The sequence below is a fragment of the Microvirga sp. CF3016 genome (assembly GCF_036314085.1).
In the GTDB taxonomy this organism is placed as follows: Bacteria; Pseudomonadota; Alphaproteobacteria; order Rhizobiales; family Beijerinckiaceae; genus Microvirga.
This window is the reverse complement of record NZ_JAYGGM010000010.1, coordinates 169,324-225,578: the sequence shown is the minus strand read 5'-3', so window position 1 is coordinate 225,578 and position 56,255 is coordinate 169,324. Positions and strand designations below refer to the sequence as shown.

General features: G+C 64.2%; 51 protein-coding genes (2 of these 51 only partly in view). 22 read left to right on the top strand and 29 right to left on the bottom strand.

The annotated features are described in order from the left end of the window. Both VB672_RS16555 and VB672_RS16550 read right to left on the bottom strand, forming a co-directional pair. Positions 1 to 764 carry the 5' portion of an alpha/beta hydrolase gene (locus VB672_RS16555; RefSeq protein WP_329785296.1) on the bottom strand. The gene continues 217 nt to the left of window position 1, outside the view, so 764 of the gene's 981 nt are visible here — the first part of the coding sequence; it begins with the start codon at positions 762 to 764; its stop codon lies beyond the left edge, outside the window. Beyond that, positions 761 to 1,399: a GntR family transcriptional regulator gene (locus tag VB672_RS16550; protein WP_329785295.1), complete on the bottom strand. Its 639-nt coding sequence runs from the start codon at positions 1,397 to 1,399 to the stop codon at positions 761 to 763. Before VB672_RS16550 ends, VB672_RS16555 begins: the two co-directional genes overlap by 4 nt. A 592-nt stretch (positions 1,400 to 1,991) precedes the next feature. On the opposite strand from VB672_RS16550, the gene VB672_RS16545 reads away from it, so the two are divergent. The 3 genes from VB672_RS16545 (at position 1,992) to VB672_RS22635 (ending at position 3,632) form a co-directional block, all read left to right on the top strand. Then, positions 1,992 to 2,582: a TetR/AcrR family transcriptional regulator gene (locus VB672_RS16545; RefSeq protein ID WP_329785294.1), complete on the top strand. Its 591-nt coding sequence runs from the start codon at positions 1,992 to 1,994 to the stop codon at positions 2,580 to 2,582. Between the two features lie 259 nt (positions 2,583 to 2,841). Then, positions 2,842 to 3,201 (top strand): hypothetical protein, encoded by a 360-nt coding sequence (locus tag VB672_RS22640; protein WP_442932078.1) that lies wholly within the window; start codon positions 2,842 to 2,844, stop codon positions 3,199 to 3,201. A gap of 8 nt (positions 3,202 to 3,209) precedes the next feature. After that, positions 3,210 to 3,632 (top strand): hypothetical protein, encoded by a 423-nt coding sequence (locus tag VB672_RS22635; RefSeq protein WP_442932077.1) that lies wholly within the window; start codon positions 3,210 to 3,212, stop codon positions 3,630 to 3,632. Between the two features lie 112 nt (positions 3,633 to 3,744). Here the strand turns inward: VB672_RS22635 and VB672_RS16535 are convergent, their stop codons facing one another. Both VB672_RS16535 and VB672_RS16530 read right to left on the bottom strand, forming a co-directional pair. After that, a complete protein-coding gene (locus tag VB672_RS16535) occupies positions 3,745 to 6,951 on the bottom strand; it encodes an efflux RND transporter permease subunit (RefSeq protein WP_329785293.1) in 3,207 nt (1,068 codons plus the stop codon). Positions 6,952 to 6,981: 30 nt separating this feature from the next. After that, positions 6,982 to 8,199, bottom strand: a complete 1,218-nt coding sequence (locus VB672_RS16530; protein ID WP_329785292.1) for an efflux RND transporter periplasmic adaptor subunit — start codon at positions 8,197 to 8,199, stop codon at positions 6,982 to 6,984. A gap of 1,079 nt (positions 8,200 to 9,278) precedes the next feature. On the opposite strand from VB672_RS16530, the gene VB672_RS16525 reads away from it, so the two are divergent. From VB672_RS16525 to VB672_RS16515, 3 genes are all read left to right on the top strand, one after another. Continuing rightward, entirely contained in the window at positions 9,279 to 10,262 is a 984-nt protein-coding gene (locus tag VB672_RS16525; protein WP_329785291.1) for a TAXI family TRAP transporter solute-binding subunit, read from the top strand. 74 nt (positions 10,263 to 10,336) lie between these two features. Further along, entirely contained in the window at positions 10,337 to 12,508 is a 2,172-nt protein-coding gene (locus VB672_RS16520; protein WP_329785290.1) for a TRAP transporter permease, read from the top strand. A gap of 78 nt (positions 12,509 to 12,586) precedes the next feature. Further along, entirely contained in the window at positions 12,587 to 13,399 is an 813-nt protein-coding gene (locus tag VB672_RS16515) for a tellurite resistance TerB family protein (RefSeq protein WP_329785289.1), read from the top strand. Positions 13,400 to 13,550: 151 nt separating this feature from the next. On the opposite strand, the gene VB672_RS16510 is transcribed toward VB672_RS16515, so the two are convergent. After that, positions 13,551 to 14,150 carry a hypothetical protein gene (locus VB672_RS16510; protein WP_329785288.1) on the bottom strand — a complete coding sequence of 200 codons (600 nt, stop codon included), beginning with the start codon at positions 14,148 to 14,150 and terminating at the stop codon, positions 13,551 to 13,553. Between the two features lie 237 nt (positions 14,151 to 14,387). Between VB672_RS16510 and VB672_RS16505 the strand changes: the two genes are divergently transcribed. Both VB672_RS16505 and VB672_RS16500 read left to right on the top strand, forming a co-directional pair. Beyond that, the gene (locus VB672_RS16505; protein ID WP_329785287.1) at positions 14,388 to 16,196 is read left to right on the top strand and encodes an IlvD/Edd family dehydratase; all 1,809 of its coding nucleotides are present in this window, start codon (positions 14,388 to 14,390) and stop codon (positions 16,194 to 16,196) included. Between the two features lie 26 nt (positions 16,197 to 16,222). Beyond that, positions 16,223 to 16,966: an SDR family oxidoreductase gene (locus VB672_RS16500; RefSeq protein WP_329785286.1), complete on the top strand. Its 744-nt coding sequence runs from the start codon at positions 16,223 to 16,225 to the stop codon at positions 16,964 to 16,966. Positions 16,967 to 17,111: 145 nt separating this feature from the next. On the opposite strand, the gene VB672_RS16495 is transcribed toward VB672_RS16500, so the two are convergent. Beyond that, a complete protein-coding gene (locus VB672_RS16495) occupies positions 17,112 to 17,402 on the bottom strand; it encodes a hypothetical protein (protein WP_329785285.1) in 291 nt (96 codons plus the stop codon). Positions 17,403 to 17,638: 236 nt separating this feature from the next. Between VB672_RS16495 and VB672_RS16490 the strand changes: the two genes are divergently transcribed. The 3 genes from VB672_RS16490 to VB672_RS16480 all read left to right on the top strand — a co-directional run bounded on the left by VB672_RS16490 (position 17,639) and on the right by VB672_RS16480 (position 20,855). Continuing rightward, a complete protein-coding gene (locus VB672_RS16490; protein WP_329785284.1) occupies positions 17,639 to 18,706 on the top strand; it encodes an AraC family transcriptional regulator in 1,068 nt (355 codons plus the stop codon). Beyond that, on the top strand, positions 18,706 to 19,791 hold the full coding sequence (locus tag VB672_RS16485; protein WP_329785283.1) for an AraC family transcriptional regulator: 1,086 nt from the start codon (positions 18,706 to 18,708) through the stop codon (positions 19,789 to 19,791). Before VB672_RS16490 ends, VB672_RS16485 begins: the two co-directional genes overlap by 1 nt. A gap of 92 nt (positions 19,792 to 19,883) precedes the next feature. Further along, positions 19,884 to 20,855: an AraC family transcriptional regulator gene (locus VB672_RS16480; protein ID WP_329785282.1), complete on the top strand. Its 972-nt coding sequence runs from the start codon at positions 19,884 to 19,886 to the stop codon at positions 20,853 to 20,855. A gap of 33 nt (positions 20,856 to 20,888) precedes the next feature. Here VB672_RS16480 and VB672_RS16475 read toward each other — a convergent pair whose 3' ends face one another. From VB672_RS16475 to VB672_RS16440, 8 genes are all read right to left on the bottom strand, one after another. After that, on the bottom strand, positions 20,889 to 21,854 hold the full coding sequence (locus tag VB672_RS16475; RefSeq protein WP_329785281.1) for a 2-hydroxyacid dehydrogenase: 966 nt from the start codon (positions 21,852 to 21,854) through the stop codon (positions 20,889 to 20,891). Positions 21,855 to 21,878: 24 nt separating this feature from the next. Beyond that, positions 21,879 to 22,181, bottom strand: coding sequence for a TfoX/Sxy family protein (locus VB672_RS16470; RefSeq protein ID WP_329785280.1), 303 nt, complete (start codon positions 22,179 to 22,181; stop codon positions 21,879 to 21,881). After that, on the bottom strand, positions 22,178 to 23,101 hold the full coding sequence (locus VB672_RS16465; RefSeq protein ID WP_329785279.1) for a DMT family transporter: 924 nt from the start codon (positions 23,099 to 23,101) through the stop codon (positions 22,178 to 22,180). The genes VB672_RS16470 and VB672_RS16465 overlap by 4 nt, the downstream gene beginning before the upstream one ends. An 82-nt stretch (positions 23,102 to 23,183) precedes the next feature. After that, positions 23,184 to 23,714, bottom strand: coding sequence for a MarR family winged helix-turn-helix transcriptional regulator (locus tag VB672_RS16460; protein WP_329785278.1), 531 nt, complete (start codon positions 23,712 to 23,714; stop codon positions 23,184 to 23,186). Positions 23,715 to 23,816: 102 nt separating this feature from the next. Continuing rightward, complete coding sequence (locus VB672_RS16455; protein ID WP_329785277.1) at positions 23,817 to 24,641, bottom strand: ABC transporter permease; 825 nt, start codon at positions 24,639 to 24,641, stop codon at positions 23,817 to 23,819. After that, the gene (locus tag VB672_RS16450; RefSeq protein WP_329785276.1) at positions 24,641 to 25,420 is read right to left on the bottom strand and encodes an ABC transporter ATP-binding protein; all 780 of its coding nucleotides are present in this window, start codon (positions 25,418 to 25,420) and stop codon (positions 24,641 to 24,643) included. Before VB672_RS16450 ends, VB672_RS16455 begins: the two co-directional genes overlap by 1 nt. Positions 25,421 to 25,450: 30 nt before the next feature. After that, positions 25,451 to 26,458: an ABC transporter substrate-binding protein gene (locus VB672_RS16445; RefSeq protein ID WP_442932076.1), complete on the bottom strand. Its 1,008-nt coding sequence runs from the start codon at positions 26,456 to 26,458 to the stop codon at positions 25,451 to 25,453. Between the two features lie 971 nt (positions 26,459 to 27,429). Next, positions 27,430 to 29,001 carry a glucan biosynthesis protein gene (locus VB672_RS16440; protein ID WP_329785275.1) on the bottom strand — a complete coding sequence of 524 codons (1,572 nt, stop codon included), beginning with the start codon at positions 28,999 to 29,001 and terminating at the stop codon, positions 27,430 to 27,432. Between the two features lie 646 nt (positions 29,002 to 29,647). On the opposite strand from VB672_RS16440, the gene VB672_RS16435 reads away from it, so the two are divergent. Beyond that, positions 29,648 to 30,802 (top strand): type III PLP-dependent enzyme, encoded by a 1,155-nt coding sequence (locus VB672_RS16435; RefSeq protein ID WP_329785274.1) that lies wholly within the window; start codon positions 29,648 to 29,650, stop codon positions 30,800 to 30,802. 185 nt (positions 30,803 to 30,987) lie between these two features. Further along, a complete protein-coding gene (locus VB672_RS16430) occupies positions 30,988 to 31,560 on the top strand; it encodes a GNAT family N-acetyltransferase (protein ID WP_329785273.1) in 573 nt (190 codons plus the stop codon). 7 nt (positions 31,561 to 31,567) lie between these two features. On the opposite strand, the gene VB672_RS16425 is transcribed toward VB672_RS16430, so the two are convergent. Further along, positions 31,568 to 32,797 (bottom strand): MFS transporter, encoded by a 1,230-nt coding sequence (locus VB672_RS16425; RefSeq protein ID WP_329785272.1) that lies wholly within the window; start codon positions 32,795 to 32,797, stop codon positions 31,568 to 31,570. 252 nt (positions 32,798 to 33,049) lie between these two features. Here VB672_RS16425 and VB672_RS16420 point away from each other — a divergent pair, with 252 nt between their 5' ends. Then, entirely contained in the window at positions 33,050 to 34,477 is a 1,428-nt protein-coding gene (locus VB672_RS16420) for a homospermidine synthase (protein WP_329785271.1), read from the top strand. Between the two features lie 54 nt (positions 34,478 to 34,531). Next, complete coding sequence (locus VB672_RS16415; RefSeq protein WP_329785270.1) at positions 34,532 to 34,870, top strand: hypothetical protein; 339 nt, start codon at positions 34,532 to 34,534, stop codon at positions 34,868 to 34,870. Positions 34,871 to 34,899: 29 nt separating this feature from the next. Here VB672_RS16415 and VB672_RS16410 read toward each other — a convergent pair whose 3' ends face one another. The 3 genes from VB672_RS16410 to VB672_RS16400 are packed head-to-tail and all read right to left on the bottom strand — an operon-like array spanning position 34,900 to position 36,721. Next, entirely contained in the window at positions 34,900 to 35,415 is a 516-nt protein-coding gene (locus tag VB672_RS16410; RefSeq protein WP_329785269.1) for a DUF2937 family protein, read from the bottom strand. A gap of 11 nt (positions 35,416 to 35,426) precedes the next feature. Next, a complete protein-coding gene (locus VB672_RS16405) occupies positions 35,427 to 35,705 on the bottom strand; it encodes a hypothetical protein (protein ID WP_329785268.1) in 279 nt (92 codons plus the stop codon). 8 nt (positions 35,706 to 35,713) lie between these two features. Beyond that, entirely contained in the window at positions 35,714 to 36,721 is a 1,008-nt protein-coding gene (locus tag VB672_RS16400) for a WD40 repeat domain-containing protein (RefSeq protein ID WP_329785267.1), read from the bottom strand. Positions 36,722 to 36,897: 176 nt separating this feature from the next. Here VB672_RS16400 and VB672_RS16395 point away from each other — a divergent pair, with 176 nt between their 5' ends. Next, entirely contained in the window at positions 36,898 to 37,152 is a 255-nt protein-coding gene (locus VB672_RS16395) for a hypothetical protein (RefSeq protein ID WP_329785266.1), read from the top strand. A gap of 95 nt (positions 37,153 to 37,247) precedes the next feature. Here the strand turns inward: VB672_RS16395 and VB672_RS16390 are convergent, their stop codons facing one another. The 6 genes from VB672_RS16390 to VB672_RS16365 all read right to left on the bottom strand — a co-directional run bounded on the left by VB672_RS16390 (position 37,248) and on the right by VB672_RS16365 (position 42,765). Further along, the gene (locus VB672_RS16390) at positions 37,248 to 38,210 is read right to left on the bottom strand and encodes a CobW family GTP-binding protein (protein WP_329785265.1); all 963 of its coding nucleotides are present in this window, start codon (positions 38,208 to 38,210) and stop codon (positions 37,248 to 37,250) included. A 144-nt stretch (positions 38,211 to 38,354) separates the two neighbouring features. Beyond that, positions 38,355 to 39,284 carry a metal ABC transporter substrate-binding protein gene (locus VB672_RS16385; RefSeq protein WP_329785264.1) on the bottom strand — a complete coding sequence of 310 codons (930 nt, stop codon included), beginning with the start codon at positions 39,282 to 39,284 and terminating at the stop codon, positions 38,355 to 38,357. Between the two features lie 25 nt (positions 39,285 to 39,309). Continuing rightward, entirely contained in the window at positions 39,310 to 40,176 is an 867-nt protein-coding gene (gene aztB / locus VB672_RS16380; protein ID WP_329785263.1) for a zinc ABC transporter permease AztB, read from the bottom strand. 11 nt (positions 40,177 to 40,187) lie between these two features. Continuing rightward, positions 40,188 to 40,937: a zinc ABC transporter ATP-binding protein AztA gene (aztA, locus tag VB672_RS16375; protein ID WP_329785262.1), complete on the bottom strand. Its 750-nt coding sequence runs from the start codon at positions 40,935 to 40,937 to the stop codon at positions 40,188 to 40,190. A 3-nt stretch (positions 40,938 to 40,940) separates the two neighbouring features. Then, on the bottom strand, positions 40,941 to 41,096 hold the full coding sequence (locus tag VB672_RS16370) for a hypothetical protein (protein WP_329785261.1): 156 nt from the start codon (positions 41,094 to 41,096) through the stop codon (positions 40,941 to 40,943). A gap of 91 nt (positions 41,097 to 41,187) precedes the next feature. Further along, positions 41,188 to 42,765 carry a glucan biosynthesis protein gene (locus VB672_RS16365; RefSeq protein WP_329785260.1) on the bottom strand — a complete coding sequence of 526 codons (1,578 nt, stop codon included), beginning with the start codon at positions 42,763 to 42,765 and terminating at the stop codon, positions 41,188 to 41,190. 170 nt (positions 42,766 to 42,935) lie between these two features. Between VB672_RS16365 and VB672_RS16360 the strand changes: the two genes are divergently transcribed. The 3 genes from VB672_RS16360 to VB672_RS16350 all read left to right on the top strand — a co-directional run bounded on the left by VB672_RS16360 (position 42,936) and on the right by VB672_RS16350 (position 46,636). Further along, the gene (locus tag VB672_RS16360) at positions 42,936 to 43,889 is read left to right on the top strand and encodes a TAXI family TRAP transporter solute-binding subunit (RefSeq protein ID WP_442932084.1); all 954 of its coding nucleotides are present in this window, start codon (positions 42,936 to 42,938) and stop codon (positions 43,887 to 43,889) included. A gap of 87 nt (positions 43,890 to 43,976) precedes the next feature. Next, positions 43,977 to 46,268: a TRAP transporter permease gene (locus tag VB672_RS16355; protein WP_329785258.1), complete on the top strand. Its 2,292-nt coding sequence runs from the start codon at positions 43,977 to 43,979 to the stop codon at positions 46,266 to 46,268. Beyond that, positions 46,268 to 46,636 carry a DUF1850 domain-containing protein gene (locus tag VB672_RS16350; protein WP_329785257.1) on the top strand — a complete coding sequence of 123 codons (369 nt, stop codon included), beginning with the start codon at positions 46,268 to 46,270 and terminating at the stop codon, positions 46,634 to 46,636. The genes VB672_RS16355 and VB672_RS16350 overlap by 1 nt, the downstream gene beginning before the upstream one ends. On the opposite strand, the gene VB672_RS16345 is transcribed toward VB672_RS16350, so the two are convergent. Continuing rightward, positions 46,633 to 46,830, bottom strand: a complete 198-nt coding sequence (locus VB672_RS16345; RefSeq protein WP_036347269.1) for a hypothetical protein — start codon at positions 46,828 to 46,830, stop codon at positions 46,633 to 46,635. The genes VB672_RS16350 and VB672_RS16345 overlap by 4 nt on opposite strands. A gap of 149 nt (positions 46,831 to 46,979) precedes the next feature. On the opposite strand from VB672_RS16345, the gene VB672_RS16340 reads away from it, so the two are divergent. Next, positions 46,980 to 48,575, top strand: coding sequence for a gamma-glutamyltransferase family protein (locus VB672_RS16340; RefSeq protein WP_329785256.1), 1,596 nt, complete (start codon positions 46,980 to 46,982; stop codon positions 48,573 to 48,575). A gap of 39 nt (positions 48,576 to 48,614) precedes the next feature. Then, complete coding sequence (locus VB672_RS16335) at positions 48,615 to 49,247, top strand: LysE family translocator (RefSeq protein ID WP_329785255.1); 633 nt, start codon at positions 48,615 to 48,617, stop codon at positions 49,245 to 49,247. A 6-nt stretch (positions 49,248 to 49,253) separates the two neighbouring features. Here the strand turns inward: VB672_RS16335 and VB672_RS16330 are convergent, their stop codons facing one another. Together VB672_RS16330 and VB672_RS16325 are read right to left on the bottom strand one after the other, a co-directional pair. After that, positions 49,254 to 50,270, bottom strand: coding sequence for a nickel/cobalt transporter (locus VB672_RS16330; RefSeq protein WP_329785254.1), 1,017 nt, complete (start codon positions 50,268 to 50,270; stop codon positions 49,254 to 49,256). Next, positions 50,261 to 50,902, bottom strand: a complete 642-nt coding sequence (locus tag VB672_RS16325) for a DUF1007 family protein (protein ID WP_329785253.1) — start codon at positions 50,900 to 50,902, stop codon at positions 50,261 to 50,263. The genes VB672_RS16330 and VB672_RS16325 overlap by 10 nt, the downstream gene beginning before the upstream one ends. 209 nt (positions 50,903 to 51,111) lie before the next feature. Here VB672_RS16325 and VB672_RS16320 point away from each other — a divergent pair, with 209 nt between their 5' ends. Next, positions 51,112 to 54,612, top strand: coding sequence for an indolepyruvate ferredoxin oxidoreductase family protein (locus VB672_RS16320; RefSeq protein WP_329785252.1), 3,501 nt, complete (start codon positions 51,112 to 51,114; stop codon positions 54,610 to 54,612). Between the two features lie 123 nt (positions 54,613 to 54,735). Here VB672_RS16320 and VB672_RS16315 read toward each other — a convergent pair whose 3' ends face one another. Together VB672_RS16315 and ung are read right to left on the bottom strand one after the other, a co-directional pair. After that, positions 54,736 to 55,941: an amino acid aminotransferase gene (locus tag VB672_RS16315; RefSeq protein ID WP_329785251.1), complete on the bottom strand. Its 1,206-nt coding sequence runs from the start codon at positions 55,939 to 55,941 to the stop codon at positions 54,736 to 54,738. Positions 55,942 to 56,047: 106 nt separating this feature from the next. Further along, on the bottom strand, positions 56,048 to 56,255 hold the 3' end of the coding sequence (ung, locus tag VB672_RS16310) for a uracil-DNA glycosylase (RefSeq protein ID WP_329785250.1). 500 nt of this gene lie beyond the right edge of the window; the window shows 208 of its 708 coding nt (coding positions 501-708); the start codon falls outside the window, past its right edge — the gene reads right to left on this strand; the stop codon is at positions 56,048 to 56,050.

Sequence of the window (56,255 nt, the reverse complement as noted above, 5' to 3'; positions counted from 1 at the left end):
AGCGGGTCGAGGCCCGCCGCCGACAAGTAGAGCGGCGGTAATCCGCTCAGATCATTTCTCATGGGTGTGGCGAGAGACGTGGTGTCGGCATCTTCTCGGCCGAGGAAGTTGGTCCAATACCACCGCATGTTCACGCTGGTGAGCAGATAGGTGCCGCCTCCGAATCCCGCATGGCTTGCCGTCGTGAAATCCGGTGCATAGCAGCCATAGAAAAGAGCGGCGGACACCAATTGCGGAAGACCCCGGTCGCGACGCGCCAGCAATGCCGCGAGAGCGAGGTTCGCCCCCGCGGAATCGCCTGCGATCGCCATTCTCTGTGCAGGGAGCGGAGTGCCCAGGCCGCCGGTCTCGACAAACGCGATGGCCGTTAGAACGTCCTCGAGAGGTGCCGGAAAGGGATTCTCGGGCGCTAAGCGGTAATCAATGCCGAGCACCGGACATTGCGCGGCCTTAGCCAGATTGCGCATCGTCCCATCATGCGTATCGATGGATCCGAAGGTCCAGCCCCCGCCATGGACGTAGAGGATCAGTGAAACGATCGGCTCTTCGACGGGTAGATAGAGGCGTGCTCTCATCGCATGCGTGCCGGCATCGACCGTCAGGGTCCGCGCATGCATCTCAGGCGCGCCGTCGCTCCATGGAATGGTGGCGGCATCCGACTGTCGGCGCGCTTCCGCGATAGGCATCTTCCTAAAGTCGGTCTGCGGGCCGGCCCGAAGCCGATCCAGTATCGCCTGCATTTGCGGATCCACGAAGGGGGTCATGGGTCCTCCTTCGTGACGATCGTATCAATATGCAGGCCGATGGCGTGAGCCAGCCCCTTCGCGTCGCCTGCTTCGAGGCGTTCGAGCAGAACGTTATGCCTGCGGGCCGTCTCGAGAAGCGGCCGTTTGTGGCTTGGTGCCCAGATCTTTGACCGGTGCGTGTGGATCGTGCAACGGGTGAGGATTTGCTCGAGCGCCTCAAGACCGGAGAGTTTGAACATGGTCAGATGAAACGCCATGTCGAACTCGATCAAGGCGAAGGCGTCCTCCTGATAGGCAGCCTCTTCCATCTGGCCGATGAGGCGGCGAAGATCCGCCAGCACTTCGTCCGTGACGTTCCGGGTCGATTTCAAGGCCCCACGCACCTCGATGCGACGTCGGATCGCGAGAGTTTCCTCGGCCTCCTCCTGGTCGAGGCGCGTGACCAGAGTGCCCCTGTGGCCCGCCCTCGTCACAAGGCCATCTTCCTGGAGCCGAAGAAGAGCTTCCCGGATTGTTCCCTGGCTGCAGCCGATCTCACGGGCGAGTCCAAGCTCGGTCAGCGAACTTCCCGGCTTCAGCTCATTCATCATGATGCGCCGCTTGACGGTCTCATAGACAAGCTCGCGCGGACGCTTGATTGGAACGATATTCATGACGCACCTGGTCAGTTATCAATATCGATAATTAGCTTTGCCTTCTTGGTCAAGGGATGTCCGCGATAGCCTACCTCAGGTGCGTAACACGGTATTGCGTAACATTTGGATGAATTTGGCGTTGATAATGGCTAGTATGGATGGGCCTTTTTTGCCTGATCGGCGCAATTCACCTCATCCCGTCGGCAGGCGGAGTTTCGGTGGTTTCAGGTCCCCGCAACCAAACACAACCCAAGCCCTCGACTGGCAACACCAGCGGGGGCTTTTGCTGCTCGGGCCCCTGCCGACCGGGCGAGCACAGGCGCGGGCCGGATAGACGTGTGTGAACTCAGCCGCCAACTCGGGCGTGAACAGCTTCTACTTCAGGGCCTCGAGGATGCACGTCTCAATCTCTTACTTGATCTCTTGGCGGCCGATCCTGTGTCGCTGCCCGAATGACACCCGGCGCAGCCGCCGCGGTGGGAGAGTCCTCACGCCTCGTCGGGATAACATCTTGAATTCTCCGCAGAAATGTTTATTGTACTAATCGGTATAGTATGCAGCCGCGACGTCCGTGATCTTTCCGCCGTTCCGGCCGCAGGATGGGAAAACCATGGGCCGCCATCGCGAATTTGATCCTGACGAGGCGTTACACATCGCGCTTCAGGTCTTTCGACGTCGAGGCTACGAGGGCACCTCCATCTCTGACCTGACGGAGGCTATGGGTATTACCCGTCCCAGCCTCTATGCCGCGTTTGGCAACAAGGAAGAACTCTTTCGCCGGACGCTCGACCTCTATGAACGCCGGCACCTGTGCTTCGCGCATGAGGCCCTCCAGGCGCCGACGGCGCGTGAAGCGGTCGAGCGGCTCCTGCGCGGCTATGTCGATGTTCTGACAGATCCCACGAGCCCTCCCGGCTGTCTTGGGGTGAATGGTGCAATGGCCTGCAGCGAGGCGAACGAAGCTATCCGTGAGGAGCTTGTCGCCCGGCGGATGGTCAACGAAAACAACCTGCGTGAGCGTCTAGAGAAGGCACGCTCCGACGGTGACTTCCCCGGCGACGAGGATCCCACCGATTGGGCCCGCTATATCGTGTCCGTCGGCCTTGGGATGGCGGTCAGGGCCGCATCGGGCGCCTCGCGCGAGGAGCTTCACCGGGTGGTCGTCGTAGCCATGCGAACTTGGCCGATCAGGACAAGTTGAGCCCGGGATCGATCCCTCACCTCAGTGCGACAGCGCGTTGATCCCAACGACTGTGCGGTTGCTCGGAGTGACGGCAGATCTGGAGCATGCCGCATTGCCGGCTTGCGTAGCCCGGTCTGGCATCCTAGTCTCCACCTCACGATGTTCATGTCCACCTTCTTCCCCCTCATCTGAACGGCTTCCGTCGTGGAGGCGCAACGTGCGCCAATCAGATTTCACGACCGATCACGAATGACGGCCGAACGGGAGAAGTATGGATATGCCGAATATCGGTTCCTCCGATCTGAGCAGCAATCAGATCGATGATTTCATTGAACATGGCTACGTGAAGCTCGAACAGGCTTTTGATGCCGAGCTCGCCCAACAGGGTCGGGATGACCTCTGGGCAGCGATGGGGCTCTCGCCTAACGAGCCGCATACATGGACAAGGTCTGTCATCCGCCTTGGCTTCATGTCGGGACCGTGCTTCATCGCGGCCGCGAATACCCCGCTGCTGCACGGCTCTTATGATGCGCTCGTCGGCGAAGCACGCTGGCTGAGGCCGACTGGATTGGGAACCTTTCCGATCAGGTTCCCCTTTGAGGATGATCCGGTGATGGTGGCTGGCATGTCGATATGAGTTTCGGGTTGGACAATCCCGACTTCATGCAGTGGCGTGTCAACGTGAAAAGCCGCGGCCGTGCGCTGCTGATGCTCTTCCTGTTCTCGGATGTAGCTCAGAACGACGCCCCGACAGTCCTCCGCAAAGGTTCCCATGCCCATATCGTCCGGCAGCTGCTGCCACATGGGGAGAATGGACTGACGCTCGCAGAGCTCGCAGCCGACGGGTTTGCATTGACGGATCACTGTGACGAGGTCCTGGCCACTGGGCGGGCCGGCACTGTCTATCTGTGCCACCCGTTCCTCGTCCATCGGGCACAACCGCATCGGGGAACACAGCCTCATTTCATGGCGCAACCGCCGCTTCTGCCGAGAGGTGAGTTTGACCCGACATTGCCACCTTCGCCAGTGCAGGTGGCGATCCGCAAGGCATGCAGCCTGACATTCTGACGTTCGGGCCCGGAGCCGATGACGGCTCCGGGCCTCTGTCGTGTTCTGGGCAGAACGATGCGCTCTGCAAAGAGGGAGGCGCCCGCCTGAGGCGGCAATCCCTCGCGCTCGTTCAGTTTACCAGCTCCTGGACGGAATGCACCTTTGCGTCCGGATTCGAGACTGCCGGCGCAGAGTGATGCTGAAGGCGGCGGCTCCCTGTCAGACGGCGGATGAGGACGTAGAAGACCGGCGTGAAGAACAGGCCGAAGGCCGTCACCCCGATCATTCCAGAGAACACGGCTACGCCCATGGCAGCCCGCATCTCGGCGCCTGCCCCCGTCGATACCACCAGCGGCACGACGCCCATGATGAAGGCGAGCGAGGTCATCAGGATCGGCCGCAGGCGTAGACGGCTGGCCTCAATCGCCGCTTCAACGGGCGTGCGCCCCTCAAACTCGAGCTCACGCGCGAACTCTACGATCAGGATCGCGTTCTTGGCCGACAGGCCAACCAGAACGATGAGCCCGATCTGGGTAAACACGTTGTTGTCGCCGGCCGTCAGCCATACGCCGACCAGGGCGGCAAGCAGCGCCAGCGGCACGATCAGGATGATCGAGACGGGGAGCGTCAGGCTCTCGTATTGTGCCGCGAGGACCAGGAAGACGAGCAATATGGCAATCGGGAAGACCAGAATGCCGGAATTGCCTGCGAGAATCTCCTGATAGGTCAGCTCGGTCCACTCGGCCCTGAAACCTTTCGGCAGGGTCTCAGTCGCGATCCGTTCGACGACAGCCTGCGCCTGACCCGACGAATATCCCGGAGCCGCCTGTCCGTTGATGTCGGCCGAGAGGAATCCGTTGTATCGCATCGCGCGCTCCGGCCCTACGCTCGATCGGATGTCCAACAGGGCCGTCAGCGGAACCATCTCGCCCGAATCCGAACGCACCTTGAGGAAGCTGACATCCTCCGCATGGGCCCGGAACGGAGCATCCGCCTGGACGCGTACCGAGTAGGTCCGCCCGAACTTGTTGAAGTCGTTCACGTAGACGGAGCCGAGATAGATCTGCAGCGTGCTGAACACATCCGAGATGGCGACTCCGAGCTGGCGCGCCTTGGCCCGGTCAATATCGGCGTAGAGCTGAGGGACATTGATCGAATAGCTCGAGAACAATCCCGCAAGCTCGGGCGCCGTTGCTGCCTTAGCTAAGAAGCCCTTCGTTGCCATGTCGAGCGCCTCGTAGCCGAGGCCAGCCTGATCCTCGATCTGCAGCTTGAAGCCGCCGATCGTCCCCAGTCCCTGCACCGGCGGCGGGGGAAAGATGGCGGTCACGGCCTCTGTGATGGCGGCGAATTTCTGGTTCAGCTGACCGGCGATCGCCCCCGCACTCAGGCCCGGCTCACGACGGTTCTCGAAGGGTGCAAGGGTCAGGAACACGATGCCGGCATTCGAGCTGTTGGTGAAGCCGTTGATTGACAGGCCGGGGAACGCGACGGCGTGCTCCACACCCGGCTGCTTCAGCGCGATGTCGGTCATCTGCCGGATGACGTTCTCCGTCCGGTCGAGGGTCGCGGCATCCGGCAGCTGGGCGAAGCCGACGAGATACTGCTTGTCCTGCCCCGGGACGAAGCCGCCGGGCACGGTCTTGAACAGGAAGCCTGTGGCTCCCAGCAGAGCGACATACACGACGAGCATTAGGGCCTTCGTACTGATCGCCCGCTTTACGCCGGTGCCATAGGCATCCGCCCCGCGATGGAAGACCGCGTTGAATCGACGGAACAGCCAGCCGAACAGCGTGTCCATGATCCGGGTGATCCGGTCCTTCGGCGCATGGTGATCACGCAAAAGAAGGGCCGCCAGTGCCGGCGACAGGGTCAGCGAGTTGATTGCCGAGATCACGGTCGAGATGGCGATGGTAACGGCGAACTGCTTGTAGAACTGTCCTGTCAGGCCGCTGATGAAGGCAAGCGGGATGAACACGGCCACCAGCACCAGCGCTATGGCGATGATCGGCCCGGATACCTCCTGCATGGCCCGATAGGTCGCTTGCCGAGGGCTGAGGCCCTTCTCGATGTTTCGCTCCACGTTCTCGACGACCACGATTGCGTCATCGACCACGATGCCGATGGCTAGCACCAGACCGAATAGGCTCAGAGCGTTGATGGAGAAGCCCAGGGCCTGCAGAACCGCGAACGTGCCGACGATCGAGACCGGAACGGCCGCGAGAGGAATGATCGAGGCCCGCCAGGTCTGCAGGAACAGGATCACCACCAGCACCACGAGCAGAATGGCCTCAAGCAACGTATGGACCACCGCGTCGATCGAGGCGCGCACGAACTGGGTCGTATCGTAGACGATCTGGAAGTCGATGCCTTCCGGCATGTTGGCCTTTATGTCCGCCATCTCGGCGCGAACCTTGTCGGCGATCTCGATGGCGTTCGACCCTGGAGCCTGAAGAATCGGAATGGCGACTGCCGGCTTGTTGTTGAGGAGGGACCTCAGGGCATAGTCGGCTGCGCCCAGTTCGATGCGGGCGATATCGCGCAGACGGGTGATCTCTCCGTTCTCGCCCGCCTTGACGATGATATCGCCGAACTGCTCCTCATCCTGGAGCCGCCCCTGGGCGTTGATCGACAGCTGATGGTCGATCCCCGGCAGGCCGGGCGAGGCGCCGACCACGCCGGCCGCCGCCTGCACGTTCTGGGCGCGGATCTCTTCGACGATGTCGTTCGCCGAAAGCCCGTGCTCGGCGATCTTCTGAGGATCCAGCCAGACGCGCATCGAATAATCGCCCGAGCCGAACAGCTGGACCTGACCGACGCCTTGGATCCTTGCAAGCCGATCCTTGACGTTGAGCGCCGCGTAGTTGCGCAGATAGGTGACGTCGTAGCGGCTGTCGGGTGACAGAAGGTGAACCACCATCATCAGATCCGGCGAACTCTTGACGGTGGTCACGCCAAGACGGCGCACCTCCTCCGGCAGCCTGGGCTCGGCCTGCGAGACCCGGTTCTGCACGAGTTGCTGAGCCTTGTCGGGATCCGTGCCGAGGGCGAAGGTCACGGTCAGCGTCAGCACGCCGTCCGTGGTCGCCTGGCTGCTCATGTAGAGCATGTCCTCGACGCCGTTGACGGCCTCCTCGATCGGGGCGGCCACGGTCTCGGAAATGACCTTGGGATTGGCGCCCGGATATTGCGCCCGGACGACCACCTGGGGTGGCACGACCTCGGGATATTCCGAGATCGGCAGAACCCGCAGAGCGAGAAGTCCGACCACGAAGATGAGCACGGACAAAACCCCGGCGAAGACCGGACGGTCGATGAAGAAGCGGGAGATGTTCATGATGGCGGCCTTTAAGCCTTTGCGGTGTTATCAGTTTTCTGCGGAGGCGGAGGTATGCCGTGTCTGAAGCGCAGCGGAAGCCCCGGGCCCGTCGGTTTGCGGCGCGATCAGGGCGCCCGAGCGGACCTTCTGAAGGCCGTCGACGATAATCCGTTCACCCGGGTTGAGGCCGCTGGTGACGATGCGCCCTCCGTCCACGGAAGCTCCGAGCTTGATCTCGCGGTAACTCGCCTTGGAGTCCGGACTGACGACGAGCACGTATTTCTTGTCCTGATCGACCCCGATGGCCCGTTCGGGTACGACGAGCGCGGACGTCGTCTTCGCCTGGCCCAATCGGATGCGTGCGAACTGGCCGGGCATCAGGCGGTCGTCGTCATTGTCGAGCACCGCACGCACACGGACCGTGCCGCTCGCGCTGTTGACCGAATGATCGATGAGCTGCAGCTTGCCACGCGTGACCTCGGCCTCCGGTCCGTAGCGCATCTCGACCGGGATACGGGCGAGATGGTCGCGCCGGTCGCCTCCCGCCGGCAACGTCTCAAGAGCACGCTGGACTGCGCGCTCATCTGCGTCGAAGCTCACATAGATCGGGTTGGTCGAGACGATGGTCGTCAGGATCGGTGCGCCAGATCCGCCATTGACGAGATTTCCGACGGTCACCTCAATCTTTCCTACACGCCCGGAGATCGGCGCGCGCACCTCGGTGTAAGACAGGTTGAGACGGGCGGCCTTGGCGACGGCCTTGGCAGCGCTCAAATTGGCCTCGGCCTCGCGGACATTGTTCAACCGTGTATCGAGGTCGCGTTGCGCGATGGTCTGGTTGGCGGTCATCTTCATGCCGCGATCCAGTTCGCTGCGGGCAAAGACGAGATTGGCCTCGGCCGCGCGGATCTGGGCCTCCGCTTTCTCGACCTCAGCGATGTAGGGGGCAGGATCGATGGTGAAGAGCAGGTCGCCCTTCCTGACCAGCGATCCCTCGCGAAAGTGGACCGACTCGATGGCGCCAGGGATCCGTGGGCGCAGGTCGACGCGCTCGATGGCCTCAAGACGACCCGAGAACTCCTCCCACAGGGAAACGTCGCGACTGTCGACGGCGGCGACGATGGCAGGTGTCGCCGATGGGGCCGGCTCCTTATCGCTGCCCTGGGTCACTGTGCTGCCGAGCAGGGACCAAAGCGTAACGCCGCCCAGGAGTGCACTCACAGTGCCGAGGGCGGTCAGGAATCGGGTTTTGGAAGCACTTGTCATGGTGAAGCCGCTCATTCGGAATTGGTCCGGCATTCCAACAGGCCGGATTCGTACCATTCGGTATAATACTGATCGGTATGGTTTAAAAGAGACGGCTCAGCTGTTTTTATATCGTTTGGTACACAAAAGAACGCCGCGAGCCTGCCGCAGCGACACCTACGTGCGCTGGCGCACATACGGATCTCACCTTCGGCACCCTCTGGGCGTCCATAACGAAGACGGAACGCCAAACGCAAAGCTCACGTCTTGCGCTTATGAAATGTTGTCACATTAAATGAAGTGTGAGGACGGGCGAGCGCGATACAGTGGGTGCCATCTCTGGTGATACCCTTGCCTAGAACGGCAAACTTGCGTCGGCATCGCGCTGGCCGTTTGCCGTCTGGACAGGTTGGTGGTCCTGCTACGGATCGTAGACAAAGTTAGATCATAGGAACGTGCCGTTGGCACGGTCTGCTTTGTCCATCCCCGGGGACATACCGCGCAAGCGGACGCTCTCTAGATCAAGGAGGCAGTCATGCGGCGCAACAGGCGATTGCTGGCGCATGATCAGCAAGGCAGAAGTCATAGCAGAGATATGCCGGGAATCCCTTGCATGCTCATCATCGTCCTGCCCTTTGCAAAGCGAAGGGGAGCGACATTACGCCAACGCAGCCCGTTCAACGCCCAACTCCAATCGACAATACCGGTAAGCAGGCGAAGTCCATGCTCCTCATGAAGTTCCTTTTAAGCTATTGAAACTGAGCGGATTTTTAGAGCCGAGCGGGGTCAAAAACTACCATTATTGTGCAATATAATCACTGAATGAAGTGGCATAACATTGTAGGGTATAGCCTTTAGATTTTCGGTGGTTTCAGGTCCCCGCAACCAAACAACAGTCAGAAGCCCCTGTACGTGAACAGCGTCAGGGGTTTTTGCTCGTCCGGAGCCCGCTGCCCCGTCGAGCACACCGCCAGGATGGCTTAGATTGCGCTTCGCCGCTCCACAAAGGTTTGGGACAGGCCATAGACGGTCCAGGGATTCTCGTTAAAGTGAAGCAGAACCGTGTTGCAAACGGTCGCATCCTTCACCAGGGGAAGAGAATGTCCGTCAAATTGACCCGTCGCGAGCTGGCCAAGATCGGCCTAGGAGTCAGTGCCGCAGCCGCTCTGGGCCGAAGTGCCTTCGCACAAGCGCCTGCCTTCTTCAGGATCGGCACCGGCGGCACGGCCGGAACCTATTACCCCGTGGGCGGCCTCATCGCGAACGCCGTCTCGAACCCGCCGCAACTTGTCTTGACGGCTCAGGCCTCGAACGGCTCCGTGGCGAACGTCAACTCCATCGTCTCAGGCGCGCTCGAATCCGGCTTCAGCCAAGCCGACGTGGCTTATTGGGCCTATACCGGAACCGGCCTGTTCGAGGGCAAGGGGAAGATCGAGGATCTGCGTCTACTCGCCAACCTCTATCCCGAGAGCATCCATCTGGTCGCGGCAAAATCCGCCAATATCAAGTCCGTCGCGGATCTCAAGGGCAAGCGCGTCTCCCTCGACGAGCCGGGCTCCGGCACCCTTGTCGACGCGCGGATCATCCTGTCCGGCTGGGGCCTGAAGGAAACGGATGTCAAAGCCGACTTCCTGAAGCCGAACCAAGCGGCAGAGCGCATGCGCGACGGCGGCTTGGATGCCTTCTTCTTCGTCGGCGGCTATCCCACCAGCGCCATCACGGAGCTTGCCGCCACCGGCGGCGGCGTCGATCTGGTTCCGCTCTCGGGATCCGAATCGGATGCGATCCGCAAGCAGTACAGCTTCTTCGCCGCTGACGAGATCCCGGCCGGTACCTACAAGGATGTGGGTGCCGTGAAGACACTGGCGGTGGGGGCCCAATGGGTGACCTCCGCCAAGGTGCCGGAGGCAGTCGTCTATGAGGTCGTCAAGGGCCTGTGGAGCGACAAGACCCGCGCCGCGCTCGATGCCGGCCATGCCAAGGGCAAGCTCATCCGCAAGGAAAGCGCCCTGGCCGGCGCAGGCATCCCCCTGCATCCGGGCGCCGAGCGCTTCTACAAGGAAGCCAGTCTGCTGAAGGGCTGATCCCGCTCCACCATTCCGTTTGACCTCCCGTGGCGTCTGCCGCGGGAGGTGGCTTGCTTGCAACGAGACCCATCATGTCCGCAGCCGACCCCAATGTGATCATCGAGAACCGCAGTCTCGAGGAGAAATTCGATCCCGAGATGCGCTTCCGGCCCCTGCCTCCAGCCACCGCCTGGCTCGTGGCGGGTCTGCTGCTGGCACTCTCGTTTTTCCACTATTACACAGCTGGCTTCGGGCTGCTGCGGGAGGCCACCCATCGCGGCATCCATATGGCCTTCGTGCTGGGCCTCATCTTCCTCGTCTTCTCTGCATTCAAGCACGATCAGGACCGGGTTGCTCCTTCGAACTGGCGGCGCCCGGGCAGCATCTCCCTGATCGACTGGGCGCTGGCGATCGCCGCGGCCGTTTCCAGCCTCTATGTGCCGTGGATCTTCAGCGAGCTGGCCTTCCGGGTCGGCAATCCGTCGCCGACGGACGTGCTCATGGGGACGATCCTGATCGTCGTCCTGCTGGAGGCGACCCGCCGCTCCGTGGGTTGGCCGCTCCCGGTCATCGCCATCGGGGTGATGCTCTACGCCTATTTCGGCCCGTCCATGCCGGGCATCCTCCAGCATCCCGGCGCCTCCTGGTCGAACATCGTCAACCACCTCTATCTCACGAGCCAGGGCATCTATGGAATCGCTCTGGGAGTCGTTGCCACCTACGTGTTCCACTACGTGCTGTTCGGCGTGCTCGCGACCCGGGTTGGGCTCGGCAAGCTCTTCATTGACCTCGCCACCTGCGTGGCAGGCCGTTATGCGGGCGGACCGGCCAAGGTCTCGATCTTCGGCTCGGCTCTGTTCGGCATGATCTCGGGCTCGTCCATCGCCAACACGGTCACGGTCGGCTCCCTGACGATCCCGGCGATGATCCGGGTCGGCTACCAGCGCCATTTTGCGGCAGCGGTCGAATCGGCAGCCTCGACCGGCGGGCAGATCACCCCGCCCATCATGGGCGCGGCCGCCTTCCTCATGGTGGAATTCCTCAACGTCTCCTATCAGACGGTGATCCTGGCGGCGGTCGTGCCCGCGTGCATGCACTTCTTCGGCGTGTTCATGCAGGTCCATCTCGAGGCCAAGCGCGCCGGGCTGAAGGGTCTGCCCGCCGAGGAACTGCCCAATGCGGCAAAAGTCATTCGCGAAGGCTGGCAGACAATCATGCCGCTCGCCGTGCTGCTGATCGTGCTGTTCTCCGGCTTCACCCCCTATCTTGCCGCCTTCTGGGGCATCACGGCCTGCCTCGTGGTGGGTGTCTCGCGCGTGCCCGCCATCACGCTTGGATTCCTGGCTGCCGTCATCGCGGCTATCGCCATGGGCATCCTCACGCAACTGGTCTTCGTGGTCCCGCTTCTTGCTCTGGTGCTGGCGCTCCTGATCATCACGTTCCTCAGAAGCGACGCCGGCAAGGCGGTGGTGCTCGACCTCGTGGACGCCTTCGTGGTCGGAGCCAAATACGCGATCGGCGTGGGCGCGGCCGCCGCAACGGTCGGCATCATCGTCGGCATCGTCACGCTCACCGGCGTCGGCTTCAAGATCTCGTTCATCGTCACCTCGTTCGCCGCGCAACTGGCGCAGGGCTTCATGGATCTCGTGCCGGCGGGCCTGACCGACATGAAGGCCATGACGCTGTTCTTCACCCTGCTGATGACGGCCATCGTCTGCATCCTGCTCGGCTGCGGCGTGCCGACGACGGCAAACTACATCATCATGGTCACCGTCGCGGCGCCGGCGCTCGGGCTCCTCGGCGTGCAGCCGCTCGTGGCGCATTTCTTCGTGTTCTATTACGGGGTGCTCGCCGACATCACGCCGCCGGTGGCGCTTGCCGCCTACGCGGGGGCCAGCATGGCGGGAGCGGATCCGTTCAGGACCGGAAACACGGCCTTCCGCCTGGGCTTGGGCAAGGCGCTCGTGCCGTTCGTCTTCGTGTACGGCCCGGCCATGCTCATCGTCACGCCCGAATTCACCTGGCCGGGCTTTCTCTTCGTCACGGCGGGAGCGGTCCTCGGTATCGTGTTCCTGTCGGCGGCCTTCGCTGGGTACGGGCTGACGCTGATGCGGGCCTGGGAGCGTTGGCTCATCGGCCTCGCGGCGCTGCCGATCATCGCCCCCGATGTGGAGACTACTCTGATCGGGTTGGCGATGGCGAGCCCCGTGGTGGTGTCCCAGCTCTTCAAGGCTCGTGCAGGGATGGTGCCGAGGCCCGCCTGAGGCACGCGCATGACAACCTGAACCATTCTGCGGTCCTTCCGTTGTTCTTTGCCGGATCGAAGACCACGGGAGAGCCTTATGGTGGACTACAGGAAGCTTTTGGATGCATTTGTCGGAGCCATTGGCCGTCCCGATCAGCAGAATTCTGGCCCGGCCGGCTACGGCGGCGTGAAGCAGCAAGTCGAGAAGAGCGTGACGCAGGCCACGGGTCAGTCGCCTGATCAGCTGTTGCAGAAAGCCAAAGACTTTGCCATCCGCAATCCCGGCCTCACCCAAACAGCCCTCGTCGGCCTGGCCGGTCTCCTGTTCAAAGGTCGCAAGAAGGGAAAGCTCACCGGCAATCTGGTCAGGCTCGGCGGCCTGGCGGTGATCGGAGGGCTGGCTTACAGGGCTTATCAGAACCAGCAAACGGCCAGGGGACCGGCGGCAGGCGGCACCAGCGCGGCCCCTGCTCCGGCAGCATCCGGGCCCGATGAGGCTGTCGCGCAATCCGCGCTGAGCTTGCCGGAAACCTCACGCTTTCACCCGGTCTCCCAGACCGAGGACGATGCGCTCCTGTTTCTGCGCACCATGGTGGCGGCCGCGGCGGCGGACGGGTATATCGACCAGGCGGAGCGGTCGCGAATCGTCAAGGGCCTGACCGAAGCCGGCATCGACCCGGAGGCGAGCCGGTGGCTCGAAACCGAGATGGCGTCGCCCGCCGATGTCGAGGAACTCGCCGCCAACATCAACGATCCGGAAAAGGCCGCGCAGGTCTATGCCGCAGCCCGGATCGCCATCGATCCCGACACGATCCAGGAGCGCGAGTTCCTGCATCAACTGGCCGAGGCGCTCGATCTCGATCCGGCGATGCGCGCGCAGATCGACGAAACGGCCGGCGGCCTGAGCTGACGTATGCTCTCCCCTCGAAGCCTGTCTGACCAATCCCTGTCTCACCCTGAGGAGGTGCGAAGCGGTTGTCTCGAAGGAGGATCCGGTGCGGTCTGGAAGCTCCTTCGAAATGCCACGTCTGCTCCGAAGGATGAGGCTCTGGATAAGGTTCTTAGAGCGGCGACACCCGCCCAAGCGGCCTGATGGTTTGATACTTGATGGTGGTCTGCGTGCCGGGTTTGTCCTCGTAGCGCTTGGCCAACACGAAGCCGAGCTCCGGCGAGTAGAGGTCGGTGTGCTCGGAGGTGACCTTGCCCTCCCCGTTGAGGAAGCGGTTGCGCACCACCAGGACATTGTAGGAGCAGGAGCCGAGCTGGAGCTGCTCCTGGCCCGTCACCGTCAATTCCAGGGAGATCAGAGCCCCCACCTTGCCCGGCTGGGCCGGAGCATAGGTCAAGGCCCGGCGGGCCTTCGGTTCGAGCGGGAAGATGGCCCGAAGGTCGGAGATGGGAATATTGATGCTCCGGGCCGTATCGTCGAAACGGCTGATCGGGAAGAGCCCGCGGTAGTAGATCACGTCCTGCTTTTTTCCGCCCGGATACGCGTTCACCACATGGACGAAATGATCCGAGGCAGGTCGGACTTCCGCGACCGTTCCCTGGCGTTCCAGAGCAAAGCCCAGCTTCGCGGTCTGGGCCGTCGGGCAATCGTCGCCCAAGGCTGGAGAAGCCAGGACAATCATCAGGGCGAAGGGAAGGACGCGTCGAAACATGGATGGCGAACCGGCGTTATCGAACGAGGAAGCGGCACGCCGGAAAATCATCCGGCGCCGAGATCGTGTAACATAATCCCTGCCGTGGTGAAATGCCGATCCCGGATCGCTGCCGCGTCGAGGCATCGCTTCGGCTTCCTGAAAGGCAGATACTTTAGTCAGAGGACGGTTGATCTTGCCCCCCGTCCTGGATCAAATACCGCCACTGCGTTTACGGATGCCCGAAAGGAATGAAGAATGGCTGAGAGGCCTCACCGTCGCACTCCCGATCAGCTTCGCTCACGGCTGTGGTTCGACAATCCCGATAATCCGGGCATGACGGCGCTCTACCTGGAGCGCTACCTGAATTTCGGCCTCACGGGCAAGGAGCTGCAGGGCAAGAAGCCGATCATCGGCATCGCCCAGACCGGCTCCGACCTTTCGCCGTGCAACCGCCATCATCTCGAACTCGCCAAGCGGGTGCGGGACGGCATCACGGCCGCCGGCGGCGTGCCGTTCGAGTTTCCGTGCCATCCGATCCAGGAGACGGGCAAGCGCCCCACCGCCTGCCTCGACCGCAATCTCGCCTATCTGTCTCTTGTCGAGGTTCTCTACGGCTATCCGCTCGACGGTGTCGTGCTGCTGACGGGTTGCGACAAGACCATGCCGGCCTGCCTCATGGCGGCCGCGACCGTGAACATCCCGGCCATCTCGCTCAACGTCGGACCGATGCTCAACGGCTGGCATCACGGCGAGCGCACGGGCTCCGGCACCATCGTGTGGAAGGCGCGCGAACGCCATGCGGCAGGCGATATCGACTACCAGCAGTTCATCGACATCGTCGGGTCGAGCGCGCCGTCCGTCGGCCACTGCAACACCATGGGCACGGCCTCCACGATGAACGCGCTCGCGGAAGCGCTCGGCATGTCTTTGCCCGGATCGGCTGCGGTGCCTGCGCCCTACCGTGAGCGCGGACAGATGGCCTATGAGACGGGTCTGCGCATCGTCGACATGGTGTGGGAGGACCTGAAACCCTCCGACATCATGACCCGCGAAGCTTTCGAGAACGTCATCGTGGCCAATGCGGCGATCGGCGGCTCCACCAACGCGCCGATCCACATCAATGCGATCGCCAAGCATATCGGCGTGCCGCTCGATTGCGACGACTGGGAGCGCATCGGCTTCGAGATCCCGCTGCTCGTGAACGTGCAGCCGGCGGGCGAATATCTCGGCGAGGAGTATTACCGCGCCGGCGGTCTTCCGGCCGTGATGGCCGAGCTGATCGGCGCCGGCAAGATCCACGAGAACGCGCTGACCTGCACGGGCACCACGATCGGCGAGAACTGCAAGGGCAAGCACACCTGGGATCGCGATGTGATCCGCTCCTACGACAATCCGCTGAAGGAGAAGGCCGGCTTCCTGAATCTCAAGGGCACGCTCTTCGACTCTGCGATCATGAAGACCAGCGTGATCAGTCAGGAATTCCAGGAGCGCTATCTCAACAATCCGGAAGACCTGAACGCCTTCGAAGGGCGCGTCGTCGTGTTCGACGGGCCGGAGGATTATCACCACCGCATCGACGATCCGTCGCTCAATATCGACGAGCACACGATCCTCATCATGCGCGGCGCGGGTCCGGTTGGGTATCCCGGTGCCGCCGAGGTCGTGAACATGCAGCCGCCGGGCGCGCTGATCAAGCGGGGCGTCCTCTCGCTGCCCTGCATCGGCGACGGACGCCAGTCCGGAACCTCGGGCACGCCGTCGATCCTCAACGCTTCGCCGGAGGCGGCCGTAGGCGGCGGACTTGCGCTGCTGCAGACCGGTGATCGCATCCGCATCGACCTCAACAAGCGCAGCGCCGACATTCTTCTGTCGCCGGAGGAACTAGAGAAGCGGCGCGCCGATCTCGAGGCCCGGGGCGGCTATGCCTATCCGGCGAGCCAGACGCCCTGGCAGGAGATCCAGCGCTCGATGGTGGATCAGCTCTCCGAGGGCATGACGCTGAAGCCGGCGGTGAAGTACCAGAAGGTCGCGCAGACCTTCGGCGTGCCGCGCGACAATCACTGATCTGCACGAAAGGAACGGGGGCGGTCATGAACAGGCTTCACGGAAAGACGGCCCTCGTCACGGCGGCAGGGCAGGGCATCGGACGCGCCACTGCGAAAGCCTTCCTCCGCGAAGGCGCAAAGGTCTGGGCGACGGATCTTGACGTCGCCAAACTGGAGGGACTCGACGGCGCCGAGAGGCGCAGGCTCGACGTGCTCTCGAACGCCGATGTCGAGCAGCTCGTCGCCGAGGCCGGGCCGTTCGACGTTCTCGTCAATGCGGCGGGCTTCGTGCATCACGGCACGATCCTCGAATGCTCCGACAAGGACTGGGATTTCTCGTTCGACCTGAACGTGCGGTCCATGCATCGGACAATTCGGGCCGTGCTGCCGGGCATGCTGGAGAAGGGCCGGGGTTCGATCGTCAACATCGCGTCCGGTGCCTCGTCCGTGCGCGGCATTCCCAATCGCTACGTATACGGGACCACGAAGGCGGCGGTGATCGGCCTCACGAAGGCCGTCGCGGCCGATTTCATCAAGCGCGGTGTGCGTGCCAACGCCATCTGCCCCGGCACGATCCAATCGCCATCCCTCGACGAGCGGATCGCTGCGCTGGCTGCAAGCTCGGGGCAAAGCCTCGACGCGGTACGCCAGGCCTTCATCGACCGCCAGCCGATGGGGCGGCTCGGCACGGCCGAAGAGGTGGCGGCGCTCGCCGTCTATCTCGCCTCCGACGAGGCCAGCTACACGACGGGCCATATCCACCTCGTGGACGGCGGATTTGCGCTATAAACGGACCACGCTTTTCCGCACCTGCCGTTTCCCTCGGCAGGCGACTTGCCCCACAGACCAAAGAAAAAAGGCAGGCGTTCGAGCCTGCCTTTTCAGTTTACCGTGGTTTTAGGATAGGCGGTTTGTTGCTTGTTGGTGATCGGCATTACCCCCGCGCGGTTTTGCTGTTGGCGCGCTCTGCTTTGGCAATCCATGCCGCCGCCCCACGGTGCCTCCAATCCATCCGCAATACGATACGAAAGTCCCGGATGGAGCCGCTATACTGGCTGAGGCAATACAACACGACCCCTCTGACAAAATAGAACTTCACCAAAAACGTCGTCAAGAAAGTTGCTCTTGGATTGTAGTGAGTTAACGGGTTGAAATTTTCACCGAGCACCAAGTCGACAAGACTTAGAATGACTGACTGTCTCATACCTGTGGTTGTGGTCGTCATTGGATGCCTCAAGCGAAAGTGGTAGTACTGTCTTTGGGGGAAAAGTATTGTTCTTCTGTTTTGACTTGTTGAAGTCGCCCCCAATGTCTCACGATGCTTACCTTGCGGAAATCGGAGGAGCGCAAGACTTGTCGGAAAAACGCAGATATCGTAGCTTTTCTTGAGAAACGGCCATCTCGGGCCGCATGAACAGACCCAGACGACCCTGGGAATAGTGGTCGAGATGGGCGGGGACCATGGTGGATGCTCATCCGCGCAGGGAGCAGACGACGCCGCCCGAGGCAGGGCACAGCTCTGGCGCGCAGCCTGCTGCTCACGATGGGTCGGTGTTTGATTTCGCGCTCAGGTCCACCCGTCTCGATGAGATCGAGGAGGTGACGAACACGCTCATTTCTCCCAACAGGACAAAGCCCCTAGCAAAGGGCAGTGGGTTCAATACCGTATTCAAGATCCATGGCTTACAGGATTTCTGCTCCTTCACGACGAGCTATGGATGCTCGGTCGGGGTCAACCTCCAATACGAGTCGTCAGATGAGCGGATGGCGTTTCTTTTGGCTCGCCAAGGCAAAGGCCAGCTAATCAAGGACCGGCGGGAATTCGAAGTTTCTGCCCAGGAAGGAATTGTATTCGAAGCGGGTTCACCGAAAACTCTCAACTACCTGGATGACTGCCAGCTCTCCGTTCTCGTCATGAACAAGCGGAAGATGGCGGATTATTGCGCCAAGCTGCTGGCTTGGGACCTCGACCGGGATCTCCAGTTCGACATCACGTTCGATCTGAGCAGCCCGAACGGGCCAAGCTGGATCAGGTTATTCCAGTATGCCACCGCCGAACTTGCCAGCCCGCATTCCCTGTTCCGGCATGTGCCGGCCGCCCGTCAGCAGTTGGAGCAGACGGTGCTGACCGGGTTCCTGCTCGCACACTCTCACACCTACTCGGAGGCCTTGCTGCGGCCGCAATCGGCGGCCGTGCCGTTCTACGTCAAGCGGGCGGAAGCCTATATCGAGGCGCATTTCTCGGAGCCGCTGTCGCTCGCCGAGATCGCCGCCCAGGCGGGTGTGAGTGCGCGAAGCCTGCAGAACGGCTTCCAGACCTTCCGCAACACCACTCCCATGGCTTTCCTGCGATCAATCCGGCTGCAGACGGTGCATCGCGCCTTGCTCCGTGCCGATCCTAAGACAACCACCGTTATGGAGATTGCCCTCGGTTGTGGCTTCGGCCACATGGGGGAATTTGCCGCCGCCTACCGAAAAGCCTTTGGTGTTGCGCCGAGCCAGACTTTTCTGACGAAGGTGAGAGCCTGATGACTCCTGCCGGACGAGAAAATGGCAATAATCTTCACGGTGAAGATCATCCTTTATCTCAATATGCGGGCGTTGGTGCTAAGCCTGCCGCTCACGATGGTTCCGTGATCGACCTGACGATCAGGTCGACCGCACTCGACGAGATGGAGGATCTCACAAGCACGCTCGTTTCCCCTAACAAGCTGAGGCCACTCACGAGGAACGGCACCTTCAACGGCCTTTTCCAAGCTCACGGCTTGCCGGATTTTTTCACCTTTGCAACCGGCTATGGATGCTCGGTCGGGGTCAGTATCCAACACGAGCCGAATGATGAGCGAATGGGATTCGTCTGGGCTCGCAAAGGACACGGCCAGTTCATCATGGAGGGGCGCAAACATGAGTTCTCCAGCCAGCGCGGCATTGTGATGATCGCTGGCCCCCCGAGAATCCTGAACTACCTCGATGATTGCGAGACCTCCATTCTCGTGATGAATAAACGCAAATTGGCGGAGCAATGCGCCAAGCTGCTGGGGTATGATCTCGACCGGGATCTCGCGTTGGACACGGCGTTCGATCTGAGCGGCGCCCACGGACAGAGCTGGGTGCGGCTGTTCCAGTATGCCACCGCCGAACTTGCCAGCCCGCATTCCCTGTTCCGGCACGTGCCGGCCGCCCGTCAGCAGTTGGAGCAGACGGTGCTGACCGGGTTCCTGCTCAGCCAGACCCACACCTACTCGGAGGCCTTGCTGCGGCCGCAATCCGCCGCGGTGCCGTTCTACGTCAAGCGGGCGGAAGCCTATATCGAGGCGCATTTCGCCGAGCCGCTGTCGCTCGCCGAGATCGCCGCCCAGGCAGGCGTGAGCGCGCGAAGTCTGCAGAACGGCTTCCAGGCCTTCCGCAACACCACCCCGATGGCTTTTCTCCGCTCATTCCGACTGAGCAGAGCCCAGCGCGCCCTGCTTCAGGCCGATCCGAACACCGCAACGGTGACAGAGATCGCGCTGGCCTGCGGGTTCAATCATATGGGCGAGTTCGCGGCCGCTTACCGGAATGCCTTTGGCGTCGCGCCGAGCCAAACCTTGCTGGCGAAGGTGAGAGCCTCATGACATCCGCTGGACGGGACAAGAATAACGAGATCGATCACCCATCACATCAAGTAAATGGCGCTGGCACAAAGCCTGCCACTCATGATGGATCCGTGGTCGACCTCACAATCAGGTCGACCGAACTCGACGAGATGGAGAATTTCACGAATTCCCTGATCTCGTCCCACAGGCTGAAGCCTTTGACGAAGGACGGTGAGTTCGACAGCACCCTGCAGATCCACGGCCTGCCGGATTTCTGCAACTTCTCGATCTCCTACGGACGCCCTGTCGCGGGCTTTCTCCAGGACGAATCAAGCGACGAGCGGATGGCCTTCGTCATGGCACCGAAAGGCCGTGGCCAGCTCGTCATGAACCGGCGTGAGTTCGACGTCTCCGGCGAGAAGGGGGTCGTGTTCCCGGCCGGCCCGCTCAGAACTCTCAATCACAGCGGCGATTGCCAGCTCTCTGTTCTCATCATGAACCGGAGCAAGGCCGCGGAGCATTGCGCGCAGTTGCTGGGACGCCACCTCGACCGGGATCTTCAGTTCGACCTCGGCTTCGGTCTGACCAGCGCCCACGGACAGAGCTGGGTGCGGCTCTTCCAGTATGCCACCGCCGAACTTGCCAGCCCGCATTCCCTGCTCCGGCATGTGCCGGCCGCCCGTCAGCAGTTGGAGCAGACGGTGCTGACCGGGTTCCTGCTCAGCCAGACCCACACCTACTCGGAGGCGCTGCTGCGGCCGCAATCCGCCGCGGTGCCGTTCTACGTCAAGCGGGCAGAAGCTTACATCGAGGCGCATTTCGCGGAGCCACTGTCGCTCGCAGAAATCGCCGCCCAGGCGGGCGTGAGCGCGAGAAGCCTGCAGAACGGGTTCCAGAGCTTCCGCAACACCACTCCCATGGCTTTTCTCCGGTCGGTCCGATTGCAGCGGGTGCACCGGGCGTTGCTGGCTGCAGACCCTGCGACCGCGAGAATCACCGACATCGCGCTGGCCTGCGGGTTCAATCACATGGGCGAGTTCGCAACCGCCTATCGCCGTGCCTTCGGCGAGACGCCACGGCAGACTTTGGCGCGGGCGCGATGAGGCTCGCGCCTGCATAAAGCTTTCTGGAAGCGTCTATTTCGGGCGCCAGGGCGTCTCCGCCACCGGGGTCAGCGGGCCCTTGCCGCCGAACCATGCGATCAGGTTGTCGGCCACCAGCTTGCCCATGGCGTTGCGGGTGTGCACCGATGCGGAGGCGATGTGGGGGAGGAGCACCACGTGCTCCAGGTCGATCAGCTCCTGCGGCACGCGCGGCTCGTCCTCGTAGACGTCGAGGCCCGCACTCAGGATCGTGCCCGATTTGAGAGCTTCGATGAGAGCCTGCTCGTCCACGACGGTGCCGCGGGCGACGTTGATCAGGACGCCGTTGGGCCCGAGAGCCTTCAGCACCTCCGCGTTGATGAGATGCCGGGTCGAAGCGCCGCCGGGCGTGATGACGACCAGCACGTCGCAGGCCTCCGCCAATCCGGTCACGGTCGGGTAGTAGGAATAGGCCACGTCGTCCTGCTGCGTGCGCCCGTGATAGGCGATGCTGACGTCGAACCCGGAGAGCCGCTTCGCGATGGCCTTGCCGATGCGCCCGAGGCCGACGATGCCGACCTTCCTCTCGCGCAGGGTCGCCGAGAGCGGGAAGGAGGCTTCCAGCCATTTGCCTTCGCGCAGGTAGCGGTCGGCCTGGGGGATCTTTCGCAGCGTCGCGAGAAGGAGGCCGAGGGTGAGATCGGCGACCTCGTCGTCGAGGACGCCGGGCGTGTTGGTGACGACGATGCTGCGCCTGGCGGCTTCCGCGGCATCCACGTTGTCGTAGCCGACGCCGAAGCTCGAGACGATCTCCACGTTGGGCAGGCGGTCGAGCAGGGTGGCGTCCACGCGGCCGAACAGCGTGCTGGTCGCCACGCCGCGGATGCGAGGGCCGATCTCCTTCAGAAAGGCCTCCTTGTCCGTCTGCTCCCACAGGCGGTGGAGCGTGAAGGCCCTGTCGAGGGCGTCAATGACGATCGGCATCATCGGCGCAGTCATCAGGATGTCGGTTCGGCTCATGGCGTTTCCTGTTGTCATGTCGGGTTAGAGAGCACAGCGCGTGATGCCGCCCCGGCGAAAGGCTTCGTCGATGGCCTTGGCCTGCTGCTGGAGGGCCGCCTTCACGTCCGGCGGCAGGTCGAGCCAGCGGCAGCCGCGCAGGGCGGCTTCCAGCGCGTAGAGGGCATTGAGGCTCACCTGCCGGGGCAGCATGAATTTCAGCCGGCGATACGCCTCGACGGATCCGATGGACCGGAGATCCTTGATGGTGCGGATCCCGACCTCTTCCAGCCGGCTCTGCGTGACGGGACCGATCCCGGGCAGGGTGTCGATGGCGGCATCACTCACGGGGTCGGCTCCGGCTTCCGAGGCTTCACGCGCTCACGGTAGAGCAAATAGAGCCCCGATGCGATGACGATGCCAGCCCCGACGAAGGTCCAAGAATCCGGCCAATCCCCGAAGAGGACATAGCCCAGAGCCAGCATCCAGACGATCTGACTGTAGATGAAGGGCGCCAGGATCGCCGCCGGAGCCCGGGCATGGGCGAGGACCAAGAGCCAATGGCCGAAGGCCCCATAGAAGCCCGTCGTCGCAAGAAGGAACCACACGAGAGGCGAGGAGGGCGTGGACCACACCCAGGGCAGCACGGGGGTGACGAAGACGATGCCGGCGACGCTCGAATAGAGGGTCGTGGTCGCGATGGAATCGCTCGATGCCAGCATGCGCGTTACGATGTTGTAGAACGCATAGGCCACGGAGCCTGCCACGGACAGCAGGGCGGCCGGATGCATGGTGCCCAGACCTGGGCGCGTGATCACCAGAATGCCGATGAAGCCGACGCCGATGGCGGTCATGCGCTGCCAGCCGATGCGCTCTCCCAGAAATGGGCCCGCCAAAAGCGCCACCAGCAGCGGCGTCGCGAAGATGATGGACTGGGTCTCGACGAGCTGCAGGTAGTTCAGGGCCAAGAAATTGCACAGGGTCGAGGCGAAGAGCAGGAACGACCGCAGCAACTGCAGGGGGAGCCGGCGCGTCCGGAGGGCTCCGGGCTGTGTCCTGGGATTGATGACCAGGACGGTGAGAAAGGCTGCCGAGATGTAGCGGGCCCAGACCGTGACCATGGGGTCCACCGAGCGGTTCACCCATTTGGCCGTCGCATCGAGGCATGAAAAGCAGAACAGCGCCGCACACATGAGGGCGATGCCCACCAGGCGGTTCTGACGCTGCGCGGCGATTTTCGGCGGGAACGTGGGGATGCTGTCGGCCATGCCGGGAATGCTAGCCGCTTCACCGCCCCGAAGCGACTGTCCGTCACGCACGACCCTCGTGCGCGACGCACAGGGGTGATGATCAGGCCGTGGCGGCCAACTCCGGCTCGCTTGCGGCTTCCAGCCCGTCTGCCTCGTCGTCGGTGTCGAATCCGGTCTGATCGGCTCCGGTAATGCCGGCGAGGTTCTTGGCAGCCTTGCGCAGGAGCTTGCGCAGGCGCTTGCGATCCTTGTTGTCGAAGCCTTGGAGCAGTTCCGCCTCGACCTCTTCCCAGAGGGCGTCGATGGCGGCGGCCTTGCGCTTGCCCTCCTTGGTCAGCTTGACCCGCACGACCCGGGCGTCACCGGGTTCGGTGTGGCGCTCCACCAGCTTGAGGCTGGAGAGGCGGGAGACCGTCTTGGATGCTGTCGGCGGGCGCACCCGCAGAATGGCGGCGAGCTCGCCCATGGTCATGGGGCCGGAGCTGCCGAGAGCCTGGAGGACTTGCTCCTGACCAGCGAAGAGCCCGAGTTCAGAGAGCTTGTCGCCGGTCCGGCTTCGATGCAGGCGGGAGGCTTGAACCAGAGCCCATCCGACGCTTTTGACGCCCGGATGCGTATTGTCGTTCTCCATGGTCCCCTCGCTGTTCGAAGCGTTTGCTGGGCTACCATGGACGGGACTCATGACGGTACGATGACAAGCCGGCACACTATTGCCAGGCTAAATAAATTGCCTTCAGACCTCTCGCTGCAGAGCGCTCTCATGCCAGCGGCGAAGGAGAACATGATTGAGCGCGGCCAGAACGACGAACAGGGCGATGCCGGTCAGGGCCAGAAGAACGAGAGCCGCGAAGAGGCGCGGGATGTTGAGCCGGTACTGGCTCTCGATGATGCGGTAGGCCAGTCCCGAGCCTGCTCCGGCCGATCCTGCCGCCATCTCGGCCACCACGGCGCCGATCAGGGACAGGCCGCCCGCGATCCGCAGCCCCGCCAGAAAGGCCGGAAGGGCCGCCGGGCGGCGCAGATACCACAGGGCTTTCAGACGCGCCGCTGCGCTTTGCGAGGCGGGGGCGCCGTAAAGCTCGAACAGCTCCATGAGGTTCCGGTCGACGGATTGCAGGCCGAGCATCGTGTTCGAGAGAACCGGAAAGAACGCGACGAGCCACGCGCAGGCGAGAACCGCCGCATCCTGCGGCATGTAGATCAGGAGCAGGGGCGCGATGGCGATGACCGGCGTGACCTGCAGCACGACGGCGAAGGGATAGAGCGAATACTCCACGATCTTCGAAAGACTGAGCAGGATTGCCAGCAGCACGCCCCCGAGAACGGCAAGCACGAGGCCGGTGATCGTCGTCCCGAGCGTCGTCAGGAGCGACGCCGAGAGCAGCGGCCAATCGGCCACGAGGGTTCTCGCGACCAGGCTCGGCGCAGGCAGGATGTAAGGCGGGATACCCCGGACATGCACGACGGCTTCCCACGCGGCGACGGCCGCTGCGAAGACGATGAGCGGCAGAACGATCCTCAGGGGATGGCTGCGGGAGAGCATCGACGCAAAGGCCATCACAGCGTCTCCGCCGCCGTCTGATCGAGCAGAACCTGCGAGATCAGTCCGCAGAGCTGCGCATAACGCGAACTGGCGCGAAACTCCTTCGAGCGCGGTCCGGGCGTCTCGCCCTCGATGTTGGCGACGATGCGACCCGGTCGTGGAGACATGACGGCGATCCGGCTTGAGAGATAGGCGCTCTCGTAGACCGAGTGGGTCACGAACACCACGGTGCAGCGCAAGTCGTTCTGAAGGCGCAGCAGATCGTCGTTGAGCCGGAAGCGGGCGATCTCGTCGAGGGCGGCGAAGGGTTCGTCCATCAGAAGCAGCCGCGGCTTCAGCGACAATGCCCGCGCGATCGAGACGCGCATCCTCATGCCGCCGGAGAGTTCGCGCGGGTAGGCCTTCGCGAAATCGCTCAATCCGACGAGGGCAAGACTCTCGGCGATGCGGTCGTGCGCATCGTGCCTGGACGCGCCGCGCAGGCGCAACGGCAGCCATACGTTGTCCGCCACGTTGGCCCAGGGCATCAGGGTCGGGTCCTGAAACACGAACCCGATCTCGCCGCGATGATCGTCATCGGTCGAGTCCGGCCAGCTGACGATTCCTTCCGTCGGCTGCGCGAGCCCCGCAATGAGGCGCAGCACCGTCGACTTGCCGCATCCGGAAGGGCCGAGGAGCGACACGAACTCGCCTGCGAAGACGTCGAGATCGAAGCCGGCGAGCGCCGTCACGCCGTTGGAGAAAACTTTCGTGACGTCTCTCAGGGAAACGAGCGTGGGAGAGGGCTGCGTCATGGGTGCGGCGACACGGGAGGCATCACCCTCCTATTGCTGTCTCAGGTTCAGCCCCACGCCTTTGTTCACGAACTGGAGCGTGTAGGCTTTTCTATAATCGAGATCCGCCTTGAAGAGACCGGCCTTCACCATCTTGTCGAAGAAGTCCTTCATGCGGGCGTCCGTCATGGCGCCGATGCCGAGCGTGTGCGTGTCGCCGGAATCGACGATGCCGTATTCCTTCATCTTGGCATGGGAATAGGCAAGCAACTCGTCGGTCATTTCCGGGTTGTCGCGCTTGATGAGCTCCTTGGCCTTCGCGTTGTCGCCGTAGAGGTAATTGTACCAGCCGATGGTCGAGGCATCGACGAAGCGCTGCACGAGATCGGGATTTTTCTCCACCACCTCGCGGCGCGTCTCCACGGTGGTGGAATAGGTGCTGAAGCCGTGATCGGCGAGCAGGAACACGTTGGGCCTGAACCCTGCAGCCTTCTCGATGGTCAGCGGCTCGGATGTGACGTAGCCCTGCTGCACCGATGCCTTGTTGGCGATGAAGGGCGCCGGGTTGAAGCCGAAGGGCTTCACCTGCTCGTCCTTGAATCCGTACTCGGCCTTCATCCACTGGAAGAAGGTGGCGACGCCGTCCTTCGACAGAAGAATGTCGTTCGACGTCTTCAAGCTGGCGAAGGTGTCGAGCCCCTGACCCGGGTGGCTGAGGAGCACCTGCGGCTCCTTCTGGAAATGAGCCGCAACCACGATGGTGGGGATGTCCTTCTCCACCGCCGAGAAGGCCTGGATCATGCTGCCGCCCATATAGAAATCGAGCTTGCCGACGGTCATGAGCATGCGGTTGCTGGCCCGGGGGCCGCCCGGCACGATGGTGACCTTGAGGCCGTACGTCTCGTAAGTGCCGTCGGCAAGTGCCTGATAATAGCCGCCATGCTCGCCCTGGGCGATCCAGTTGGTGCCGAAGGACACCTCCGTCAGCGGCTGCTGCGCCAGGGCGCTTCCGCCCAGGCAGGCCGCCATCGCTCCCGTGATCCAGGCGCTCAGCTTCATCGGCACTTACCTTTCGCTCGGCAGAGGAAACGGCCTGCCATCCGAGGCACAGCTTCTGCGCGGTTCAGTGTTGCTTGGCAAGGTCTTCGTATCCTATTGGAGAGAGAGGCGGATTGCACCAGTTCTGCCACCGTCCGTCGTCATCACCGGGCTTGTCCCGGTGATCTCGCTTGTTTGAAGCACGGCGCTCTTCCGATCGGGACGGGGCTGGCCGTGACGCCGCGGGTGTCATCCCCGGCGCACGCAGTGCGGGAAGGGGATCCTTGGCGTTGCGCCTGATCGTGGATTCCCTTCCCCTGCGAGGGCGTTCGCCCTCTCCGGCCGGGCATGACACGCCGGGCGTGCCGCAGACGGTTCTGGTGACCTGTGTTGCTGTCAAAGAGCCAGCACCTTGGGGCCCGCAGCTTGCGCTGCGAGCCTTGCGGATGATCGAGGGTGGCGCGAGAGGCAGCCCGGCTCGATGATGATGATGGGAAGATGGAAGAGCCAGGATGCCTCTTCGCACGCGGTACTTTTAGGCGTTTAGACTTGGCCGGTGACAGCCAAGGGCCTCCCGCCGGCCGGGTTGCGAAACCTGCCGCGGGACCGCTCCTGGCCTCACCCTTGCGACGCCTCGCGAGCGCGCCCCCGTCAGGCCGGGATGACAAACGATATAGCCCAGGTGCAACAGAATGTCAAGAACAAAGTGAGAACATATCGTTGCGCTCTCACCCACACCCTCGACGTCATCACCGGCCTTGTGCCGGTGATCCCGATGGATTGAAGCGCCGTGCCTTTCCGATCGGGATGGCCGGCACAAGCCCGGCCATGCCGTGGTGGGTGTCAGAGCCGGTAATCCCGGTGGAAGAAGCGCTGCGCACCAACAATCGGAATGGCCGGAACAGGCCCGGCCATGACGGCGGAGAGTTTGAAGGGACCGGTGCCATTCCCGGCCCACACCGGGGTGGTGACGACACGACGTCAGCGACCCGTCACTCCACGAACCAGGGATAGGTCCAGGTCTCCGTCAGGGCCCGGTTGCCCGCGCGCAGGAAGGCGCGCAGATCCGTGGACTGGCCTGGCTCCAGCTTTACGTCGATGGCCGCCCGGAAGCCGTTCGTATGGCTGTTGGGCATGATGAAGGTGTTGGTGATCTGGCCGACCGAGGTGGAGGGCACCAGCTGCACCTGCTCCGGCGCGCCGAGATAGTAGGGCAGGTTGCCGCCCGCGAAATCGATGATGAAGCGGCGGTGCCGGGGATCGCTCGGCGCGTTCGATCCGCTGGCACGGGGCGGCGACTGGAAGGTATTGATCACCTTCCCGCCCGGGTGCATGGCGCCGATCGCCGACGCGGCCCGCAAACGATAGGACAGGACCACCTCCTGCCCCGGCTCGAAGGGCCGGTTCGGCTGCCAATAGGCCACGATGTTGTCGTGGGTCTCGTCGGGCGTCGGAAGCTCGACCAGCTCGACCCAACCCTCGCCCCATTGTCCGATGGGCTCGACCCAATAGCCGGGCCGCTGATGGTAGGTGGCTTCGAGATCCTGATAATTCTCGAACACCCGGTCACGCTGCATCAGGCCGAAGCCGCGGGGATTGTTGTCGCTGAAGGACGAGATCGTCTTGGCGTTCGGATTGCGTAAGGGGCGCCAGATCCACTCGCCCGCGCCGGATTGCATGAGCAGGCCATCCGAATCATGGATTTCGAGGCGGTAGTCGTCGGTCGGCTTGCGGTCGTTCTCGCCCTCGAAGAACATGGACGTGAGGGGAGCGACGCCCACATTGGTGATGGTCTGCCGCGGGAACAGGGTCGCCGTGACGTCGAGGGTCGTTTCCTTCGACGGGTAGATATCGAATCGATAGGCACCGGCGACGGACGGGCTGTCGAGAAGGGCGTAGACGATGGCCCGCTCGTCGTTGGGCTTGGGCATTTCGATCCAGAATTCGCGGAAATGCGGAAATTCCTCCGCTTCGCCACCTTCCACATTGATCGCGAGGCCCCGCGCCGAGAGGCCGTATTTCTGATCCGTTCCAAGGAAGCGGAAATAGCTCGCGCCGAGGAAGGCGATGAGCTCGTCGAATACCTTGGGGTTGTTCAGGGGGTAGTGAAGGCGAAAGCCCGCAAAGCCGAGGTTGACCGGAAGCGGCCGCTCGATCTTGTTGCGGCCGTAATCGAACAGCTCCCGCTGATAGGGCACGGGGGTGGGCACCCCGTCGCGGATGATGTTCACCGTCACGGGCCGCTGGTAGAGGAAGCCGAGGTGGAAGAGCTGCATCCGGAACGGCCCGTTGCCGGAGCCGAGCAGGGCCTTGTCCGGGCGGAAGCGGATGTCCCGGTAATCGTCGAAGCTGAGCCGGTTGAGCGGCTCGGGCAGCTGCCCCGAAGAAGCCTCGTAGGGCACGGCCGCCAGCTCGCGGGCCCGGCGCACCACATCCTCGTATCGGAACGGATTGGGCGCCGGCACGCCGGTCTGCTGCTGCGCTAAAGCCTGCTGGTTCAAGGCGGACAGCGCAGTGGCTGCGAGCAGGCTTTGCAGGAGGGTGCGGCGGGAGGGGTTCGTCATGGCTGCGGAGCGTTCTCGACTGAAAGAGGAAAATGGCGGGAATTCAGGGTTTGGAATATGGGCCTCGATCTTCTTCCGTGTACCGGTTCCGCTTAATGGAGGCTGAATGGTGATGCGAACAAGACACAGGTCTCGGCAGGGTTAAAAAAATCTCAGACAGGGTCTGAAAAACTCTTGTGATCCCCGGCGAATATGCTTATTTCACCCCTGCCCAATTTCGCACGTGCCTGTGGTCGCGTGCCGGTTGGTGGGCATCCGGACAAGAGGCCGGACAGCCGCCCGAGAGCGCCCTAGCTCTCGATACCCCTAACCGGCAGCCGGAGGCGAAAACCGGCGCACCTCGCTCTCAGCGGGGGACGCGACTTAAAGCAACGACGAACGGGCTTTTTTGGTCTCGTTGGCCCTCCAAAGGTCAACACCGAAGAGGCTTGTTTATCATTGCCAGGCGTGCGGATGGAGAACTCCCCATCCAATCCAAGGCAGCATCGTCGGGTGAAGAGCCCATCGCCGCTTCTCGTGTCTCCATCGCACGAAGCGGGATGTGATCTTTCCTCGCTGACGCCGGACGGCAGGAAGTCCTGATCGTCTGAATTTCAATCCGGAGGCTCGACAAGACCTCCATTGAACCTTTGGTGGGGAGAGCGCCATGACTCAGCGCATCCGTGAATTCCTGCGCAACCGACGTGAGGACGGCCCGTGCGTGGTCGTCGACCTCGAGGTCGTGCGCGACAATTACTCGAAGTTTGCCCGTGCGCTCCCCGACACGCGCGTGTTCTACGCCGTGAAGGCCAACCCGGAGCCGCAGGTGCTCAAGCTCCTGGCCGAGCTCGGCTCGTGCTTCGACACGGCGTCCGTGGTCGAGATCCAGCTCGCGCTGGAGGCCGGCGCGACGCCCGACCGCATCTCCTTTGGCAACACGATCAAGAAGGAGCGCGACATCGTGCGCGCCCTCGAGCTCGGCGTGCGCCTCTATGCGGTCGACTGCGAGGCCGAGGTCGACAAGATCGTCCGCGCGGCCGGCACGGCCGGTATCGATGCCGCTGACGTGAAGGTGTTCTGCCGCATCCTGTGCGACGGCGCCGGCGCCGAATGGCCGCTCTCCCGCAAGTTCGGCTGCGTGCCCGAGATGGCCGTGGACGTGCTGGAGCATGCCTATCGTCAGGGCCTGGAGGCTTACGGCGTATCCTTCCACGTGGGCTCGCAGCAGCGCAACACCGAGGCCTGGGACCAGGCTCTCGGTTCCGCTTCGGCGATCTTCCGTGAATGCGCGCATCGCGGCATCCACCTGTCGATGGTCAACCTCGGCGGCGGCTTCCCGACCAAGTACCTGAAGACGGTCCCGATGGTCGAAGCCTACGGCGAGTCGATCTTCCGGGCGCTGTCGAAGCACTTCGGCAACCGCATCCCGGAGACGATCATCGAGCCGGGCCGCGGCATGGTCGGCAACGCGGGCGTCATCGAGGCCGAGGTCGTTCTCGTCTCGAAGAAGAGCCGCGACGAGGACGAGGTGCGCTGGGTTTATCTCGACATCGGCAAGTTCGGCGGTCTCGCCGAGACGATGGACGAGTCGATCCGCTACCCGATCCGCACGGAGCACGACGACGACCGCATGGTGCCGTGCGTGCTCGCGGGTCCCACCTGCGACTCGGCCGACGTTCTCTACGAGAAGGAGCCTTATCCGCTCCCCATCTCGCTGGAGATCGGCGACAAGGTGCTGATCGAGGGCACGGGCGCCTACACGACCACCTACTCGGCGGTCGCGTTCAACGGCTTCCCGCCGCTCAAGTCCTACGTGATCTGATTCACGTCCCGCCTGCCTCGTCCCATCGAGGCAGGCATCAACCCAACAGAGTTGTCCCGGACGGCCTGTTCAAGGCTTTAAGGACGCATCGGATAACCGCATAACCGGTATCCACTTTTGCGTCCGATGCTGCGAGCAGGTGCGAGGGCTGTCGCTCACCCCACGTGTTTTGGGAGGCCACGGCCATGATCACGATCCGCGAAGAAACCTTCCGCGATGTCGAGGCGCGCGAGGCGCTGCTCGATGCCTGCTTCGGACCCGCCCGGTTCCAGAAGACCTGTGAACGCCTGCGCGAGGGCCGGCTGCCGGCCGACGGCCTGTCCCTGGTTATCGACCGGGACGGCGAGATCATCGGCACGGTGCGCCTCTGGCACGTCTCGGCTGGCCCGAACCGTCCGGCGCTCATGCTCGGGCCCATCGCGATCGATCCGTCCGTGCAGAGCCTCGGGCTCGGCGGCAAGCTCATGCGCGAGGCGCTCAAGCGCGCGGCTGATCTCGGCCACACGGCGGTGCTGCTGGTGGGCGATGCGCCCTATTACGAGCGCTTCGGCTTCTCGACGGGAAAGACCGATTCGCTCTGGCTGCCCGGTCCCTACGAGCGCAACCGCTTCCTCGCATTGGAACTCGACGCGGGCGCGCTCGATGGTGCGCGCGGGCTCGTCTCCGCGACGGGAGCCTTGGAGCAGAAGCCCGACCTTGGGGTTCTCGTGGCCGCCGCCGCGCAGGGCGCGCTGGCGGGTCTTCGCCCGTCGTTCTGACCCGATGCTACCCTTGCGAGGGCTGCAAGCGCGCAGCCCTCGGATTGGGCAGCGCGAAGGTGACGGCCGCCGCCGCGATCATGTAGGCGGCGAAACCCAGGCAGATCGCTTCGAGACTCACCCCCGCATCGAACAGAAGCCCGATGGCGCCCGGCGTCGCCGCCGAGGCCACCACCATGATGGCGCCCGCAAGTGCGCGGATCTTGCCCAGATGCGCGGTGCCGAACAACTCGGCCAGGACGGCTGCGATCACCACGTTGGTGCAGCCGGAGGTGAGGCCGATCAGGCCGAAGAACACCAGCGGCAGGAATGGTGCGTCGAAAGTGGCAAGGGCGATGGAGGCCGCCGTCATGCCGGCGAGATAGAAATGGCTGAGGCGCACGGCCCCGAATCGGTCGACGAAGCTGCCGGCGCTCATGGCGACCACCACGGACACGAGCGCGAAAAGCGTGATGCTGCTGGCCAAAAGCTCCAGGGACCAGCCCTTCAGATCGGCGATGAATCGCTGATGGAAGAAGTACGCGGTCATGATGGCCGGATAGCCGATCATGGTGGGGATGAGCGCGAGAAAACGCCAGTCGCTTAAGGTGTCGCTCCAGCGCGGTCCCGGGTCGCTCGCGGCCTTCTTACGGGCCGATGCCTCAATGTCCGGATCCTTTGCCTTGAGCACGAAGCCGAGCAGCCAGCCGAGGGCCAGCGCAGCGACGATGACGAGGGCCGCGAGGCGCCAGGCGCCCGTCCAGCCGAAGGCGGCGATCATCGCGATGGCGATGGCCGGAAGGGTCGCCTCTCCGGCCGGAAAGCCCAGCGCCGCCACGCCCAAAGCCCGGCCGCGCACGCCCTCGTGCAGGCGCGCCGTGCTCATCACACCGGCATGGCTGAGCATCCCCTGGCCGAAGAGGCGCAGGGCGAACAGGCTCAAGCCCAGCACGAGGATGCCGGGCGCGAACGACAGGCTGACGGCCGCCGCCGCCAAGCCCAGCATGGCCGTGGTGGCGTAGAGGCGGATATCGACTCGGTCGATGACGCTGCCGACCCAGATCATCAGGAGGCCGGACGACAGGGTGGCCAGGGAATAGATCGACCCGAAGGCCCCGTGCGTCAGGCCGAAGGCCGCGCGGATGTCGGGGCCCGACAGGGAGATGAGGAAGGTCTGGCCGAAGGAGGACAGGAAGGTGAGGGCGAAGCCGAGGCCGATGATGCGCCAATGATGCCTGACGAGTTCGTGGAATTTCATCGGTTGCGGTCGGGTGAGAGGATGACGAGGCCTGCGATCATGCAGCCTTGTTGCACGATGTCGAGGGTGAAATGAGCATGGCAGGGCTGCCGTTGTCATCTGGCCTTCGCCATCCGCAGGGAAATTGCCCTGCGTGCCGTGCAGGGGACTGCAGCCATTGACCCCGGGGCCTCCTCAATCCTAGATGCGCCCAAACCCGCCATCCGGCGTTTACCGATTTCCATCGCTGCTTTCGTCAAGGAGACAGATCTGATGACCACTTGGCCCGTCCACGGTCGCATCACCGGCCCCATCGTCATGATCGGCTTCGGCTCGATCGGCCAGGGCACCCTGCCGCTCATCGAACGCCATTTCGATTACGACAAGAGCCGCTTCGTGGTCATCGATCCGCAGGAGAAGCACAAGGAACTCCTCGACGAGCGCGGCATCCGCTTCATCCAGCAGGCCGTGACCAAGGACAATTACCGCGAGCTGCTCACGCCACTGCTGACCGCCGGCGGCGGACAGGGCTTCTGCGTCAACCTCTCGGTGGACACGGGCTCCGTCGACATCATGGAGCTGTGCCGTTCGCTCAACTGCTTCTACATCGACACCGTCAACGAGCCCTGGGCCGGCTTCTACTTCGACAAGAGCAAGGGCCCGGCCTCGCGCACGAACTTCGCGCTGCGCGAGATCACCATGGAAGCGCGCAAGCGCAATCCGGGCGGCACCACGGCGGTGTCCTGCTGCGGGGCCAATCCGGGCATGGTGTCCTGGTTCGTCAAGCAGGCGCTCGTCAACATCGCGGGCGATCTTGGTATCAGCTATGACGAGCCGAAGAGCCGCGAGGACTGGGCCCGCCTGGCGCAGCAGGTTGGCGTCAAAGGCATCCACATCGCCGAGCGCGACACGCAGCGCGCCAAGTCCGAGAAGCCCATGGGCACCTTCGTGAACACCTGGTCGGTGGACGGCTTCGTGTCGGAGGGCATGCAGCCGGCCGAACTCGGCTGGGGCACGCACGAAAAATGGATGCCGGAGAATGCCGGCACCCTCGGACCCGATGCGCAGGCGATCTATCTGCTCCAGCCCGGCGCCAATACGCGCGTGCGCACCTGGTGCCCGACCCCCGGTCCGCAATACGGCTTCCTCGTCACGCACAACGAATCGATCTCGATTGCGGATTACTACACCGTGCGCGAGAACGGGAAGGCCGTGTACCGCCCGACCTGCCACTACGCCTACCATCCCTGCAACGAGGCGGTGCTGTCGCTGCACGAGATGTTCGGCAGCGCCGGCAAGTTTCAGGAGGAGCAGCACATCCTCGACGAGAACGAGATCGTGGACGGCATCGACGAACTCGGCGTGCTGCTCTACGGCCACGGCAAGAATGCCTATTGGTACGGCTCGCAGCTCTCCATCGAGGAGACGCGCCGCGTGGCGCCGTACCAGAACGCCACCGGCCTCCAGGTGACCTCCGCGGTGCTCGCCGGCATGGTGTGGGCGCTGGAGAACCCCAATGCCGGCATCGTCGAGGCCGACGAGATGGATTTCCGCCGCTGCCTTGAGGTGCAGATGCCCTATCTCGGTCCGGTGAACGGCTACTACACCGACTGGACCCCGCTTACGGATCGCCCCGGCTTCTTCCCGGAGGACATCGATACCTCCGATCCGTGGCAGTTCCGGAACGTGCTGGTGCGTTGACCACACGCGTGATGACCGGCCTTGCGCCTGCCATGACGAAGGGAGTGAGCTGAGATGCCCCATTTCGATGAGTTCTACGCCAGCAAGCTCCGCGGCGGCCTCGGCGTCACGGATGCCGAGAGCGTGCTCGATCTGCGGGGCGTCTCGCGCGAGAAGGCGGCGGCCTCGATCCAGGACATGCTGGAACGCAGCCGCTTTTCGGCGCCGAAATCGGTCGCCGTCCGCCTCGATCCGCCGGCGGAAGGCGGCGGCGAGACCCTGTTCCAGCCAGTCGGCAAGGCTCTGCTCGACGCCAAGAAGCGCGGCTGGATCGACCGGCTGCAGACCTTGCCGGCGCAGGATGGTTTGGGGTTCTACCTGGTGCTCGCCGGAAAGCCGGAGCGCGAGGGATAAGGCGCAGAATTCGGCGGCTGCAAATCGACTCAGACTCTCACGGTCTGACGCGGCCGTCGGAAAAAGCTTCGCACGAATCCCGCCAGCAGAAGAAGCCCGCCCCAGACCGCAACGAAGCCGGCTGCCGACGAAAGCACCCCTTCCGCGGTGACCGGCAGGGCCGGCTCGAAATCGCGGTAGACTGCCTCCATCACATCGCGGTCTCCGTCGCGTACCATCAGGGCGACCCGGGCGAAGGGGCCCGCCTGAATCATGGTCGTTCGATGGGTCTCGAGATTTCTCAGGCGCTCCACGTTCGCCTGCATGGCCGCGCCCTGGCGGCTGACGAAATCGTCCGCGTTGGAGCGCAGGCGGGCGATGGCGCTCGCCTGGGTCTCGCCGCTGGCCTGGGCGTCCGCATCGAAGCGCGCAATCACCTGCCGCAGCTCATCGATCGCACCGCCGAGACGCTGACGGTACTGCTGCCCAAATTCGGGCCCCTGCGAGGCGACGATGCCACCGCACAGGCCCAACCCAAAGGCGATGATGCGAACGATCCGTGACAAGCTTGGCCTCCTTACCGGTCAAGTGCGGCGAGGATATCTTGTTCCATCACCTCGTCGAGGGGCTTGGCGACCTTCAGGGCTTTGGTCTTCCGGCCCGGCTCCATGACCAGGATCACGGTCTCGATCCCGGGGCAGCCGGGATCGTTGCAGGCGATCTCGTTGACGGCAAAGGCGGTGTCCGGCGGGACCTGAAGGACCGCACGGGCCAGATCCTTCACCCGGTCGACGGCCTGTTTGTCGGGCTTCGGCAGGCCGAAGGTTCCTCTAAGGAAAGCGCCGAACAGGGCCACGGGCGATCTCATGCCGGCAGGGTCAGGATGCCTGCCTGACCGTCCTCGCAGCCGAAGGCCAGGCGCCGGCCGGCCTTGTCCCAGGCCATGGCCGTGATGCCGCTGTCCTTGACGGCCGGACGCACCAGGAGCTCGGAGGCATCGTTGAGGCGGATCAGCAGGATGCAGCCGTCCTCATAGCCGACCGCCAGCACCAGGGTGTTGGGATGGAACGCGACCCGGCTGACCTTGGCGGGACGCACGCCGCATTCCCGCGGCGCCTTGCCCATGGGGCCTTCCTTCGATTCGAACGGCCAGATGATGGCCGCTTCGGCCCCGGAGGTGGCGAGCCACTTGCCGTCGCCCGACCAGGAGAGGGAGCGCGTCTTCGACGGGTAGCCGCTCATGCGCATATGGCCCTTGTCGGGAATGAGCCGCCAGCCGTGGAGGGCGTTCTCCTGCATGGAGGTCACCACGAAGCGGGCATCGGGCGACCAGGTGACGTCGAGATGCGAGCCCTTCCACTCAAGCACCTCGGGCTTCGCCTCCACATTGGGAAACCAGAGCGTGGCGCCGTTGTAATGGGAAATCGCCAGCCGGTAGCCCTTCGGCGCGAAGGCGAGGCCGCGGGCTGCGGAGGGGACCTCGAGGGTCTTCTCGCGTCCCTTGTCGTCACGGGCGACGACCCGCTTGCCGGCGCCATAGGCGAAGGCACCGCCGGCATTGACGGCAAGGGAGTCGATCCAGGCGCCCTTGGTCTCGGCTAGAGTCTTCGTGGACCCGTCGGCGCCTGTGACGGCGACGCGGCCGTCGTCGCCTCCGGTGACGAAGCGCTCGCCGTCGCCCGCCGCCACCAGGACTCCCGCATCGGGGTGGGCCTCGACGCGGTGGGTTTCGCCGTCCTTGGCCAGGAGAACGCCGCCGTCGCCGAGGCCGAAGGCGGCTGTGCCTTTCAGCCAGCCGATGGCCGTGACATGGGCGCCTGCAGCCACAGGCGCCACGTTCTGGGTCAAGGACGGAGCGGTTCCAGTACTCATCAAAGCGATCCCTTCATGCGCGCTGCCCATACCACGAATTGGCCGACAGGGGGCAGGCGCATCGCGATTTTCTTGACGGCGGGTGATCTACCGATGACCCGGGGATTAGGCCTTTTGGGCTTTGGCCAATTTTCGGCCCTTGGCTCACAATGCGCACTTCGAGAAGGAGTGGTTGAATGCGAGTTCTGGCTTTGGCGTCCTTGGCCCTTGCAGGTGTGTTGTGCGCGCAGGCGTCAGCCCAGGAGCAGAGCACGGAGCCATCGGCGAGGGAGGCGCAGAAGAAGGCGGCCTGCCAGCAGGAGGCCAACCTGATCTACAGGACCAGCAGCCGCGGCGTCGGTCTGGGCGAGGATACCCGCAACCAAATCATCGCAGCCCGCAGAGCCCATGTGCGGGACTGCGTGGCCAAGGCCGGACAGGCCCCGGGCTAGAGCATCGGACCCGAAAGTGAGTCCCACTTTTGGGATCTGATCCGATGCTTCACTCCATGATGCGCTAGCGCCATCCGAGGCTGGTTCAGCAGAATTCAAGCCGCACAGGCCAAGAAACCTTCCCTGATCGCCTTCTCGTTCAGATCGCGGCCGATGAAGACCACCTTGGAGGTGTGCTTCTCGCCGGGCTTCCACTCGCCCTGGACGTCGCCGTCCAGGATCATGTGAACGCCCTGGAAGACGAAGCGCTTCGGCTCGTTCGGGAAAGCCACGATGCCCTTGCAGCGCAGGATGTTCGGCCCTTCGACCTGGGTGAGGTTCGAGATCCACGGCATGAACTTCTCAGGATCCACCTCACCATCGAGATGCACGGAGACGGACTGCATCTCCTCGTCGTGATGGTGGTGATGGTCTTCCTCCAGGAAGTCCGGCTCCAGCTCGATGATCCGGTCGAGATCGAAGGCCTTGCGGTCGAGCACTTCCGAGATCGGGATGGCGCAGTTCTGGGTGCGATGGACCTTAGCGTAGGGGTTGATGGCGCGGATGCGCGCCTCGACCTCTTCCAGCTCCTTCTCGGAGACGAGATCGATCTTGTTGAGGATGATCACGTCCGCGAAGGCGATCTGATTCTTCGCCTCGGGCGCGTCCTTCAGCCGGTCGGAGAGCCATTTGGCATCGGCCACCGTCACGACCGCGTCGAGGCGGGCGGTGTCGGACACGTCCTGGTCCATGAAGAAGGTCTGGGCCACGGGGGCAGGGTCGGCGAGGCCGGTGGTCTCGACGATGATGGCGTCGAACTTGCCCTTGCGCTTCATCAGCCCGTCGAGGATGCGGATCAGGTCGCCGCGCACGGTGCAGCAGATGCACCCGTTGTTCATCTCGAACACTTCCTCGTCGGCGCCGACGACGAGCTCGTTGTCGATGCCGATCTCGCCGAACTCGTTGACGATCACGGCGTATTTCTTGCCGTGCTGCTCGGTGAGGATTCGGTTGAGAAGGGTGGTCTTGCCGGCGCCGAGATAGCCTGTGAGGACGGTGACGGGAATCTTGTCGGTCATCGGAGTTTCCAGAATTGATGGGTGTCATCCCCGGCGGCCCGTAAGGGCCGGGAAGGGGATCCAGGCTTCAGGGGGCGTACCTGGATTCCCTTCCCTCGCTGCGCGCGCCGGGAATGACACCAGACGCCGCAGCGATCAGGGCTTTCAGCTCGACAGGGCCGCGCTGAAAGCCCTTATATTGTGTCTCATCATGTCAATGTAAGTGCCGGCGGGGCCGCCCGGCTCCGACAGCGCGTCCGAATAGACCTTCTCGCCGATCTTTGCGCCGGTTTCCTTGGCGATGCGCTCCATCAGGCGGGCGTCGGAGACGTTCTCCACGAACACGGCGGCGATCTTTTCGCGCTTGATCTGCTGGATGATCCGCGCCACGTCCTTGGCCGAGGCCTCCGATTCGGTCGACACGCCCTGAGGCGCCACGAAGTCGATGCCGTAGGCGTCCTCCAAATAGCGGAACGCGTCATGGGAGGTGATGATCCGGCGCCGCTCGGGCGGGATCTTGGCAACAAGATCCTTCACCTCCGCCTCCACCTCGTCGAGCTGCTTGAGGTAGGAGGCGGCATTGGCTTCGTAAGCCGCCTTGCCGGCTTCGTCCGCGGCGATGAGGGCGTCGCGGATATTGGCCACGTAGGTCTTCGCATTGCCGATGCTCTGCCAGGCATGCGGATCGGAGCTGTCGTGGCCGTGATCGTGTCCGTGCCCATGGCCCGCATCCTCGCTCTTGAGCGGTTTCACGCCCCGGGCGGCCTCGACCTTCACGGCCTTGGTGCCGGAGGATTTCACGAGACGGTCGATCCAGCCTTCGAACTTCAGGCCATTGGTGAAGACGATCCGGGCTTCGGTCAGGCGCCGTCCATCGGCGGGCGTCGGGGAATAGACATGCGCATCGCCGTTCGGACCCACGAGGGTCGCCACCTCGACGCGCTCGCCGCCGACGTTGCGCACCATGTCGCCGAGGATCGAGAAGGTCGCGACCACCTTCAGTCTGTCGGCACTCTGCGCGGCCACCGGCAGCGACGATGCGACAAGGGCGAGGCCTCCTGCCAGAAGGGATACGGCAGCTCTTCGCGTCAGCATGGGTCTTGATCCTTGATCTGAGGGGTCAGGCTTCGAGATGCCTGCCGGGCCAAGCGAGCCACAGCAGGCCGCCCTCGCGCCCCAGCACGAGGGAAACCACATACACGGCACCGGCCGAGAGGATGATCGCGGGTCCTGCGGGCAGTTCCGCATGGAACGAGAGCAGAAGGCCGCTCCATCCGGACACGATGCCGATGACGACGGAGACCAGCATCATCATGGTGATGTCGCTGGTCCAGAAGCGGGAGGACGCGGCGGGCAGCATCATCATGCCGACAGCCAGCAGGGTTCCGAGCGCATGAAAGCCGCCGACGAGGTTCATGACCACGAGCCCGAGGAAGATCAGGTGCGTCGGCGTGCCCGCGCGACTCACGGAACGCAGGAAGATCGGATCCACGCATTCGAGAACGAGCGGGCGGTAGAGCACCGCCAAGGCCAGAACGGTGACCGTGGAGATGGAGGCGAGCAGCAGCAGCGTGTTGTCGTCGAGCGCCAGCACCGTGCCGAAAAGAACGTGCAGCAGGTCCACGTTCGAGCCGCGCAGCGACACGATGGTGACGCCGAGGGCCAGGGACAACAGGTAGAAGGCTGCGAGCGAGGCATCCTCCTTGAGAGAGGTGAAGCGGGAGACGAGGCCCGCCGCCACCGCCACGACGACGCCCGCGAACAATCCGCCGATGGTCATGGCTGGCAGGGAGAGGCCGGCGACGAGATAACCCACGGCGGCGCCGGGCAGGATCGCGTGCGCCATGGCATCGCCGGTCAGGCTCATGCGGCGCAGCATCAGGAAGACGCCGACGGGACCTCCGCCCAGAGCGATGGCAACCACGCCCACGAGGGCGCGTTGCATGAATTCGAATTCGGCGAACGGCGCGTAGAACAGGTCGAGCATCAACGGTGTCCTTAGGCGACGTTCCGGTGGCAGACATCCGCATGCGGGTCGTAAGCCTCGACCATGCGCCGGGCCTTCAGAAGGTTCTCAGGCTGCAGCACGTCCATGGTCTCGCCCCAGGCCACCGGCTCGCGGGCGATCAGCAGGGTCTGCGGGAAGGTGCGCTTGACCATGTCGAGATCGTGCAGCACCGCGACCACCGTGCGGGACTCGTCGTGCCAGCGGCGCACCAGATCGAGCAGGTCGGCCGTGGTCTTGGCGTCGATGGCGGTGAACGGTTCGTCGAGCAGGATCACGGGGGCGTCCTGCAGCAGGAGGCGCGCGAAAAGCGCCCGTTGCATCTGCCCGCCCGACAGGGTCGAGATCGCGCGCCGTTCGAAGCCGGTGAGGCCCACGGCCGCCAGCGCCTCTTCGATTTTCGTGCAGTCGCGCCGGGCGATGCCGCCGAAGAGGCCCGAACGGGACCACAGGCCCATGGCCACGAGGTCGTAGACCGAGAGCGGGAAGGACCGGTCGATCTCGGCGGCCTGCGGCAGGTAGGCGATGCCGGACGCTGAGCCCTTCAGGCGGATATGGCCCTCAAGGGGCTTCAACGTGCCAACAATGCCCTTGAGCAGGGTCGACTTGCCGGCCCCATTGGGGCCGACAACGGCGATCAGGGCGCCGGCGGGAATTTCACCGTCGAGATGATGCACGGCGGGCCTGCGGCCATAGCCGAGGGTCACCTCATCGAAACGGATGGCGGCCGATGCTGCGGACATGCGTTACCCCATCACGCTGAACACCAGCAGCCACAAACCCGCTAGCACGACGGCCGTTCCGCCCAGACGCTGCCCGACCGAGAGGCGCAGGAGCGAAAAGGTCGGGGCGGCAGCAATCGCCCGATGCTCATGGGGATGATGGTGGTGGCCATGCGACATGGCCTCCTACATAAACCGGTTTGGCCGCGATTTCCAGAGGCGTATAGTATTTTATACGCCCCTCACAAGCTGATGGTTTATGGGGGTTATCTCAGAACGTCGGGTGGTACTGGTAGAGCCAGGTTTCGCTCAGGACCTCGTTCTCGTTGCGCAGGTAGCCGCGCATCTCCACCGGCTCGGTCCCGGTGACCGTCAGGTCGAACTGGGTGCGCCAATGGCCGGGCACGTTGTTGGGCACAGCCTCGGTCAGGATGTTCGAGAACTCGCCGCGGGAGGCGGTGAGAACGGGCTTGGGGATCACCCCGCTCGGCAGTTTGGTCAGGGGCTCGCCGATGAACTCCACCATGAACTTGCGCACGCCCTTCGGCCGGGCGGTGCCGGCCTGCCCGCCGTTGCCGAGCCGGGTGGCGACGACTCGGGCGAGCGGCGTCGGATAGGGTTCCTCCGCCGACCAGTGCATGCGGTAGCGCAGCTCGATAGCCTGGCCCGCGCGCGCCGGCTCCGCCGGCACCCACATGGCCACGATGTTGTCGTGGATCTCGTCGTCGGTCGGGATCTCGACGAGCTGGATGGAACCGCGGCCCCAGGTGCCCTGCGGCTCGATCCAGAGGGAGGGGCGGCGGTCGTAATAGACGCCGTCGAGATAATGGTCGAAGTTCCGGTCGCGCTGGAGCAGGCCGAAACCCTTGGGGTTCTCGTCGGTGAAGGCCGAGGTGATGATGCGCGGCGGGTTGTTGAGCGGGCGCCAGATCCGCTCGCCGGTTCCCGTCCACATGGCGAGCCCGTCCGAGTCGTGGATCTCCGGACGCCAGTCGATGGCGGTCGTCTTCGCCTTCTCCGAGTACCAGTACATGGAGGTGAGCGGCGCGAGGCCGAGGCGGCTCACGTCCTGGCGCATGTAGACGGCGCTGTCGATGTCCATGATGACGGCGGCCGCCCGTTGCATGACGAAGCGGTAGGCGCCGGCGACGCTCGGGCCGTCGAGCAGGGCATAGACCGTGACCGTGTCCGAGCCCGGCTGCGGCGTCTCGAAATACACATGGGTGAAGTCGGGGAACTCCTCGTTCTTGCCGAACACGGCCACGTCCACGGCGAGGCCGCGGGCCGAGAGACCGTACTGGAAGAGCTCGCCGATGGCCCGGAAATAAGAGGCGCCGAGGAACGCGACCCAGTCGTTCTTCTTCCAGTCGAGCTTGCCGGTGCGGGCCTCCTGGAACCGGAAGCCGGCGAAGCCCGAATTATCCGGCAGCTTCCGGGCCGGCGAGTCCGCCGGCATGTCGAAATAGTCGCTGTCGTAGGTGATCTCGCGGGCTTGGCCGCCTTCGACCACGTGCATGCGCACCGGCTTCTGGAAGAAGCGGCCCATGTGGAAGAAGGTGACGGGGAATTCGCCGGGGCCGTTGGCCCAGAGCGCCAGATCGGTCTTGAAGCGGATCTTGCCGTGGGCGTCGTAGTCGATCTGGTACAGCACCTCGGGCGAGGGGCTCGGCGGCGCCACATAAGCGGAGCGGGCCATGTCCTGGGCTCGCTTCTTCAGATCCTCGAACGAGAACGGGGCAGGGGCTCCCATCTTCAGGGACTGCTGGGCCAGGGCCTCGGTGGCAAAGCCTTGCGCGGCAAGGGCGGCCGTGGCGGTGGCGGTCTGGAGGAAGCGGCGGCGATTGATCATGGATGAGCGCATGTGTCTGTGGAAGGGACGCACCCCTACCGACCAAGGTGGCAGGATTAAGTCCCTCTTAGCCTCTTGAGAATTCTTCGTCAGCGGTCAAAGTTACCCCACACACAGGCGTAGGCATAACTGCGCCATCAGATAGGGAGTACGCCATGTATCGGAAAGTCATGCGCAGCGTCGTCGGCGCTGCGGCGGCCATTGCGCTTGCGGGAGCAAGCTTGCCGGCCCAGGCCCAGGATTTTATCAACGTCCTGACGGGCGGCACCTCGGGCGTCTATTATCCGCTCGGCGTCGCCCTCTCCAAGGTCTTCACGGACAAGGTCCAGGGCGCCCGCCCGTCGGTCCAGGCCACGAAGGCCTCGGTGGAAAACCTCACCCTCCTGCAGCAGGGCAAGGGCGAGATCGGCTTCACCCTCGGCGACAGCCTCGCCATGGGCTGGGCCGGCGACGAGGAAGCGGGTTTCAAGGGCAAGCTCGACAAGCTGCGCGGCATCACGGCCATCTATCCCAACTACATCCAGGTGGTCGCGACCCAGGAATCCGGCATCAAGTCGCTCGCCGACCTCAAGGGCAAGCGCCTCTCCGTCGGCGCGCCGAAATCCGGCACCGAGCTCAACGCCCGGGCGATCCTCCAGGGTGCGGGCCTGTCCTACAAGGATCTCGGCAAAGTCGAGTACCTGCCCTTCGGTGAATCCGTCGAGCTCATGAAGAACCGCCAGCTTGACGCCACCCTGCAATCGGCGGGCCTCGGCGTCTCGTCGATCCGCGACCTCGCGACCTCGGTGCCGATCGTCGTGGTGGAAATCCCCGCCAGCGTCGTCGATAAGGTCGGCACGCCCTACGTGAAGGCGACGATCCCGGCCAACACCTATGGCGGCCAGACCGCGCCCGTGCAGACAGCGGCCGTGGTGAACTACCTCGTCACCCATTCCGGCGTGAAGGACGAGACCGTCTACCAGATGACCAAGGCGATCTACGACAGCCTGCCGGATCTCGCCGCGGCCCATGCGGCCGCCAAGGACATCAAGCTCGAGAGCGCGCTCTCCGGCATGCCCGTTCCGATGCATCCGGGCGCCCAGCGCTATTTCGACGAAAAGGGCGTGAAGAAGCAGGGCTCCTAAACCCTTCGGCCGATTTACATTTCAGCCGGGGCAGGTGAACTGCTCCGGCTTTTTCGTGACAATAAGAACAAGTGTTGAGGAAACGCCATGAGCCAGGGAGCGAACAGTTCCGAACTCGCCCAGATGGAAGCGCCGTCCGAGGCCGTCAATCCGGAACACGGCCTGCCGGAGAGCTTCGGCGAAGGCTTTTTGGGAAGGCTCCTGTTCTGGATCGCCGTTTCCTTCTCCACGTTCCAGATCATCACCTCCTTCGGCATCCCGCTCGACCAGCCGTTCATCGCGTCCTTAAGCCTCACCCATCTGTGGGCCGTCACCATGGTGGCCTGGGCGGCCTGGCTGATCGGGCTCGCGGTGCGCCGCCGCGCCATCGTCGACGGCGTGCTCGCCTGGATCGCCGTGGCCGGCGCCTTCGGGCTCGTTCTCTGGTTCGGCGGCAGCATGCCGAGCCAGGTGGTGCGCACCATCCATGTGGGTTTCCTGTGCCTCGTGGCCGGAGCGATGATCGCCAATCACCGGTCCGGATCGCCGTCCATGCGCGCCCTCGGCTGGATCCTCGGCGTCGCGAGCTTCCTGGTCGGGCTGTACCATTGGGCGTTCTACGAGGAGCTCGTGATCCGCGCCGGCGATCTCACCACGCTCGACCTCGTCGTCGGGATCGCCGCGCTCGCAATCCTGATCTACCTCGTCTGGCGCGTGATGGGCCCGGCCCTTCCCATCGTGGCCGGCCTGTTCCTGGCCTATTGCCTGTTCGGCAATTACCTGCCGGCTCCCCTCGATCATCGCGGCTATTCGCTGGATCAGGTTGTCGAGCACATGTCATTCGGGACGGAAGGCATCTACGGCACGCCGGCCCTCGTTTCGGCGACCTACATCTTCCTGTTCATCCTGTTCGGCGCCTTCATGGAGAAGGCCGGCGTCATCGACTTCTTCAACGACATCTCGATGGCGGTCTTCGGCGACAAGCAGGGCGGGCCCGGCAAGGTCTGCGTGGCCTCCTCCGCCCTCATGGGCACGGTCTCGGGCTCGGGCGTCGCCAACGTGGTGGCCTCGGGCCAGTTCACGATCCCGCTGATGAAGCGCTTCGGTTTTCCCTCCGCCTTCGCGGGCGGCGTCGAGGCGACCTCGTCCATGGGCGGCCAGATCATGCCGCCGGTCATGGGGGCCGTGGCCTTCATCATGGCCGAGACCATCGACGTGCCGTATTCGAAGATCGTGGAGGCGGCGATCATTCCGGCCATCCTCTATTTCGCCGCCTGCTATCTCGCGGTGCATCTGGAGGCCGGCAAGCGGCATCTGAGAGGGCTGCCGAAATCCGAGCTGCCGAATGCCTGGACCGAGCTGAGGACGAAGTGGTTCCTCATCGCGCCACTCGGCGTCCTCGTCTATCTGCTCTTCACCGGCTACACGCCGCTCTTCGCCGGCGCCGTGGGCCTGTCGCTCACCGTGGCGCTCATCCTCGGCACGGCGATTGCGGCAGGGCTCGCCACACCAGCTCTTCGGGTGGCGTTCTGGATCGGTCTGGCGTTGCTCTCGGCCTATTCGCTCGCCTCGACCGTGACGCTCGTCGTTCTCGTCGTCGCGGCCCTGGCCCTGTGGAACGCCTTCTCGGGCCGAGGGCGCACGACCCTTCAGGCCTGCGTCGACGCCATGGCGGACGGGGCCCGTCAGGCCCTGCCCGTGGGCCTCGCCTGCGCGGTGGTCGGCATCGTGATCGGCACCATGACGCTCACGGGGCTCGGCACCATCGTGGGCACCTGGATGATCTCCATCGGCAAGGAGAACATCTTCGCGGCCCTCGTGCTCACCATGATCTTCAGCCTGATCCTCGGCATGGGCATTCCGACGATCCCGAACTACATCATCACCTCGTCCCTGGCTGCCCCCATCCTGCTGCAGCTCGACGTGCCGCTCATCGTCTCGCACATGTTCGTCTTCTATTTCGGCATCATGGCGGACCTGACACCGCCGGTGGCGCTGGCGGCCTTCGCGGCGGCCCCTATGGCGAAGGAATCAGGGCTCAAGATCGGCATTCAGGCGGTCAGAATCGCTTTGCCGGGCTTCGTCATTCCCTACATGGCCGTCTACGATCCCACCCTGATGCTGCAGCCGGTGCCGGGACTCGAGGGAGCGGGCTACTGGCTTGCAGTCGTCTACATCGTGATCAAGGCCACACTCGCTATGACCCTCTGGGGCGTGGCCTCCGTCGGCTATTTCCTCAAGCCCCTGACCTGGTGGGAGCGGATCTGGGCGGCAGCCGCGGCCGGCTTCCTCGTGGCGGCCATTCCGCTCACGGACGAGATCGGCTTCGTCCTTTCGGCGCTCTTCGTCGGCTTCCACGTCTGGCAGTCCCGCAAGGTCGCCACACCGGCCGTCAGTTGATGATCTGCCTGCTTGCCGGCGCCATGGTCGCGCCTCTCATGGCAGGCGCGATCACGCTCGCCTGGACCCATTCGGTCGAGAAAATCGTCTGGGAGGAGGATTGGCGCTCAGGCACGGCAGGGCTCGAACTCGTCGAGGCGCGGGTGCGCGGATCCGGGGCCGGCATGGAGCCGCCGCCGGAGGCTCGGCTTGCCAATGGTGTCTGGTCGTGGAAGCCGAACCTGCCGCCGCAAGCAGAGGTGATCATGCGCCGCTCGGGCGCGACGGCGGATTGGCGGATCTGCACCTCGGGCCAATGCCGCCCGATGGAGGCCTATGTCCCACCTGAGGCCGATCCGATCGTGATGAAAGTGTGCGAGGGCTCTTAGGCGCGGCCGGTCAAGGGCTCGACGGCGACGCAGCGGCGCCAGAGATTCACGAGGATGTAGAGGGCGAACAGGCTGAACAGGGCCATGAGCGCGTAACCGACGTAATCGCCGAGCTCGAACAGGCCCGCGATGGCCCAGCCGGCGGCGATCGCGACGCCGAAGACTTCCGCGCCCACCAGGATCATGATGCTCATGATGGTGATCACGTTGCGCCAGTTGGTGCTTTTCGCCTGAGCCACTTTTGCCTCACTTCATTTCGTGCCGATGGGACTACCCTAAACGCCCCCTCCGGTGCAAGTTCTCCCCGAATCTCATTCTGTCGCGCCTCACATTACAAGAGACCATGCCCGAAACCCCCGTCTTCTCGACCGCCGCCGTTGCGGCTCCTCACAGGCTTGCGGCCGAGACCGGCCAGACCATTCTCGCCGCCGGCGGCAATGCGGTGGAAGCCATGGTGGCCATGGCGGCGGCCATTGCCGTGGTCTACCCGCACATGAACGGCCTGGGCGGCGACGGGTTCTGGCTGGTCCGGGAGCCGAAGGGCCGTATCCATGCCCTCGACGCCTCGGGACCCGCCGGCGCGCTCGCCACGATCAAGCGCTACCGGGGCAAGGGCTACGACGCCGTCCCGCCGCGCGGACCCGACGCGGCGCTGACCGTTGCCGGGGCGGTCGCCGGATGGGGACTGGCGCTGGAGCTTGCGAAGGCGCTCGGCGGGCAGCTGCCCCTCGATCTTCTCATGGGTGACGCCATCCGGTTGGCCCGGGACGGCTATGCCATCGGCGCCGCCGAGGGGCGGAATCCTCAGCTGGAACAGGCCGCCCTGTTCTCGGCGCCCGGTTTTGCCGAGGCCTTCCTCGTCGAAGGCAAGCTGCCCGAGGCCGGCACCAGGCGGCGCAATCTCAAACTTGCCGATGCGCTCGACCAGCTCGCCCATGCGGGGCTCGCCGATTTCTACCGTGGAGACGTCGGCCGCGAGATCGCCGCCGATCTGGAGCGCATCGGCAGCCCGATCACCCGCAAGGATCTGGAAGCCTATCGCGCCCGGGTGGTCCAACCCCTGTCGGTACGGTTGAAGCACTCCACCGTCTATAACCTGCCGCCGCCGAGCCAGGGGCTCGCCGCGCTCCTGATCCTTGGAATGTTCGAGCGCCTGAACGTGGGCCGGGCCGAGACCCCGGAGCACCACCACGGGCTGATCGAGGCCGCCAAGCGGGCCTTCGCCATCCGCGACCGGGTGGTGACGGATCCGCGCGAACTCACCCGCAATCCGGCGGATTTTCTTGAGCCGGCTGCTCTGGAGCGGGAAGCGGCTCTCATCGAGGCCCGCCGCGCCGCGCCCTATCCGCCGCGATCTGCCGAGGGAGATACGGTCTGGATGGGGTGCATCGACAAGGACGGGCTGGCGGTATCCTACATCCAGTCGGTCTACTGGGCCTTCGGCTCCGGCTGCGTGCTGCCGGCGACGGGCATCCACTGGCACAACAGGGGCCTGGGCTTCTCGCTCGATCCGAAGTCCCGGAACCCACTGGAGCCGGGCCGCAAGCCCTTCCATACCCTCAATCCGGGGCTCGCGGTTTTCAATGACGGACGCGTGCTCTCCTATGGCACCATGGGTGGCGAGGGGCAGCCGCAGATCCTCGGCCAGATCTTCACCCGCTATGCCGATTTTGGCATGAGCCTCGCCGACGCGGTGGATGCGCCGCGCTGGCTCTTCGGGAAGAGCTGGGGATCGCCTTCGGCAACCCTGAAGGTGGAGGGCCGCTTCGATCCGGGCCTGCTGCGTGCGCTCTCGGGCTTCGGCCATCCGGTTCAGGAACTGGACAAGCCTTATGCCGATGCGCTCGGTCATGCGGGCATGCTGGTGAAGCATCCGCGCAACGGGCGCGTCGAGGCCGTGCATGATCCGCGCTCCGACGGTGGATCGCTGGGACTCTAAGGGTGGAATCTTGTACAGACTCAAATCGGGAGCCCACGCATGCCTGAAACCGCAAGTCTCGTCGCCTTCGCCCTGGTGGCTCTCGGAATGGTGCTGACGCCCGGACCGAACATGATCTATCTCGTGTCCCGCTCCATCTCCCAAGGGCGCGTGGCCGGGCTGATCTCCCTCGCGGGGGTGGCGCTCGGTTTCGTCGTCTACATGCTCTGTGCGGCGTTCGGCATCACGGCGCTGGTGCTGGCCGTGCCCTATGCCTATGACGCGCTGCGCTTCGGCGGAGCGGCCTATCTCGCCTATCTGGCGTGGCAGGCCGTCAGGCCCGGCGGACGCTCGCCCTTCCAGGTCAAGGGCCTTCCCAAGGACAGCCCGCGCAAGCTGTTCATAATGGGCCTTCTCACGAACCTGCTGAACCCCAAGATCGCCGTGATGTATCTGTCGCTCCTGCCTCAGTTCATCAGTCCGGAGCAGGGCAGCGTGCTGATGCAATCCATCGTTCTCGGCTTCACCCAGATCGTCATCAGCGTCAGCGTGAATTCCGTCATCGCCGTCATGGCCGGGTCGATCGCCGTTTTCCTGACGACCCGCCCCCGCTGGATGATGATGCAGCGATGGCTGATGGGCACCGTCCTGGGCGGCCTCGCCGTGAGGATGGCGTTCGAGGCGCGGCGATAGCGGGTTCTAACCGGCTGTCCAGACGCCGTAGAGGAGACTTGCTCCCAGCACCAGCACGAAGGCGGCGGCCAGAAGTTCGAGCCCCGCGATGGCGATGGCGCCCGAGGCCCCCCGTCCGCCGGCGACCTTCAGGGCCATGGTTTTGAAGAAGACCGCGAGCGCCGCAATGGCGCCGGTGGTGAGCGCCGTGCCGAGCGCCATGGCGAAGGTCGCCGCGATTCCGGCCGCGAAGAGGCCTTGCGATAGCGAAAAGACCAGGACGATGAGGGCTCCCGCGCAGGGCCGGATGCCGGCCGCGAGGGCCACGCCCGCCATGTCGCGCCAGCGGGTCAGGCGGCCAAGCTCCTCGGGCGGCGGCATGTGGACGTGGTCGCAATCTTCCTGGACGGGGGCATAGGGGTTGCGGGCCAGCGCCAGAACGCCCAGAACCTTGCCGGCCTTGCGCCAGGTCATGACGGCGCCGAGCAGGGCCACCGCGAGGAAGCTCGCCAGTTCCACGTTCATCGCGAGCTTGTTCATGGTTGACGCGGTGGCGCGCAGCGCCAGGCTGACGATGGACACGATCGCGATGGCGACCAGCGCCTGCACCAGGGCGGCTGCCAGGCTCAAGAGGAAGCCCTTGCGCAGCGCCTTCTCGTCAGCCACGAGATAGGCCGAAATCACACCCTTGCCGTGCCCGGGTCCGGCTGCGTGGAAAACGCCATAGGCGAAGCCCACGAGCAGCAGGGAGAACAAGGCGGAGCCGTTCTCCTTCATGGCCCGCACGCCGGCCTGGAGGCTGCCGTAGAAGCCCGACTGCACGGCCAGGATCCAGGCGCCGATGCTCCCCGAGGGTGTCGCTTCGCGCAGGCCCATGCCAAACGGGTTGCGTGGTGGCGGCTTGCTCAACGGACCGAGCCACAGCCCGATCAGTCCCATGGCCAGGGCGATGACCGCGACGGCCGCCAGCACGAGGCCGAGCCGACGCCACAGGGACGTCCGGCCGTCGCCCGGGAGGGCAGAGACATCCGACGTCAGGGACATGCGATGATGGCCCTGTTGGAATATTCGATGCCGATATCCTGCGTCTGGATCGCGCCTTCATCCTGCAGGATCTGCTGCATGGTGGCATCGAGCGGCTTGGCCTTGGCGATGCTCGTCACGCAGCCCTGCGGGGCATTGGCGAGCGATACGGCCGCCTGGCCCTCCGACAGGCTGAAATAGACGAAGAAGGTCGGGTCCTCGATCTCGATGGACACGGCGCCGGAGGGCACAGCCGGCGTCTTCAGCGGCAGGAAGAACGACATGGCGACCTGGGTCTTCTCCATGTTCATCCGTGCTTCGCGCGGCGAATCGAAGCTCTGCGGCTTGCCGCGGGCCTTCAGCACGGTGAAATAGTCGAACTCGTTGAGGGAGGCGGCGTTCTCGGTGGCGAGGTCCTGCAGCTCCTCCGGCGAGAGCTTGCCGTCGCCGTTCGTATCGAGGCCCTGGGTGACATAAGCCGTGTAGGCCTCGTCAAACGTCCAGTGATGGCGAACGCCCGTCACTTTTCCATCTGCCGCGAAGACGACCTCGGCCTTGGCGGTGACCCAGACATGAGGATGCGCAAGGGCCGGCGAGGCCAAGCCTAGGCTTAATGCCGCCAAGACAGATTTAAGACCACGATAGCGTGTCATGCATTGACCCGGAAAACGCGAGGCTTCCGACGCAAGGCCGGACCACGGGAGCTGTATGAGGGTTTCATGGTTAACAGAGGCGAAACGAAGGCGGGAGCCGAAGGGCTTGATTGACGGGTCTTGGAAGATATGTCAGCATTGCTGACATATTCCACAAATGAAGACCGGACGACCGGCAGTGGGCTAAAGGCCCCAGGAGGAAACGGATAATGACCGAAGGTCATGGCGCGCTCCGTAGCGTCACGCTCGACGACAAGTACGATCTCTCCAAGGATCACGTCTTCATCACCGGCACGCAGGCCGTGATCCGCATGCTGCTCATGCAGCGCGAGCGGGACCGGCTGGCTGGCCTCAGCACGGCCGGCTTCGTGTCCGGCTATCGCGGCTCGCCCATCGGCGGCCTCGACCAGAACCTCTGGCGCGCCCGGAAGTGGCTCGAGGCGTCCAACATCGTCTTCCAGCCCGGGCTGAACGAGGAGCTCGCCGCCACGGCGGTCTGGGGCTCGCAGCAGGCGGAAATCCGCGGCGACGGCAAGTATGACGGCGTGTTCGGCCTCTGGTACGGCAAGGGGCCGGGGGTCGACCGATCCGGCGACGTGTTCCGCCACGCCAACATGGCCGGCTCCTCGAAGAACGGCGGTGTGCTCGCCCTGATGGGCGACGATCATACGGCGGAGTCCTCCACGGTCGCCCACCAGTCCGAGTTCCACTTCGTCGACGTGATGATTCCGATCCTGAACCCGGCGGGCGTTCAGGAGATCCTGGATTACGGCCTCTACGGCTACGCCATGAGCCGCTTCTGCGGCACCTGGGTGGCGTTCAAATGCGTGAAGGACAACATCGAGTCGACCGCCTCCGTCGACGCGTCGCTCGATCGTGTGAAGATCATCATCCCGGACGATTTCACGATGCCGCCGGGCGGCCTCAACATCCGCAATCGCGACGGGGTGCTCGACCAGGAGGCGCGGCTTCAGGATTTCAAGCGCGACGCCATGCTGGCGTTTGTCCGCGCCAATAACCTCAACCGCATCGTGCTCTCCGGCGGCCGCAATCCGAAGATCGGCATCATCACGGTCGGCAAGTCCTATCTCGATGTGCGCCAGGCCCTCGACGAGCTCGGCCTCGACGAGGTCAAGGCGAACGACATGGGCCTGCGCCTCTACAAGGTCGCGTGCCCCTGGCCGCTGTCGCAGGCGGAACTGGTGGACTTCGCGCGCGGCCTCGACAAGGTCATCGTCGTCGAGGAGAAGCGCTCCCTCATCGAGGTGCAGCTGCGCGAGGAGCTCTACGGCACTGCCAATCAGCCGCTCTGCATCGGCAAGAAGGATGAGGAGGGGCGCTGGCTCTTCCCGGTGAAGGGCGCCCTCGATCCCAACGACATCGCGATCGTCATCGGCGAGCGGCTGCTCGCCTATCACAACAACGACGACCTGCGCGGGCGCGTGGCGCGGCTTCGCCATGCGCAGGACGTGCTAGCGATCACGGGCGACGTGGCAACCCGCGTGCCGCATTTCTGCTCCGGCTGCCCACATAATACCTCGACGAAGGTGCCGGAAGGCATGCGCGCCTATGCGGGCATCGGCTGCCACTACATGGTGCAGTGGATGGACCGCTCCACCGAGGGCTTCACCCAGATGGGCGGCGAGGGCGCGAACTGGATCGGCGAGGCGCCGTTCTCCAAGCGCGGCCACGTGTTCCAGAACCTCGGCGACGGCACCTATAACCACTCGGGCGTCCTCGCCCTGCGCTGGGCGATCCACACCAAGACCAACGTCACCTACAAGATCCTCTTCAACGACGCGGTCGCCATGACCGGCGGGCAGAAGCACGAAGGCGGGCTCACCGTCGACATGATCGCCCGCCAGGTGCGCGAGGAGGGCGTCGAGCGCATCGCTCTCGTCACCGACGAGCCGCACAAATACCCGAAGGAGATCCGCTGGCCCGCGGGCATGACGATCCATCACCGTTCCGAGCTCGATGCGGTGCAGCGCCAGCTTGCCGAAATCCCGGGCGTGACGGTGATGATCTACGACCAGACCTGCGCGTCCGAGAAGCGCCGGCGCCGCAAGCGCGGCGAGTTCCCGGATCCGGACAAGCGCGTCATCATCAACGATCTCGTCTGCGAGGCCTGCGGCGATTGCTCGGTGCAGTCGAACTGCGTCGCCGTGCAGCCGGTGGAGACCGAGTTCGGCCGCAAGCGCCAGATCGACCAGTCGAACTGCAACAAGGACTTCTCCTGCGTCCAGGGCTTCTGCCCGTCCTTCGTGACGGTGCATGGCGCCAAGATCAGGAAGGCCGTGCCCGAGACGCTCTCGACGGACGGCATGACGTTCAAGCCGCTGCCGGATCCGGCGATCCCGGCCATCGACCGCACCTTCAACGTGATCGTGACGGGCGTCGGCGGCACGGGTGTCGTCACCATCGGGGCAATCCTCGGCATGGCAGCCCATCTGGAGGGCAAGGGGCTGGGCATGATCGACATGGCCGGCCTCGCCCAGAAGGGCGGCGCGGTCTACAGCCACGTGCGGCTCGCCAACAATCAGGACGACATCCATGCCATCCGCGTGAGCGCGGAATCGGCCCATCTCGTGCTCGGCTGCGACCTCGTGGTGACCGGCACCAAGAAAGTCCTGGCTTCCGTGAAGGAGGGGCAGACGGCGCTCGTGGTGAACACGGCGGAGGTCATGCCGGGCGAGTTCACGCGCAATGCCGATTTCTCCCTGCCGACGGAACGCCTGAAGCGCGCCATCAGGTCGGCGGCGGGCCAGGAGGGCGTGTCCTTCGTCGATGCGACGGCGATCGCCACCGCGCTTCTCGGCAACGCGATCGCGGCCAACATGTTCATGCTCGGCTATGCCTACCAGGCCGGCCGCGTGCCGCTCTCTGCTGCTGCCATCGAGAAGGCGATCGAGCTCAACGGCGAGGCGGTGAAGATGAACCTTGCCGCTTTCACCTGGGGCCGCCGCGCTGCCGCCGAGCCGGAACTGATCGCCGCCATGATGAGCGAGCTCAAAGCGCCGACGGAATCGCGCAAGCTGTCCGAGACGCTGGACGAGGTAATCGAACGGCGGGTGGCGTTCCTCTCCGAGTATCAGAGCAGCCGCTATGCTGGCCGCTATCGCACCCTTGTCGAGCGGGTGCGTGCGGCGGAGAGCAAGGCCGTCGCCGGCTCGACCGTGCTGACCGATGCGGTGGCGCGCTCGCTGTTCAAGCTGATGGCCTACAAGGATGAATACGAGGTGGCGCGGCTCTACACGAACGGCCATTTCGAGAAACAGGTCGCATCGGCCTTCGAGGGCGAGAACCTGATTTACGAATTCCACATGGCGCCGCCGATCCTCGCCAAGAAGGACCCGGTCACGGGTGTGCCCCGCAAGATGAGCTTCGGGCCGTGGATGCTCAAGGCCATGGGCGTTCTGGCGAAATTCAAGACGCTGCGCGGTACGCCGCTCGACGTGTTCGGCTACTCCCACGAACGCCGTACCGAGCGCCGGCTTATCCGTGACTTCGAAGGGCTGATCGAGGAGATCGTTGCGAAGCTCGATGCCGGCAATCATGCGGCTGCGGTCGGCTTGGCCAACATCCCACAGAAGATCCGCGGCTTCGGTCACGTCAAGGAGCGGAACTTGAAAGCCGCGAAGGCGGAGGAGGCGGATCTCCTCGCCAAGTTCCGCGCCGGGCCGCAGCCGCTGCCGATCGCGGCGGAATGACAGCTGGAATTCTCCTCGTCATGGCCGGGCTCGTCCCGGCCATCCCGATCCTGTGAAGCGTCGTGCTTTTCGGATCGGGATCACCGGCTCAAGGCCGGTGATGACGTTTGAGATGCGGGAATCTCAGCTCTTCGCTTGACTCACCTCGACGAAGCTCTTCGCCACTGTCGGCACGTTCGCCTCGTTGAGCCCCGCCACGCACATGCGGCCCGAGCCCACGAGGTAGACACCGTCCCGCTCACGCATAACGTCGACTTGGCGGGCGCTCAGCCCCGTGTAGCTGAACATGCCGCGCTGGTTGGTGAGGAATCCGACATCGATTGCGTTCGACAGGGCGCGGATCTCCTCGGCAAGGAGCTTGCGCATGGAATCCATGCGGGTGCGCATCGTCTCGACGTCACTGGCCCATTGCGCCCGAAGGTCGTCGTTGCCGAGCACGGTCGCCACCAGAAGACCGCCCGTCATCGGCGGGCTCGAATAGCTGCGGCGCACGGCAAGCTTCAACTGCCCGAGCACACGCTCGGCCTCGTCCGCATCGCGGCAGACGACGCTCAGGCCGCCGCAGCGCTCGCCGTAGAGCGAGAAATTCTTCGAGAAGGAATTGGCCACGAGGCAGCCGGCGCGGTCCGCATAGCGGCGCACGAAGGCGGCATCCTCGTCGAGGCTGGTGCCAAAGCCCTGATAGGCCATGTCGAACACGACGATGTGGCGCTTGGCGAGAAGCACGTCCGTGACGGCGTTCTGCTGGCGCTCGTCGAGATCGACGCCGGTCGGGTTGTGGCAGACGGGCTGGAGCACCACGATCGAGCCGTTCTCCGCTGCCTCCAGGGCCTTGACCATGCCGTCGAAATCCACGGACCGGCTGGTGCTGTTCCAGTAGGGATAAGTAGCGGTCTTGAAGCCCGCTCGCTGGAACAGCCCATGATGGTTGTCCCAGGTCGGATCGCTGACCAGAACTGTGCGGCCGGGTGCGTGCTTGGCCAGGAAATCGGCCGCGATGCCCACCGCACCCGTGCCGCCCAGCGTCTGGATCGTGGCGACCCGCTTCTCGGCAAGAGCCGGATGCTGGGCGCCGAAGACGAGCTTCTGCACGCCGTCGCGATAGAGCGCGTGCCCTTCCATGGGCAGATAGGGCCGTTCCGCGAAGCCGATGCGTTCGTGGGCGGCCTTGACAGCGCCGAGCACCGGGATGCGGCCCTTCTCGTCCGTGTAGACGCCGATGCTGAGATTGACCTTCTCAGGCCTGGGATCGGCCTTGAAGCTGTCGTTGAGGGAGAGGATCGGGTCGCCGGCAAAGGCTTCGACCTGTCCGAACAGGGATTCCGTCATGCTGATCTCCAAGCCTGTCGCGGCGGCCTGCCGGCGACCGCATCGTTTCGCGTGCCGCGAGACCTATCCCTTGGGACGGCCTCTCGGCAAGCGCCTTCATGAAGCCTCAGGCGTCAAGCCGCCAATCGACAGGCTCCAGCCCCTTCTCGACGAGCCAGGCATTGGCGCGGCTGAAGGGGCGGGTGCCTCTGAAGTCGTTCAGCCGATTGAGCGGGGAAGGATGGCCTGCCTCGATCACCAGGTGCTTCGTCCGGTCGACCAGCGCGGCCCGCTTGCGGGCCGGGCCGCCCCAGAGCAGGAAGACAACGGCCGGC

Bases quoted from the DNA above. Each gene is read 5' to 3' on its own strand.
- VB672_RS16485 (WP_329785283.1), top strand. From the start codon at position 18,706: ATGACTCCTGCCGGACGAGAAAATGGCAATAATCTTCACGGTGAAGAT.
- VB672_RS16320 (WP_329785252.1), top strand. From the start codon at position 51,112: ATGACCGAAGGTCATGGCGCGCTCCGTAGCGTCACGCTCGACGACAAG.
- VB672_RS16505 (WP_329785287.1), top strand. From the start codon at position 14,388: ATGGCTGAGAGGCCTCACCGTCGCACTCCCGATCAGCTTCGCTCACGG.
- VB672_RS16500 (WP_329785286.1), top strand. From the start codon at position 16,223: ATGAACAGGCTTCACGGAAAGACGGCCCTCGTCACGGCGGCAGGGCAG.
- VB672_RS16325 (WP_329785253.1), bottom strand. From the start codon at position 50,902: ATGACACGCTATCGTGGTCTTAAATCTGTCTTGGCGGCATTAAGCCTA.
- VB672_RS16345 (WP_036347269.1), bottom strand. From the start codon at position 46,830: ATGAGCATCATGATCCTGGTGGGCGCGGAAGTCTTCGGCGTCGCGATC.
- VB672_RS16460 (WP_329785278.1), bottom strand. From the start codon at position 23,714: ATGGAGAACGACAATACGCATCCGGGCGTCAAAAGCGTCGGATGGGCT.
- VB672_RS16520 (WP_329785290.1), top strand. From the start codon at position 10,337: ATGTCCGCAGCCGACCCCAATGTGATCATCGAGAACCGCAGTCTCGAG.
- VB672_RS16435 (WP_329785274.1), top strand. From the start codon at position 29,648: ATGACTCAGCGCATCCGTGAATTCCTGCGCAACCGACGTGAGGACGGC.
- VB672_RS16510 (WP_329785288.1), bottom strand. From the start codon at position 14,150: ATGTTTCGACGCGTCCTTCCCTTCGCCCTGATGATTGTCCTGGCTTCT.
- VB672_RS16390 (WP_329785265.1), bottom strand. From the start codon at position 38,210: ATGACCGACAAGATTCCCGTCACCGTCCTCACAGGCTATCTCGGCGCC.
- VB672_RS16450 (WP_329785276.1), bottom strand. From the start codon at position 25,420: ATGACGCAGCCCTCTCCCACGCTCGTTTCCCTGAGAGACGTCACGAAA.
- VB672_RS16395 (WP_329785266.1), top strand. From the start codon at position 36,898: ATGCGAGTTCTGGCTTTGGCGTCCTTGGCCCTTGCAGGTGTGTTGTGC.
- VB672_RS16335 (WP_329785255.1), top strand. From the start codon at position 48,615: ATGCCTGAAACCGCAAGTCTCGTCGCCTTCGCCCTGGTGGCTCTCGGA.
- VB672_RS16535 (WP_329785293.1), bottom strand. From the start codon at position 6,951: ATGAACATCTCCCGCTTCTTCATCGACCGTCCGGTCTTCGCCGGGGTT.
- VB672_RS16525 (WP_329785291.1), top strand. From the start codon at position 9,279: ATGTCCGTCAAATTGACCCGTCGCGAGCTGGCCAAGATCGGCCTAGGA.
- VB672_RS16445 (WP_442932076.1), bottom strand. From the start codon at position 26,458: ATGAAGCTGAGCGCCTGGATCACGGGAGCGATGGCGGCCTGCCTGGGC.
- VB672_RS16340 (WP_329785256.1), top strand. From the start codon at position 46,980: ATGCCCGAAACCCCCGTCTTCTCGACCGCCGCCGTTGCGGCTCCTCAC.
- VB672_RS16365 (WP_329785260.1), bottom strand. From the start codon at position 42,765: ATGATCAATCGCCGCCGCTTCCTCCAGACCGCCACCGCCACGGCCGCC.
- VB672_RS16455 (WP_329785277.1), bottom strand. From the start codon at position 24,641: ATGGCCTTTGCGTCGATGCTCTCCCGCAGCCATCCCCTGAGGATCGTT.
- VB672_RS16370 (WP_329785261.1), bottom strand. From the start codon at position 41,096: ATGTCGCATGGCCACCACCATCATCCCCATGAGCATCGGGCGATTGCT.
- VB672_RS16530 (WP_329785292.1), bottom strand. From the start codon at position 8,199: ATGACAAGTGCTTCCAAAACCCGATTCCTGACCGCCCTCGGCACTGTG.
- VB672_RS16330 (WP_329785254.1), bottom strand. From the start codon at position 50,270: ATGTCCCTGACGTCGGATGTCTCTGCCCTCCCGGGCGACGGCCGGACG.
- VB672_RS16440 (WP_329785275.1), bottom strand. From the start codon at position 29,001: ATGACGAACCCCTCCCGCCGCACCCTCCTGCAAAGCCTGCTCGCAGCC.
- VB672_RS16425 (WP_329785272.1), bottom strand. From the start codon at position 32,797: ATGAAATTCCACGAACTCGTCAGGCATCATTGGCGCATCATCGGCCTC.
- VB672_RS16495 (WP_329785285.1), bottom strand. From the start codon at position 17,402: ATGACGACCACAACCACAGGTATGAGACAGTCAGTCATTCTAAGTCTT.
- VB672_RS16315 (WP_329785251.1), bottom strand. From the start codon at position 55,941: ATGACGGAATCCCTGTTCGGACAGGTCGAAGCCTTTGCCGGCGACCCG.
- aztA (WP_329785262.1), bottom strand. From the start codon at position 40,937: ATGTCCGCAGCATCGGCCGCCATCCGTTTCGATGAGGTGACCCTCGGC.
- VB672_RS16490 (WP_329785284.1), top strand. From the start codon at position 17,639: ATGGTGGATGCTCATCCGCGCAGGGAGCAGACGACGCCGCCCGAGGCA.
- VB672_RS16550 (WP_329785295.1), bottom strand. From the start codon at position 1,399: ATGAATATCGTTCCAATCAAGCGTCCGCGCGAGCTTGTCTATGAGACC.
- VB672_RS16415 (WP_329785270.1), top strand. From the start codon at position 34,532: ATGCCCCATTTCGATGAGTTCTACGCCAGCAAGCTCCGCGGCGGCCTC.
- VB672_RS16385 (WP_329785264.1), bottom strand. From the start codon at position 39,284: ATGCTGACGCGAAGAGCTGCCGTATCCCTTCTGGCAGGAGGCCTCGCC.
- VB672_RS22640 (WP_442932078.1), top strand. From the start codon at position 2,842: ATGCCGAATATCGGTTCCTCCGATCTGAGCAGCAATCAGATCGATGAT.
- VB672_RS16430 (WP_329785273.1), top strand. From the start codon at position 30,988: ATGATCACGATCCGCGAAGAAACCTTCCGCGATGTCGAGGCGCGCGAG.
- VB672_RS16545 (WP_329785294.1), top strand. From the start codon at position 1,992: ATGGGCCGCCATCGCGAATTTGATCCTGACGAGGCGTTACACATCGCG.
- VB672_RS16350 (WP_329785257.1), top strand. From the start codon at position 46,268: ATGATCTGCCTGCTTGCCGGCGCCATGGTCGCGCCTCTCATGGCAGGC.
- VB672_RS16420 (WP_329785271.1), top strand. From the start codon at position 33,050: ATGACCACTTGGCCCGTCCACGGTCGCATCACCGGCCCCATCGTCATG.
- VB672_RS16515 (WP_329785289.1), top strand. From the start codon at position 12,587: ATGGTGGACTACAGGAAGCTTTTGGATGCATTTGTCGGAGCCATTGGC.
- VB672_RS16355 (WP_329785258.1), top strand. From the start codon at position 43,977: ATGAGCCAGGGAGCGAACAGTTCCGAACTCGCCCAGATGGAAGCGCCG.
- VB672_RS16400 (WP_329785267.1), bottom strand. From the start codon at position 36,721: ATGAGTACTGGAACCGCTCCGTCCTTGACCCAGAACGTGGCGCCTGTG.
- aztB (WP_329785263.1), bottom strand. From the start codon at position 40,176: ATGCTCGACCTGTTCTACGCGCCGTTCGCCGAATTCGAATTCATGCAA.
- VB672_RS16360 (WP_442932084.1), top strand. From the start codon at position 42,936: ATGCGCAGCGTCGTCGGCGCTGCGGCGGCCATTGCGCTTGCGGGAGCA.
- VB672_RS16475 (WP_329785281.1), bottom strand. From the start codon at position 21,854: ATGAGCCGAACCGACATCCTGATGACTGCGCCGATGATGCCGATCGTC.
- VB672_RS16465 (WP_329785279.1), bottom strand. From the start codon at position 23,101: ATGGCCGACAGCATCCCCACGTTCCCGCCGAAAATCGCCGCGCAGCGT.